General features: G+C 51.3%; 50 protein-coding genes and 1 pseudogene (2 of these 51 only partly in view). 32 read left to right on the plus strand and 19 right to left on the minus strand.

Annotated elements, in window-relative coordinates:
- Positions 1-13: the 3' end of a nicotinate phosphoribosyltransferase gene (locus M3194_RS23760; protein WP_311291840.1), read on the plus strand. The gene continues 1433 nt to the left of window position 1, outside the view; only the last 13 of its 1446 coding nucleotides appear in the window; the start codon falls outside the window, past its left edge; its stop codon occupies positions 11-13.
- Between the two features lie 92 nt (positions 14-105).
- Here M3194_RS23760 and M3194_RS23765 read toward each other — a convergent pair whose 3' ends face one another.
- Both M3194_RS23765 and M3194_RS23770 read right to left on the minus strand, forming a co-directional pair.
- Complete coding sequence (locus tag M3194_RS23765) at positions 106-447, minus strand: zinc ribbon domain-containing protein YjdM (RefSeq protein WP_251656628.1); 342 nt, start codon at positions 445-447, stop codon at positions 106-108.
- A gap of 76 nt (positions 448-523) precedes the next feature.
- Positions 524-1159: a hypothetical protein gene (locus tag M3194_RS23770; protein ID WP_251656570.1), complete on the minus strand. Its 636-nt coding sequence runs from the start codon at positions 1157-1159 to the stop codon at positions 524-526.
- Between the two features lie 181 nt (positions 1160-1340).
- Between M3194_RS23770 and M3194_RS23775 the strand changes: the two genes are divergently transcribed.
- Positions 1341-1676: an ArsR/SmtB family transcription factor gene (locus M3194_RS23775; protein ID WP_251656571.1), complete on the plus strand. Its 336-nt coding sequence runs from the start codon at positions 1341-1343 to the stop codon at positions 1674-1676.
- A gap of 170 nt (positions 1677-1846) precedes the next feature.
- A complete protein-coding gene (locus M3194_RS23780) occupies positions 1847-3586 on the plus strand; it encodes a SulP family inorganic anion transporter (protein WP_251656572.1) in 1740 nt (579 codons plus the stop codon).
- A gap of 24 nt (positions 3587-3610) precedes the next feature.
- Here M3194_RS23780 and M3194_RS23785 read toward each other — a convergent pair whose 3' ends face one another.
- Positions 3611-4492, minus strand: a complete 882-nt coding sequence (locus M3194_RS23785) for an AraC family transcriptional regulator (protein WP_251656573.1) — start codon at positions 4490-4492, stop codon at positions 3611-3613.
- A gap of 184 nt (positions 4493-4676) precedes the next feature.
- Here M3194_RS23785 and M3194_RS23790 point away from each other — a divergent pair, with 184 nt between their 5' ends.
- The 5 genes from M3194_RS23790 to M3194_RS23810 all read left to right on the plus strand — a co-directional run bounded on the left by M3194_RS23790 (position 4677) and on the right by M3194_RS23810 (position 10332).
- Positions 4677-6068 (plus strand): MATE family efflux transporter, encoded by a 1392-nt coding sequence (locus M3194_RS23790; protein ID WP_251656574.1) that lies wholly within the window; start codon positions 4677-4679, stop codon positions 6066-6068.
- Positions 6069-6104: 36 nt separating this feature from the next.
- Positions 6105-6593: a translation initiation factor IF-3 gene (infC, locus tag M3194_RS23795; RefSeq protein WP_251656575.1), complete on the plus strand. Its 489-nt coding sequence runs from the start codon at positions 6105-6107 to the stop codon at positions 6591-6593.
- 158 nt (positions 6594-6751) lie between these two features.
- A complete protein-coding gene (locus tag M3194_RS23800; protein ID WP_251656576.1) occupies positions 6752-8470 on the plus strand; it encodes an ABC transporter ATP-binding protein in 1719 nt (572 codons plus the stop codon).
- Positions 8471-8650: 180 nt separating this feature from the next.
- Positions 8651-9121: a cupin domain-containing protein gene (locus M3194_RS23805; protein WP_251656577.1), complete on the plus strand. Its 471-nt coding sequence runs from the start codon at positions 8651-8653 to the stop codon at positions 9119-9121.
- Positions 9121-10332, plus strand: coding sequence for an MFS transporter (locus M3194_RS23810; protein ID WP_251656578.1), 1212 nt, complete (start codon positions 9121-9123; stop codon positions 10330-10332). Before M3194_RS23805 ends, M3194_RS23810 begins: the two co-directional genes overlap by 1 nt.
- 547 nt (positions 10333-10879) lie before the next feature.
- Here M3194_RS23810 and M3194_RS23815 read toward each other — a convergent pair.
- Complete coding sequence (locus tag M3194_RS23815) at positions 10880-12688, minus strand: 5'-nucleotidase C-terminal domain-containing protein (RefSeq protein WP_251656579.1); 1809 nt, start codon at positions 12686-12688, stop codon at positions 10880-10882.
- Between the two features lie 335 nt (positions 12689-13023).
- Here M3194_RS23815 and M3194_RS23820 point away from each other — a divergent pair, with 335 nt between their 5' ends.
- The 3 genes from M3194_RS23820 to M3194_RS23830 all read left to right on the plus strand — a co-directional run bounded on the left by M3194_RS23820 (position 13024) and on the right by M3194_RS23830 (position 16297).
- Positions 13024-13974: a sugar-binding transcriptional regulator gene (locus M3194_RS23820; RefSeq protein WP_251656580.1), complete on the plus strand. Its 951-nt coding sequence runs from the start codon at positions 13024-13026 to the stop codon at positions 13972-13974.
- 34 nt (positions 13975-14008) lie between these two features.
- Positions 14009-14695, plus strand: a complete 687-nt coding sequence (gene deoC / locus M3194_RS23825) for a deoxyribose-phosphate aldolase (RefSeq protein WP_251656581.1) — start codon at positions 14009-14011, stop codon at positions 14693-14695.
- 201 nt (positions 14696-14896) lie between these two features.
- On the plus strand, positions 14897-16297 hold the full coding sequence (locus tag M3194_RS23830; RefSeq protein WP_251656582.1) for a SulP family inorganic anion transporter: 1401 nt from the start codon (positions 14897-14899) through the stop codon (positions 16295-16297).
- A gap of 75 nt (positions 16298-16372) precedes the next feature.
- On the opposite strand, the gene M3194_RS23835 is transcribed toward M3194_RS23830, so the two are convergent.
- Entirely contained in the window at positions 16373-17065 is a 693-nt protein-coding gene (locus tag M3194_RS23835) for a DUF7002 family protein (RefSeq protein ID WP_251656583.1), read from the minus strand.
- Positions 17066-17361: 296 nt separating this feature from the next.
- On the opposite strand from M3194_RS23835, the gene M3194_RS23840 reads away from it, so the two are divergent.
- Complete coding sequence (locus M3194_RS23840) at positions 17362-18666, plus strand: cation:dicarboxylate symporter family transporter (protein WP_251656584.1); 1305 nt, start codon at positions 17362-17364, stop codon at positions 18664-18666.
- Between the two features lie 57 nt (positions 18667-18723).
- On the opposite strand, the gene M3194_RS23845 is transcribed toward M3194_RS23840, so the two are convergent.
- Both M3194_RS23845 and M3194_RS23850 read right to left on the minus strand, forming a co-directional pair.
- On the minus strand, positions 18724-19593 hold the full coding sequence (locus M3194_RS23845) for an aldose epimerase family protein (protein WP_251656585.1): 870 nt from the start codon (positions 19591-19593) through the stop codon (positions 18724-18726).
- Positions 19594-19679: 86 nt separating this feature from the next.
- Complete coding sequence (locus M3194_RS23850) at positions 19680-20858, minus strand: peptidylprolyl isomerase (protein WP_251656586.1); 1179 nt, start codon at positions 20856-20858, stop codon at positions 19680-19682.
- A 357-nt stretch (positions 20859-21215) separates the two neighbouring features.
- Here M3194_RS23850 and M3194_RS23855 point away from each other — a divergent pair.
- The 7 genes and pseudogenes from M3194_RS23855 to M3194_RS31515 all read left to right on the plus strand — a co-directional run bounded on the left by M3194_RS23855 (position 21216) and on the right by M3194_RS31515 (position 33119).
- Positions 21216-23111 (plus strand): annotated as a pseudogene (locus M3194_RS23855) (bifunctional diguanylate cyclase/phosphodiesterase).
- A 26-nt stretch (positions 23112-23137) separates the two neighbouring features.
- Positions 23138-24547: an HD-GYP domain-containing protein gene (locus M3194_RS23860; RefSeq protein ID WP_251656587.1), complete on the plus strand. Its 1410-nt coding sequence runs from the start codon at positions 23138-23140 to the stop codon at positions 24545-24547.
- A gap of 120 nt (positions 24548-24667) precedes the next feature.
- Positions 24668-25657 (plus strand): L-glyceraldehyde 3-phosphate reductase, encoded by a 990-nt coding sequence (mgrA, locus tag M3194_RS23865; RefSeq protein ID WP_251656589.1) that lies wholly within the window; start codon positions 24668-24670, stop codon positions 25655-25657.
- Between the two features lie 125 nt (positions 25658-25782).
- On the plus strand, positions 25783-26298 hold the full coding sequence (locus M3194_RS23870) for a GrpB family protein (protein ID WP_251656590.1): 516 nt from the start codon (positions 25783-25785) through the stop codon (positions 26296-26298).
- A 717-nt stretch (positions 26299-27015) separates the two neighbouring features.
- Positions 27016-30846 (plus strand): response regulator, encoded by a 3831-nt coding sequence (locus M3194_RS23875; RefSeq protein ID WP_251656591.1) that lies wholly within the window; start codon positions 27016-27018, stop codon positions 30844-30846.
- 103 nt (positions 30847-30949) lie between these two features.
- A complete protein-coding gene (locus M3194_RS23880) occupies positions 30950-31672 on the plus strand; it encodes a response regulator transcription factor (RefSeq protein WP_251656592.1) in 723 nt (240 codons plus the stop codon).
- Positions 31673-31832: 160 nt separating this feature from the next.
- Positions 31833-33119: a putative bifunctional diguanylate cyclase/phosphodiesterase gene (locus M3194_RS31515; protein WP_251656593.1), complete on the plus strand. Its 1287-nt coding sequence runs from the start codon at positions 31833-31835 to the stop codon at positions 33117-33119.
- Between the two features lie 78 nt (positions 33120-33197).
- Here the strand turns inward: M3194_RS31515 and M3194_RS23890 are convergent, their stop codons facing one another.
- Together M3194_RS23890 and M3194_RS23895 are read right to left on the minus strand one after the other, a co-directional pair.
- Positions 33198-33416 (minus strand): hypothetical protein, encoded by a 219-nt coding sequence (locus M3194_RS23890; RefSeq protein WP_091188405.1) that lies wholly within the window; start codon positions 33414-33416, stop codon positions 33198-33200.
- A gap of 112 nt (positions 33417-33528) precedes the next feature.
- Positions 33529-33732: a hypothetical protein gene (locus tag M3194_RS23895; RefSeq protein ID WP_251656594.1), complete on the minus strand. Its 204-nt coding sequence runs from the start codon at positions 33730-33732 to the stop codon at positions 33529-33531.
- 199 nt (positions 33733-33931) lie between these two features.
- On the opposite strand from M3194_RS23895, the gene M3194_RS23900 reads away from it, so the two are divergent.
- The gene (locus M3194_RS23900; protein ID WP_251656595.1) at positions 33932-34735 is read left to right on the plus strand and encodes a serine/threonine protein kinase; all 804 of its coding nucleotides are present in this window, start codon (positions 33932-33934) and stop codon (positions 34733-34735) included.
- Positions 34736-34838: 103 nt separating this feature from the next.
- Here the strand turns inward: M3194_RS23900 and M3194_RS23905 are convergent, their stop codons facing one another.
- Positions 34839-35885, minus strand: a complete 1047-nt coding sequence (locus tag M3194_RS23905; protein ID WP_251656596.1) for an acyltransferase family protein — start codon at positions 35883-35885, stop codon at positions 34839-34841.
- 221 nt (positions 35886-36106) lie between these two features.
- Between M3194_RS23905 and M3194_RS23910 the strand changes: the two genes are divergently transcribed.
- A complete protein-coding gene (locus tag M3194_RS23910) occupies positions 36107-36373 on the plus strand; it encodes a phage holin family protein (protein ID WP_251656597.1) in 267 nt (88 codons plus the stop codon).
- Between the two features lie 57 nt (positions 36374-36430).
- Here the strand turns inward: M3194_RS23910 and M3194_RS23915 are convergent, their stop codons facing one another.
- A complete protein-coding gene (locus M3194_RS23915) occupies positions 36431-36991 on the minus strand; it encodes a superoxide dismutase family protein (RefSeq protein WP_251656598.1) in 561 nt (186 codons plus the stop codon).
- A gap of 195 nt (positions 36992-37186) precedes the next feature.
- Here M3194_RS23915 and M3194_RS23920 point away from each other — a divergent pair, with 195 nt between their 5' ends.
- The gene (locus tag M3194_RS23920) at positions 37187-37660 is read left to right on the plus strand and encodes a hypothetical protein (protein WP_251656599.1); all 474 of its coding nucleotides are present in this window, start codon (positions 37187-37189) and stop codon (positions 37658-37660) included.
- A 658-nt stretch (positions 37661-38318) separates the two neighbouring features.
- Here the strand turns inward: M3194_RS23920 and M3194_RS23925 are convergent.
- Together M3194_RS23925 and mscL are read right to left on the minus strand one after the other, a co-directional pair.
- Complete coding sequence (locus tag M3194_RS23925; protein ID WP_251656600.1) at positions 38319-38951, minus strand: NUDIX hydrolase; 633 nt, start codon at positions 38949-38951, stop codon at positions 38319-38321.
- A gap of 30 nt (positions 38952-38981) precedes the next feature.
- A complete protein-coding gene (gene mscL, locus M3194_RS23930; protein WP_285889510.1) occupies positions 38982-39488 on the minus strand; it encodes a large conductance mechanosensitive channel protein MscL in 507 nt (168 codons plus the stop codon).
- A 263-nt stretch (positions 39489-39751) separates the two neighbouring features.
- Here mscL and M3194_RS23935 point away from each other — a divergent pair, with 263 nt between their 5' ends.
- Both M3194_RS23935 and M3194_RS23940 read left to right on the plus strand, forming a co-directional pair.
- Complete coding sequence (locus M3194_RS23935) at positions 39752-40528, plus strand: sporulation protein (protein WP_251656601.1); 777 nt, start codon at positions 39752-39754, stop codon at positions 40526-40528.
- Between the two features lie 194 nt (positions 40529-40722).
- Complete coding sequence (locus M3194_RS23940) at positions 40723-41799, plus strand: FUSC family protein (protein ID WP_251656602.1); 1077 nt, start codon at positions 40723-40725, stop codon at positions 41797-41799.
- A gap of 1296 nt (positions 41800-43095) precedes the next feature.
- Here M3194_RS23940 and M3194_RS23945 read toward each other — a convergent pair.
- The 5 genes from M3194_RS23945 to M3194_RS23965 form a co-directional block, all read right to left on the minus strand.
- Complete coding sequence (locus tag M3194_RS23945) at positions 43096-43383, minus strand: transposase (RefSeq protein WP_251656603.1); 288 nt, start codon at positions 43381-43383, stop codon at positions 43096-43098.
- A gap of 21 nt (positions 43384-43404) precedes the next feature.
- A complete protein-coding gene (locus M3194_RS23950) occupies positions 43405-43548 on the minus strand; it encodes a hypothetical protein (protein WP_251656604.1) in 144 nt (47 codons plus the stop codon).
- Positions 43549-43647: 99 nt separating this feature from the next.
- Positions 43648-44241 (minus strand): TVP38/TMEM64 family protein, encoded by a 594-nt coding sequence (locus M3194_RS23955; RefSeq protein WP_251656605.1) that lies wholly within the window; start codon positions 44239-44241, stop codon positions 43648-43650.
- Between the two features lie 69 nt (positions 44242-44310).
- The gene (locus M3194_RS23960; protein ID WP_251656630.1) at positions 44311-45480 is read right to left on the minus strand and encodes an MFS transporter; all 1170 of its coding nucleotides are present in this window, start codon (positions 45478-45480) and stop codon (positions 44311-44313) included.
- 36 nt (positions 45481-45516) lie between these two features.
- A complete protein-coding gene (locus M3194_RS23965) occupies positions 45517-46716 on the minus strand; it encodes a diglucosyl diacylglycerol synthase (protein WP_251656606.1) in 1200 nt (399 codons plus the stop codon).
- A gap of 178 nt (positions 46717-46894) precedes the next feature.
- Between M3194_RS23965 and M3194_RS23970 the strand changes: the two genes are divergently transcribed.
- A complete protein-coding gene (locus tag M3194_RS23970; RefSeq protein ID WP_251656631.1) occupies positions 46895-47875 on the plus strand; it encodes an aldo/keto reductase in 981 nt (326 codons plus the stop codon).
- A gap of 45 nt (positions 47876-47920) precedes the next feature.
- Here M3194_RS23970 and ilvA read toward each other — a convergent pair whose 3' ends face one another.
- A complete protein-coding gene (ilvA, locus tag M3194_RS23975; RefSeq protein WP_251656608.1) occupies positions 47921-49189 on the minus strand; it encodes a threonine ammonia-lyase IlvA in 1269 nt (422 codons plus the stop codon).
- Between the two features lie 97 nt (positions 49190-49286).
- Between ilvA and M3194_RS23980 the strand changes: the two genes are divergently transcribed.
- From M3194_RS23980 to M3194_RS24010, 7 genes are all read left to right on the plus strand, one after another.
- Complete coding sequence (locus tag M3194_RS23980; RefSeq protein ID WP_251656610.1) at positions 49287-49835, plus strand: hypothetical protein; 549 nt, start codon at positions 49287-49289, stop codon at positions 49833-49835.
- Positions 49836-50330: 495 nt separating this feature from the next.
- Complete coding sequence (locus M3194_RS23985; protein ID WP_251656611.1) at positions 50331-51341, plus strand: LacI family DNA-binding transcriptional regulator; 1011 nt, start codon at positions 50331-50333, stop codon at positions 51339-51341.
- A 318-nt stretch (positions 51342-51659) separates the two neighbouring features.
- Positions 51660-52700 (plus strand): LacI family DNA-binding transcriptional regulator, encoded by a 1041-nt coding sequence (locus tag M3194_RS23990; RefSeq protein ID WP_251656612.1) that lies wholly within the window; start codon positions 51660-51662, stop codon positions 52698-52700.
- 74 nt (positions 52701-52774) lie between these two features.
- Complete coding sequence (locus M3194_RS23995) at positions 52775-53686, plus strand: ABC transporter permease (protein ID WP_251656613.1); 912 nt, start codon at positions 52775-52777, stop codon at positions 53684-53686.
- 12 nt (positions 53687-53698) lie between these two features.
- Positions 53699-54586, plus strand: a complete 888-nt coding sequence (locus tag M3194_RS24000) for a carbohydrate ABC transporter permease (protein ID WP_251656614.1) — start codon at positions 53699-53701, stop codon at positions 54584-54586.
- A gap of 60 nt (positions 54587-54646) precedes the next feature.
- A complete protein-coding gene (locus M3194_RS24005; RefSeq protein ID WP_251656615.1) occupies positions 54647-56245 on the plus strand; it encodes an extracellular solute-binding protein in 1599 nt (532 codons plus the stop codon).
- A 111-nt stretch (positions 56246-56356) separates the two neighbouring features.
- Positions 56357-57671: the 5' portion of a glycoside hydrolase family 2 TIM barrel-domain containing protein gene (locus M3194_RS24010; RefSeq protein ID WP_251656616.1), read on the plus strand. 665 nt of this gene lie beyond the right edge of the window; the window shows 1315 of its 1980 coding nt (coding positions 1-1315); it begins with the start codon at positions 56357-56359; its stop codon lies beyond the right edge, outside the window.

Here is a 57671-nt window from a genome sequence, read left to right on the forward strand (position 1 = left end):
TCATCAGGAATAGTTGGCAGCATCGCCGTTTCATGCTGAATCCCCGCGCGAATTCATGTTGTTTGCGCGGTGTGGTTCATCGAGCAACTAGCTTGCCAGTCTGGACTATACTTTTTTTACAAACTCGGATTTTAATTTCATGGCACCAAATCCGTCAATTTTGCAATCAATATCGTGATCACCATCAACCAGGCGAATATTCTTTACTTTTGTGCCTATTTTAAGGACAGATGAACTCCCTTTAACTTTAAGATCTTTGATTATGGTCACGGTATCGCCATCGCTTAATACATTCCCATTAGAATCTTTGATCACCTTGTTATCTTCGCCTATCTCTGTTTCCGATTCTGTTGACCACTCGTAACTACACTCCGGGCAAATATACAATCCTCCGTCTTCGTACGTGTATTCCGAGTTGCATTGAGGACAATTTGGACATTCCGCCATCATTTTTATTCTCCTTTCGATTCAAGCTGTTTCATAGCCCTGGCGTTCTGACAAACCTGGATGCTGCCGATAATCGTTAAGCATTCGAGTTATTCAGATGATATTCGCGCAGTTCTTTTTGAAAACGTTGAAACGGACTAGATAAAACTTTAATGTTTCTTTCGATTTTGATTCGCTTTTTAGGATCTTTCTTGCAATCATTCAATCGGTCAATATTTTTGTCAATTTTCTCCCGGAGCGTGATGATGAATCCTATCGCTATGTGTTTTGTTGCTATCTCTTGTAGATCGGTCGATAGGGCTTCACTCAGATTTCGAATCCTCCGCATGTGTAACGGCTTCTCCACGAAAAAAAACTCTGGCGTGAAATCCTCGCGATAGTCTTGCCCAGGTACTTGTCTCCAAAAATCATTCCATTCCTTTAGGAGTCCTGTCTCATACAACAGGTATTTTAGAAATCCGCATAACCATGCCGTACAGCTTGTATTGCGTTTTTTACATCCAATTCCATTTGCAAGATGGTAACAACCATTACAACAGGAACCCCCATTCATGATACAGACCTTGCAAATCAAATCGGATCCGGCCTCATATAAAGCATCAACGCCAATCTTGATGGCCGTTTGTCTACTCATATTGTTTTCTAAAGAGGTTAAATCGTAAAGTGACTGAGAATTGGTCTGTGATTGGTCTTTAGGATTAAAGCTTGGCATTCGCCCTCACCTCTCACGCGAAAAATCAAATATTCAAAAATTTGAATATAAACAGCATTATAATGCAGATACATCCAAATAACAATTGATGCTCCGTTTATTCCTTAATCCACGAAGGATGATTTGAAATGTGTTATTCTATTCATATATTTAAAAGTCCAGCTATTAAGGAGCATGTGCTATGAACCAGCACCCAAATATTCAACAGTTTAAAGCCGACTTTTTTAAAGCGTTAGCTCACCCCATGAGAATTCGAATACTTGAGGTTCTAAGCGAAGGCGATAGGAACGTAAATGAATTACAACTTATTCTAGGCTCGGAAGGTTCTGCCGTTTCTCAGCAGCTGTCTGTCCTGCGAAATAGAAATGTTGTGAGTGGCATAAAGGATGGAACATCAGTGATATATTCATTAAGAGATCCGTTGATTAAGGAGTTGCTGATAGTTGCCAAGCAGATATTTGACAATCATCTCGTCGACGCTATTTCACTGCTTGAGGTCATTCGAAACGAGCAGTAATCCATAAAACAAGGGCATCCATGAGCCATTTAAAGGGAACCTTGTTTTTTCCTTTTTTAAATGCGTGTTTTGGGCGATCAACTCGGATTTTTGCGGTTGACATTGTCGATTGCCAGGAGTACATTTTAAATATTCAAATAATCAAATATATAAGAATAGAAGGTACTCATATGAAATGGACGGGAAGATATAAGGATTATCATGCATCCGCCTTTCGTAAGGATCTCATTTCGGGGCTAATAGTCGGAATTGTCGCCATTCCATTAGGGATGGCGTTTGCTATTGCCTCCGGAGTCAAGCCCGAGTATGGCATATATACTACTATCATTGCCGGTATTTTGATTTCTTTATTCGGAGGCTCCCGGTTTCAAATTGGCGGTCCTACCGGTGCCTTTATCCCGATTCTCTTCGCAATCGTCTTGCAGTATGGGTACGACAATTTATTGATTGCCGGATTGTTAGCAGGGATTATCCTTGTTTTCATGGGAGTATTCAAGCTTGGCGCATGGATTAAATTTATCCCTCGTCCCGTAACGATAGGATTTACCGCAGGGGTTGCTGTCATCATTTTCAGCGGTCAAATCGCCAATTTTCTTGGACTTACCGGTATTGAAAAGCATGAGAATTTTTTGCCTAACATGAAAGAAATCGCGGTTCATCTAGCAACCTTTAATGTCTACAGCGTCGTTACTGCAGGAACTTGTTTGGCGGCTATTCTGCTTTCGCAGAGATTTCTACCCAAGATCCCTGGTTCATTAGTCGGGCTTGCGGTGTCAAGCGTTATCGCAACCTTGTTCTTCAAAGGACATGTCGCAACGATTGGCTCTTCATTCGGAGTTATCTCGAGCGCGCTTCCCCAATTGCATTTCCCTGAAATAACTTGGGATCGAATAATTACATTGATTCAACCTGCGCTTATTATTGCGATGTTAGGGAGTATTGAGTCCTTGCTATCGGCAGTTGTAGCCGATGGAATGACCGGCACTCGACATAACAGCAACCGTGAGCTAATTGGGCAAGGCATTGCGAACATCGTGACACCTCTCTTTGGAGGAATCCCGGCGACTGGTGCTATTGCACGAACAGCAACCAACATTAAGAACGGGGCTGTATCGCCGCTTTCCGGCATCATGCATGGTATTGTCGTTTTACTTGTACTCCTTTTGTTTGCTCCATATGCTTCTAATATCCCGCTTGCCAGCATGGCTCCCATTCTGATGTTGGTTGCGTGGAATATGAGTGAGCGCAAAGAATTTACTCATGTTCTAAAATCGAAAACAAGCGATTCAATTGTGCTGCTGATCACCTTTTTGCTAACCGTACTCACGAACCTGACAACAGCTGTTGAGGTCGGCTTAATTTTATCTATACTTCTGTTCGTTAAGCGAATGAGCGCATTATTGCTGGTAACCAAAGTACTACCCGATTTAACTGACAAACACGAAAAGGTGAAAGCGTACATGGTTAGCGAAGGGCATGATTGTCCTCAAATCAGCATGATCACCGTTGAAGGACCATTGTTCTTTGGAACCGCCAATATATTAGAAAAGTCAATTATCGACACGATCCACCTCAAACCCAAAGTTTTGATATTGCGTATGTCGAAAGTACCCTACATGGATACGACCGGCGAATCCAAGCTGGCTCAATTGGTCAAAGAAATCGAGATATTGGGCGGGATTGTTCTTTTTTCGGGAATTCAACTACAAACTATGGAAGTATTGAAGAAAACGGGGCTGTATTCGCATATTGGAGCCGATCACTTTTTTGAGAATACGGGCGAGGCAATTGATTACGCATTAGTTCGTCTGGACCTCAACAAATGCATGGGCTGTAAACATTTTGCATTTCGCGAGTGCGAGACCATGTCGAATAGAAGTTCGACTAGAATGTTAGAGCAACATTTGTAATGGATTCAGGGATACTCCATTCTGTCAGCCATGCGAGAAGCGCTGGCGGTATTTGCGAGGGGAGATGCCCTCGTACTTGGCGAAGCAGGAGGTGAAGTAGGCGGCGGAGTTGAAGCCGACCTCTTCGGCCACCCTTGCGATCGTGTAGTTCGTCTGCAGGATCAGCAGCTTCGACTGCTGGATGCGGAAGCGCAGCAGGAAGTCGAACGGCGAGCAGCCAAACTCCTTCTGCATGCATCTGGCGATGTAGACCGGATGGAAGTTAATGCTCTCGCCAAGCTCCTGCGCCGTAATATCCTCGCGGTAATGCTTCCTGAGGTAGGAGGCGGCAAGCTCCGCGCAATGCGCGGTTGGCGTAGAGCCCTGCATCTCGATGGAGGCGGACAGCTGCTCGATAATCTCCTGGAACAGCACCTGCTGCTTCCAGCTGACGCTGCTCAGATGATTGCCGTGCCCCAGCTCCATCAGCTGCTGGATCTGCTCCACGATCTTGGCCGGCTGCAGCAGCCGGGTATATTGCGGAACCTGCTTAATGAAGGTTTGCGTAGTGAAGATTTGGGGATTTAAGCCATGCGGCTCCCTGCCCTGAATAATGCGCGGAGCATATTCCTCGGAAGCCGCCCATCGTCCCGTTGTCTGGAAGTGAACCCAGTAATAGGCGGAGGGCTCTTCGCATTCTTTTGTCGCGTAATGATGATTGTCCGGCCCCAGGATCAGAGCCTCGCCAGCGCGCGCCTCGAACGTGGCATCGCCTTCCCCCATATAGAGACAGCCCTCCGTAACGACAAGCAGATCGAATACGCCAATCCGGTAACGGCTGGGATGCTTGAACCCGGCAGAAGCTTTGGTATAGCCCGATGCAATATAATGAGGAAGTGGCGGGACAGTAAAGTGAAACAACGTCATGGAAGCACCTTTTCATCCCCGTCATGGAGGTTTGAATTTTGAAAGTTTCGGTTGTAAAACTGATACAATATCCGAAGTATAGCATCTATAATATGAAATTGACATCACTATTATAGAGGCGTATTGGGTTGCCGTTTACCATCAGCATCGGCTGCAGCATGTGTACGCACGGGAGGATTATAAAATGCAAAAGCGCGAACGAAACAAGTTTTCGCTATGGATGCTTGCATGGCCGATATTTATTGAATTATTCCTGCAATTTCTGTTGGGGGCAGCCGATACGCTGCAGGTCAGCCGGATCTCCGATGATGCGGTTGCCGTCGTTGGTTTCTCGACCCAGCTGTTCAGCGCCTTAATGACCCTATTCATGACCGTGGCGAGCGGGGCGGGCATTCTCATCGCGCAGCGAATTGGTTCCCAGAGACAAGAGGATGCCAGAACAATCGCCATTATGTCCGTAAAAATCAGCGCAATCATTGGACTTGTGATCAGCGTGCCGTTATATCTATTCCCCGGTCAGATTGCTTCCGCGTTCCAGCTGCCGGATGAACTCATGTCGCTTGCCAAGACTTACATCTCTATTGTAGGCGGCGGGATGGTGCTGGTTGCGGTGATGGCCGCGCTCAGCAACGCGATTCGGAATACGGGCAATACGAAGGGCCCGATGTATACGGCCATTGGCATGAACATCATTCATGTCGGGATGAACTATGCGTTTATTTTCGGCAAATTCGGCTTCCCGGAGTGGGGGCTTAGAGGGGTCGCGATCTCGACGGACATCAGCCGCCTGCTTGCGGTCATCGTGCTCCTGATGATGTTCCTTGGCGCCTTCGAGCGTCAGATTACCCTCCGTGACTTCAAGCTGTACGATAACAAGCTGTTTAAGGAGATTCTGAAGATTGGCTGGCCGCTTGGCATTAATATGTCCTGCTGGGTCTTCTCTCAACTGCTCATCTACACGTACATCGCGAGGCTTGGCGCGATTGAGCTGTCGGCGCGTACGTATATGAATACATTGGAATCGTTCTGCTTCATGCTTGGTTATTCCCTGGCGCTTGCGCTTCAGATTCAGATCGCTCATCTGTACGGGGCGGGCAAGGTGCAGGATGCTTACAAGAACTCTTACCGTGCCTTATGGATCGGACTTGCGATCGTGACGGTGAACGCGCTGGTGCTGTATCTGATCGGCGGGAAAATCCTGAAGATCTTTACGGATAATCCGGAGATTATCGCGATGGGCGTATCGCTGCTTGGCATGAACCTGCTGCTGCAGCCGGGCAAAATGCTGAACATGGGTCTTGGCAATGCGCTGAACGCCGTTGGCGACACTCGCTTTGTAATGTGGACCTCGGTTACTTCCATGACCTTGATCGCTACGGTTCTTTCTTATATATTTGGTATAACTTTGGGTTGGGGACTCGTCGGTATTTATGCGTGCATGATCCTTGACGAATATATTCGCGGCTTATGGGTGCTCAGGCGCTGGAGACAGAAGAAGTTCATGGAGAAGGGCCGGGGCACGGCGGCTCCCAGCACGCATAGCGGCGGCAGCAAAAGCGCTTCATTAGAAGCGTAATAGACAGACAGATAGCAGATGGGGGTTATACGATTTATGTTAATTATGAATGAGAAGATAAAAGCAGCCGAGGTTCGCCTTACGGGTCTCGACGGAGAGCCGCTTGGGATCGTCTCGCGCGATGAGGCGCTTCAGATGGCGAAGCAGCTGAAGGTGGATCTCGTCTGCGAATCGTTGATGAGCAGTCCGCCGCCCTGCAAGCTGATTGTCCGCGGCGGCGCGAAGCAGCAGGCCAGCCAGCAGAAGCGGGCGGATAAGCTTCAAGGCCAGCCGGCGAAGGTGAAGGAGCTGCGGCTTGGCGTGGACATCGAGCAGCATGATTATGAGACGAAGCAGCGCCAGGTGGTGAAGCTTCTTGAGTCGGGCAACGCGGTTCAGCTGGTTATCCGCATTCAGGGCAAAGAGGGGCCGAAGGCGAAGGAGCTTCTGGAACAGCTTCTGACTGACCTGAGGCCATACGGCACGAAGCAGTCCGGCATTCAGCTCAGCGGCAAGCAGGCGGCCGTTCAAGTGAACCCGATTTAATTGACAGTCTTGCCCATCCCATATATGATAATGGTTATCAACTAGCGTAAATGGCAGCGTCGTTCATAGGTTGAACGGCCTGCGTTTTGCTGTGAAATATAAGCCTGGTATATAGGAAACTTATACGACTTATATTTTTTAGAAAAAAGGAGAACGAAATGCTTAAGAAGTTTTTTGCATACTATAGGCCTTATCGTAAATTGTTCCTGCTCGACTTCTGTTGCGCGGTTATCCTGGCTGTTCTGGAATTATGCTTCCCGCTCGCCGTCAGTCATGTTATCGATACGCTTCTTCCGGAAGGGAATCTGAAGTATATCATTGGCGCCTGCGCGATTCTGCTAGCGGTCTACCTGCTTAATACGTTCCTGTCCTTTGTTGTAACGTATTGGGGACATATGCTTGGGATTAATATTGAGACGGATATGCGCAAGAAGCTGTTCGAGCATGTTCAGAAGCTGAGCTTCCGTTTCTTCGACAATACGAAGACCGGCCATCTGATCTCTCGTATGACGAACGATTTGTTCGAGATCGGGGAAGTCGCGCATCATGGTCCGGAGGATATGTTCATTGCCGTGATGACCCTGATTGGCGCGTTTGGCATAATGGCGTACATTAACTTGCCGCTTACGGTGATGACGTTCATCGTCGTGCCGGTTATTATTCTGCTGGTGCTCTATTTCAACGGGAAAATGACAAAGGCTGCAGACCGCCTCTTCGGCGATATGGCGGACTTCAACGCCCGCGTAGAGGATACGGTTGGCGGTATCCGCGTCGTTCAAGCCTTCTCGAACGAGAAGCATGAGAGCAAGCTGTTCGAACACAACAACAGCCGGTTCCGTCTGGCGAAGCTGATCTCTTACAAAATCATCGGGATGAACTCGTCCATCACCTACATGCTGATGAGACTCGTAACGCTGTTCGTCTTGCTTGCCGGGACATGGTTCGTTATTAACGGCGATCTGCAATACGGGGAATTCGTTGCGTTTGTCCTGATGACGAATATTTTCTTCAAGCCCATTGAGAAGATTAATGCCGTTATTGAAAGCTATCCGCGCGGTATCGCGGGCTTCCGCCGGTATGTGGAGCTGCTCGAGACCGAGCCGGACGTAGCGGATGCTCCAAATGCAAAGGACGTTGACCGTCTGCACGGCAATATTGAATACCGCAATGTGACGTTTGGTTATGAAGGCGAAGCGACGGTGCTCGAGAATATCAGCTTGTCGATCAAGGCGGGCGAGACCGTAGCCTTCGTAGGTCCATCCGGCGCCGGCAAGACAACGCTCTGCAGTCTGCTTCCGCGCTTCTATGAAGTCAGCGGAGGCGGAATCTCGGTCGACGGCCACGACATTCGCGATCTGAAGCTCGAATCGCTCCGCAAGCAGATCGGTATCGTACAGCAGGATGTATTCCTGTTCGCCGGTACCATCCGCGAGAACATTGCTTACGGCAAGCTTGGCGCATCGGATGAGGATATTATGCAGGCCGCGCGCCGCGCAAGACTGGAAGAGTTCATTCAGTCCCAGCCTGACGGACTCGACACCGTCGTTGGGGAGCGGGGCGTGAAGCTGTCCGGCGGCCAGAAGCAGCGGATGGCGATTGCCCGCATGTTCCTCAAGAACCCGCCGATCCTTATCCTGGACGAGGCGACCTCGGCTCTTGATACCGAGACCGAGCAGGCGATTCAGCAGTCGCTCGCCGAGCTGTCCCAAGGCAGGACCACGCTTGTTATCGCGCATCGCCTGGCGACCATTAAGAACGCTGACCGCATCGTGGTCGTGACGGAGAACGGCATTACCGAGCAAGGCCGCCATGAGGAGCTTGTCGCAACGGGAGGCATCTACAGCCGCCTGCATCAAGCGCAATTTGGAGCGGTATAAGAAAGATACGAGAGGGCTTGCCTGCGGGCAGGCTCTTTTTTTTGTCCGCACGGTTTGGCGAAGGTTGGGAGAAAGAGGCCTTCCACCCACAACTCATGCATTGACGGACCGGACACAAGCATAGTACATTGGTCACAGTTAACAAAATGTTAGGGCAAGAGATAGAGAGGAGAGGGCATATTGTCGGCAACAGCTGTAAAAGAATTATCCCCGCTTGTAGCGGCTCTTGATTTGAAGCCTCATGTGGAGGGCGGATGGTACAAAGAGATTTGGAAGGCGAGCTTCGAAATTCCGCAGGAGGTGCTGGGCGAGCCGTATTCCGGACCGCGCTTTGCGGCGTCTTCGATTTATTTCCTGCTTCATCCCGGCGAGGAGTCGGATTGGCATACGGTTCTCTCGGATGAACTGTGGCTATGGCATTCCGGCAGCCCGCTATTGCTGACCCTGGGCGGTACGGAAGAGGACCCGGAGGTGCGCGAAGAGATTATTGTAGGCGGCGACGTTGCGAATGGCCAGCATCCGCAGGCGCTTGTTCCGGCAAGGGAATGGCAGAAGGCGCGTCCGCTGGGCGATGAGCCGGTTCTTGTATCTTGCATCGTAGCACCGGGCTTCCATTACGATGACTTCAAATTGATCGAACGTAAATTTTAATGAGACCCGCTGAAAAGCTCTGGACGAAAAACTTCCTCCTGCTGGCGCTCTCTAACCTGTTCTTGTTCTTCGCAATCGAAATGCTGCTCCCTACGCTTCCGCTCTTCGCCGACGAGCAGGGGGGAAGCGGGTCGCAGATCGGCTTGCTGCTTGGAATCTTTACGTTCTCGGCCGTTGTATCCCGCCTTCTGATCGGAATCGGGCTAAGACGGTTCGGGAAGCAGAAGCTGCTCCTGATCGGCGTGGCGATCTGTCTAGTTGGCATGGCCGGCTATTACGCCGCCGCTTCGATCTCTGCCTTGTTGGCGCTGCGCATAGTGCACGGCTTTGGCTTCGGCATTGCGACAGCTCTGTACGGAACATTGGTATCGGACGCTATCCCTGCCGCACGCCGCGGGGAAGGGATGGGGTACTTTGCGATGGGCAACGCGGTCTCCTTCTCGATCGGACCGATGCTTGGGTTATGGCTCTTGGAGCAATACGATTATGCCGGCTTGTTCGGAGCGGGAGTGATCTTCCTTGCCATCACGCTGGTACTGACCTTGCTCGTGCGGCCATCCCGTGCTCAAGCGGTAGAGATTGCCGCAGCGGAAGCGGCTGCCGCGGCAGAGCTTCATGCGGCAGGAGGGAAGCCATCGCCTTGGGCCGAGATTATCGAGCCGAAGGTATTGGTGCCTTCCATTCTTGGCTCGCTTGTTGGCTTTGCCTTCGGCGGCATGCTCAGCTTCGTGACCTTGTTCAGCAAGGACATTGGCATTGAGCAGACGGGTTACTTCTTCCTCGTCGTGGCGATCAGCGAGGTGCTGATCCGGTTCATAAGCGGTCCATTGTTCGACCGGAAGGGACCGTTCTGGGTATTGTTCCCCACGGCGATCCTATGTATAATCGGCTGCGTTATCTTGTACTATACCGATTCGATGGCGATGCTGCTGCTCGCCGGCGTGTTCTACGGCGCTGGCTTTGGCGCGATGTTCCCCGCCCTTCAGGCATGGGTCATCAACCTGGTACAGCCGGAACGCCGCGGTGTGGCAACGGCAACCTACTACAACTTCTTCGATATCGGCATCGGGCTGGGTTCGATTCTGCTCGGGGTTCTAGTGTCGATGACGAATTACACGACCATGTTCCTGTTGTCGGGTATCTTATATGTGATTTATCTGGCTGTGTACTTCGTGTACCTGCGCCGCCAGCGCGCGCGGGCGCAAGGGTAATGGAAAAAGGCGGTGCCTCGGGCATCGCCTTTTGTGTTTGTGTTGGCTAGTACGTTGGATTCCGTCCAACGTACTATTGCTCCGTGGCCGGCTGCAGCTCGCTACATTGGATTTCCTCCAGTAACTTTCGCTGACAGGAGCAACATCCAGCCTAATTTAACTGATTTTGCTGGATGAAATCCAATGTAGCTTAAGTTAGTGGTCTGTGGAGCGCCAATTTGCTGGATGTAATCCAACGTAGAAGGAGAGTGCAATTATCCTTCCTGCTATGCGCCACAGATTGACGTTGTTGGCGTTGCATGAAATGCAGGATATTAGCACCAAATAGGCGGCGCTGAAGAGATATGCTGTACGGATTGCATGATATCCTGCGCAATAATCCGCAATATTCCATTTGTATCCGAATATCCTGTATTTCGTGCAGGATAATGCGGACTACGGACGTCAAACGCTCCATTATGCTGTATGGCGTGCGGCGTATGCGGCTGCCGACAAGCCGAGCAAAGCAAAGGGCTGTTCCCGCGGGAGCAGCCCTTTTGTCTGCCTGCTAAGCAGCAGCGGGCAGCTTGATTTTCTGACCTGGATAGATCAGGTTCGGATTCTTGATATGGTTCAGGTCCTGAAGCTTCTGCCAGGTCGTGTTATGCTTCTTGGCGATTGCCCACAGGGTGTCGCCTGTCTTCACCACATAGACAGCGGGCTTCGCTGGTTCAGGTTTTACTGGAGGCTTTGGTTGTTCTGGCTTTGGATCCGGTTTTGGCTGCTCCGGCTTCGGATCTGGCTTAGGCTGAACAACAACGGGAGTAGCTCCAGCCGTAATGCGGCCTTCTACCTTCGGATTAGCCGTACCAAGCTTGGCAATATAGGCGATCAGCGCCTCGTCAAGCGATCCGTACATGCCGGCTTGCGGGTAAGGGCTGAACATCGTGTATTCGTCGCCGCCAGCGGCCATGAAGTCATTAGTCGCAAGCAGATAGTCGGCCTTCTCGTTCAGCGCTTTGCCGCCGACCGTGACGGAGTGAACGCGCTGGCCTTTTGGCTTCGCGGTATCGATCTTGAATGTGATGCCGGATACCTGCGGGAAGCCGCCTTTCGAATTCGGATAATCGGATACGCCGGTCTCAAGAGCCGCTTTGATGTCGGCGCCTTTGACCTTCAGCGATACGATCTGATTGCCGAACGGCAATACGGTAATGATCTCGCCTTTCGTAATAGTGCCCGCATCGATGGAGGAGCGGATGCCTCCGCCGTTCGTGATCGCTGCATCGGCACCGGCTGCATCCCGGATCGCGTCGGCAACCAGATTGCCGAGATTGGTCTCGCTGGTGCGGACCTGATCGCGTTCGCCGTCCAGCTTCACGCTGGCCGTGCCTACTTCTTCAGCCAGAATGGCTTCCTGGCTCTTCTGGATAGAGGCTACGAAATCCGCGATTTCGGCGTTTGGCGCGATAATTGCCGTTGTATCCTTGCTCTCGAGCTTCGCTTCCTTCTTCACGACCTTGCCGCCGTCTACCCACAGATCCACAACTCCGAGGTACTTCGTATATTCGCCGGCACTTGCGATCAAGGTGTTATGGTCGGCCTTCAGGCCATGCTCCAGCACCGTATGGCTGTGCCCGTCGATAAAGACGTCGATGCCGTCAACGGCTTTGACAATCTTGAGGCTTGTGTCGACGCTTGAGGCGTCTTGGCCGATATGACCCAGCGCCACGATAACGTCGGTTTTGTCCTCAAGCTCGTCCACAATAGCTTGAGCTTCCTTGGTTGGATCGGCGAAGTTAAGGCCTTCTACATTTTTCGGATGCGTCTTATAAGCAGTTTCCGGTGTCGTCAGGCCGAATATTCCGACCTTCACGCCGTCAACCTCCTTGATGATATAAGGCTTAAATAAGGACGAATTGTCTTTGGCGACCTTAACGTTAGCGCTGAGGACCGGGAATTTCATCATGGATTCGAGTTCGAGGAGACGCTCGTATCCGTAATTGAATTCATGGTTGCCGGGCGTAAAAGCGTCATAGCCCATCTTGTTCATGACCTGAACAACGCTTTCCCCGCTCACTAGGGTGGCAAAGGTTGTCCCGTGCACCGCATCGCCTGCATCAAGCAGCAGCGTGTTTGGATTCGCCTTGCGGTAGCTGTCAATAATGCCGGCAAGCTTCGCATAGCCCATTTCTCCTGAAGTGCCCTCCACGGCGCGCGCATGGGTATCATTGGTATGCAGAAGCGTGATATGCTTGGCGGAAGCGGGCACTGGCGTATCCTCCGCTGCGGCGGCCGTCGAGGCGGAAGCGGCAAGCACCGAGACGGCAAGCAGCATGGACGCAGCCCACTTCGTTTTTCTAAGCTTGGTAAGCATCGTATCCCTCCACTGATTATTTTTCGTCTAACGCCTGTACGTATTCGTTGCTTTGACAGAGATCTCCTTTCAATCCCTTGTAAATTATCTGAAAATTTAGCAAATTAGTCCTGAAGTCCTTTCCGCTCGTCTTATTATCCAATGTTTCGACAACAGGCTTCTTTGTTTTGTGCACAAAAGAAAGGATGTGACTTTGAACATATGTCCAAATTCGGCGTTAGTCATTTCGGGTTATTGCCCTTGCGGGAAGGGGCACGTATAATAGTCGTGAAATATTGTCACATTATAATGAACATATTCTCATACCAAGGCAGCTCTGCGAGAGGGGAAGACGCATGGAGGAGCTAAGCGATAAGCGGTTGAAAATGATTGAGGCGGCCCGTATGTATTACGAGCTCGACTATAATCAGCAGGAAATAGCGAAAAAGCTGGGCGTATCTCGCCCGACGGTATCTCGTTTTCTGCAGCAGGCGAAGGAAGACGGGATCGTGCAGATTCGCATTATGGATCCGGCCTCCGATAACAAGGAACGCGCCCGCATGCTCAAGGAACGGTTTGGCCTGAAGGAAGCGATTGTTGCTTCCGTACCGAAGTACGAGGACGCCATGGTCAAGAAGGTCATCGGCGAGGCCGCGGCTAATTTTCTGAATGAGACGGTGGAGGATGGCGATACCATTGCCGTCACTTGGGGAACAACCTTATATGAGGTAGCAACCCGCCTGCCGAACAAGCATGCGAAGAAGGTCAAGGTTGTGCAGCTGAACGGCGGAGTGAGCCATTCCGAGACGAATACGTATGCCTACGAGATTGCGCAGCTGTTCGCGAAGGCTTATCAGACGTCGCCGTATTTGATTCCGCTGCCGGCCATTGTTGACCACGCGGTTGTGAAGCATGCGATCGAAGCGGACAGGCATATCCGCAAAATCCTCGATATGGGCAAGCAGGCGAATATCGCGGTCTTTACGGTAGGGGCACCAACGGAGGATTCGGTGCTGATCCGCGCGAACTATTTTTCCGATGAGGATTTGGGCATTATTTTATCGCGAGGCGTTGGCGACATTTGTTCCCGGATTATCGATATTAACGGGGAGCTGTGCAGCGAGGAGCTGGATTTGCGAACGATCGGCATTGACCTGGGCGAGTTGAAGAAGAAGGAATGGTCCGTTCTTGTAGCGGGAGGTCCAAGCAAGGTCGAAGCGATCTATGGCGCATTAAACGGCCAGTACACGAATACGTTAATCACGGACCAGATTACCGCGCAGCATTTGCTGGACTACAAAGCATAATAGACTAGAGAAGAATATACTGGAGGACTGGATTATGAGTAATAAACATTTGTCGGCGGAAGAGATTGCCGCTGCCATTGACCATACTGTATTGAAGGCGGAAGCCACTACAGAGGAAATTATCAAAGTGTGCAAGGAAGCTAAGCAGTACCATTTTGCAACGGTATGCGTGAATCCGGGTTATGTCGCGCTTGCGGCGAAGGAGCTTGCGGGCTCCGGCGTGGGCATTACGACAGTGGCGGGCTTCCCGCTTGGAGCTACGACAACCTTTACCAAGGCGGCTGAAGCGAAGGACGCGATTGCGAACGGCGCAACGGAAGTCGACATGGTGATTAACGTTGGTCTGATCAAGTCGGGCGACTACGAAGGCGTTAAGCGGGATGTGGAAGGCGTTGTTGAGGCTTGCAAAGGCAAAGCCGTCGTGAAGGTCATTCTGGAGACGGGCCTGCTCACGGACGAAGAGAAGGTTCGCGCCTGCGAGATCTGCAAGGAAGCGGGAGCGGACTTCGTGAAGACGTCGACGGGCTTTGGCAAAGGCGGAGCTACGGTGGAAGATATCGCGCTGATGCGCCGCACGGTTGGCCCTGACATGGGAGTGAAAGCTTCCGGAGGCGTGCGTGACCTGGAGACCGCTGTGAAAATGCTCGAAGCCGGCGCAACCCGGATTGGCGCAAGCTCAAGCGTAGCGATTGTAACCGGCGGTAAAGGCGAAGGTTATTAATAGGCAATGGAGAAGGGGCGGCCGGATTCGGTCGTCCCTTCATTTGGGATTGACCCTTTGCGGAAGGGCAAGTTATCATTAAGGTAGTCGAAGGCCGGCTCGCTGAGCTGGTTTTTTTATTTGAGGTTGTTTGAGTTGAGGATGAGGTACCGGATCGGGCGGACCCGATCGGACGTTATCATAGATTGATTGAGGTGGCTTATGAGCAGTATCACTTCCTGGCGGGAGCAGTGGACGAGTAACGTAAGGGTGAATGTACTGGCCGGCATAACGGCAACGCTGGCGCTTGTGCCGGATTCCCTTGCTTTCTCGTTTATGGCTGGCGTTCCGCCGGTTGTAGGCATTTATGCTTCGATTTGTATTTTGCTAGTCATTACGTTCTTGGGCGGCAGGCCGGGCATGATCTCGGCTGCCGCGGGCTCGATGGCCGTGCTTATGCTGACGCTGGTGAAGGAGCATGGCATCGAGTATTTGTTTGCGGCAACGGTGCTGACCGGCGTTATTCAGCTCCTGATGGGCGTGTTCAAGCTTGGGAAGCTAATGCGATTTGTTCCTTCAGGCGTGCTGACCGGCTTCATTAACGCGCTGGCGATTATGATCTTCTTGTCGCAGCTGCGGTATTTCAAAGGCGAGTCCTGGGTCATGTACGTGCTGGTTGCCGTAACCCTTGGCATCATCTATCTGGTGCCGCGATTCTTCAAGGCGATTCCGTCGCCGCTGATCGCGGTAGTGGTGCTGACGCTTGCGGTATGGGCGTTTGGCATGGGGGATGTCACCCGAATCGGCGATATCGCCAAGATTGATGCTTCGCTGCCGTCATTCCTGCTGCCGGATATTCCGTTTAGCTGGGAGACGCTCTGGATCATCCTCCCGTACTCGTTATCGCTTGCGGTTGTTGGGTACACGGAGACGATGCTTACGCATAACCTGCTTGATGAGATGACCGGGGAGAAGACGGATAAGAACCGGGAGATGAAAGGGCAGGGAATTGCCAACATCGTGGCTGGATTTTTCGGCGGGATGGCTGGCTGCGCGCTTGTGGCGGAGTCCGTGCTGAATGTGAAAATGGGCGGGAAGAACCGCTTGTCCACCTTGGTGGCCGCGCTGTTCCTGCTCCTCCTGGTTGTGCTGCTCGGCGATTTGCTGTCGCTGGTGCCGATGGCCGCGCTGGTGGGCATTATGCTGATGGTCTGCATCGCGATATTCGACTGGAGCTCCGTGTTCCGCATGAACCGTCTGCCGCTTGGCGAGACCGTGGTTATGGCGGTGACGGTTGGTGCCGTCTTGCTGACGCATGACCTGGCGGTTGGGGTTATCGCCGGCGTGTTCGTGAGCTTTATCTGGTTCGCGGTAGAAGCCTCCAAAGTGCAAATTCACGACGAATGGAACGGTTCAACCCGGACTTACCGCGTGCAGGGTCAGCTGTTCTTCGCCTCCGCCTCCGAGCTGGAGGAGCGGATCGAGCATGACTGCGCGGCCGAGGAGGTCCGCATCGACCTCACCGGCACCAAAGTGTGGGATCATACGGCGAACCTCGCCGTCCGCAAGACGGTCGACCGGCTGCAGAAGAACGGCAAGCAAGTGACTGTTGTTGGCGTGTAGAAAGGCTGGATTGGAGAAAAGGCAGCCCTTTGGAATTCCTTTGTGGCGGCCTTTTTTGTTCGGTTAGGCAGGCTGTCAGCTTTCAAGTAGAACGTCCAGCGGTTGGTAGTGGTTCAGCCACTTGCCGGGTACATAACCGGGATCTTGCGTATATACGTTTCTTAGAAGCCGCGTAATCGATTGTGCCTGATCTTCAATCAGAATCTCCTTGATCTCCGAAGGCTTTGTGGGGACGGCATGGTCCGTTCGATGGCCAAAATCGGCAAGGGAAACAAACATGTCCGGGCTTTTCTTATAGCCGCAGTTATGCGGAAAGCGGGGGGAGCTGCCCGAGTCGTATTTGGAGAACCGGACCGATTGCTGGTGCTCTCGCAGCAGCGCGCTTGCATCCAGCTCTAAGACCGCAAACGGCTCGGCGGGCTCTCGCTTCATGTAGGTGGTCAGCATCTTGAGGCAATCCCTTCTGGTTGGCCAGAGGAAGACATGCCTGTCGATAAAAGCCCGGAACTCCTCGACCGTACAGCCCGGCTCCATAACGGCCTCGGGAATGCGAAGATGCGCATTTACCGTAACGGTCGCTCCATTGTAAGTTACTTCCTCTCTGGCAGCCCGGCGCTCGCCAGCAGACTCCGGCAGCAGATGATGGCTGGACCAAATAGCGTCAAAGCGAACGATGCTTTGCAAATTGCTTGCTCGAGTAAAGTGATATGCCGACCTTCTGCCGATTGATTTCGTGATGAGAGCAATGTTATGTTCTATATCCGTCATGAGTCGCCACCTTCTGATTAGACCGCTTCCCGTATTATGAAGCATTTTCTTGCTAGGATATACCTCGATCTATTGGATGAAAAGCCTGAAAAGGCAGGATGAGTTCTGATTCTTTGAATAATGTGACATATAAATAACGTATTAGAGGTAGGTTTATTGCAAAATTTGTGCGCAGTGCATAGAAGAACTTCCGAAACAGCAAACCTACACCCAAAGTTATGTTATTAAAATTGACGCGAGATATCCCTCAACTTATATTTAATCCGAATGAAACGGTAAGAATATGGGGGGATATTGTGGAAACAAGGAAGTTTTATAACGGACTGTTTTTTCAAATCGTAATGTCGATTGTGCTTGGAATTGCCGTGGGCTATTTTTGGCCGTCATTGGGGATAGATCTAAAGCCTTTGGGGGACGGCTTCATTAAGCTTATCAAAATGATTATATCTCCGCTTGTGTTTGTCGTTGTTGTCCTTGGGATCGCTAAGGTGGGAAACATCAAGACCGTTGGAAGAATCGGCGGCAAGGCACTGATTTATTTCGAGGTAGTCACGACGATTGCGCTCATTATCGGATTGGTCGTCGCTAACGTAATGAAGCCCGGTCAAGGCATGAACGTGGATACTGCCGGCTTGTCCTTGGAGGAAGTAGGAAAGGTGACGAAGAACTCTGAGCTGCCCCATGGGACGGAATTCTTCATGAACATCATTCCCGAGAGTGCCGTGTCTGCATTTGCCTCCAACACGATGCTTCAGGTACTGCTTGTTTCCTGCTTATTCGGATTTGCCGTTGTCCGTATTGGAGGAGCAACCTCCGAATATGTGATTAATCTGCTGGATCATATAAGCAAAGTGATCTTTCAGATTATGGGCTTCATTATGAAGCTGACCACAATCGCAACCTTTGGAGCCATGGCTTTTGCGGTGAGTCAATATGGCATGCAGACGCTTCTCTCCTTCGGCAAGCTATTTGGGGCCATGACGGTGGCATGCGTTATTTTCCTCCTTATTCTTGAGGTGATTATGAGGCTGTTTGTTGGCATGGGGCTGTGGGGAGTCATCAGGCTGATACGGGAGGAGATTATCTTCTCCTTCGCAACTGGATCTACGGAAGCCGTCATGCCGCAATTGATGAGCAAGCTGGAGAAGGCCGGCTGCGACCGTTCGGTTGTAGGTCTCGTTGTTCCTACCGGTTATTCCTTCAATCTGGATGGCGCATCCATCTACTTATCGTTGACGCTCGTATTTCTGGCTCAGGCGACGGGCAGTGATCTAGGCTTGTCCGAGCAGCTTCTCTTATTGGGCATTCTTCTGCTTACCTCCAAGGGAATGGCGGGGATTCCCGGATCTGCTTTTGTGGCGCTGTCTGCGACAGCGGCAAGTACGGGATTTATTCCAATAGCGGCTGTAGCGTTAATGCTGGCGCCAGACCGGATTATGGGGAACTTCCGTACGACCATTAATTTAATCGGCTACGCCGTTGCGACATTTGTAGTAGCAAGATGGGAAGGAATGTTCGATAAAAAGCTAGGCACAGCGTTTATGCAGACCGGTGTGTTCTCGTCTCCGCCAACCTCCTCGCATGAGGTAAAAGCGGATTAATCCTTAGTCTCCGGTCCAAACAAAAGAGGCCTACCCCGGGGTAGGCTTCCTTATCTTTTATCGTTCGCAGCTGATGGTCAGGTTCGCGTTCAGCGTGCCGCCGGCTTCGAGCATAACGAGCTCTTCCTGGCGATTCAGCTCGCCGGTCATTGCCATCCACGGCTCGACGCAGACGAATGGCTTGTCCTGCACGGACCAGAGCTGAAGGTATTTGAAAATATCATCGTATGTCATGCGGACACGGGCGCCGCCGCTGACAGGGAATGCGATTTCGCGCTTTACGGAGCCAAGCAGGGTAACCGACTCGACCATACCGTCGAGATCCAGCTCGCCGGTGAAAGGCTTTTCGACCATGTCGTTATAATCGAGGTAGGTGGTTGCATCGTTCTCATACGAAAGGTTCTTCGCATCGGCGTTGAAATACGGGTGGAAGCCCGCGTAGAACGGCATCGGCTCGCCTTCGGTCAGATTGCGGTATTGCTGGCGGATATGCAGCTCGCCGTTCACCAGGGCGTAGGTGAAGCTCAGCTCGAAATCAAACGGGTAGCTCTGCTTCGTCTCTTCGTTGCTGCGCAGCACAATCGTGATCGAGGCTTCGCCATCCGTATTGGTGCCGGTCACTTCCCAGACGGAAGTGCGCGCTACGCCATGGTTAGCCATCTCGTACGATTTGCCGTTCCAGGTGTAGGACTTATTCTCGAGCTGTCCGCAGATCGGGAACAGAATGGGATTGCCGCCGCGGATATTCGCCGTTGGATGCTCGAACGTTGCTTTGTCGAGATAGAAGACTTCAAGTCCATGAAGCTGGCAGCCGATAACGATGCCGCCGCGCTCCGGACATACCTGGATCCGGGAAGACGTGCTTTCCTCGATGAGTTCATAAACCTTAAACGTGTCGGTATAGCTGTTTACTTGAAACTGGCTCATATGGCCCTCCTATGTATCTGTTTTTCTAATCCCATCTTATCATAAATAAACAAAAGGCTGTCCGCAAACGGGACAGCCTTCGTGGTTTATTTCGTTGCGTTACCAGCCGCTGGACTTGCGTCAGGGCTTGCTTCTGCGCTTGCGTCAGGGGAAGCGGATTCCTCAGCCGCAGCAGGATCAAGCTTGTTCGTGATTTTCGCTTTTGCTTTCAGGTCAGCCATCCAAGTAGAGGACAGTTCGCTTACTTTTTGCGTAATCAGCTGCGTCTTGATGTCTTCTTTTTTCTCTTCGAGCGTAGGCGTTACGGCAGCCTTCTCATCGGTTTTCTTGATGATGTGGTAGCCGTAGCTTGTTTGTACGATGCCGCTCAGCTCGCCTTTTTTCAGCGCGAATGCCGCTTCTTCAAATGCCGGATCCATCGTGCCTTTGCCGAAGAAGTCGAGGTCGCCGCCTTTGTCTTTCGAGCCCGGATCCGTCGATTTCTCCTTCGCCAGAGTAGCGAAGTCAGCGCCGCCTTGCAGGTCTTTGAGAATCGCTTCAGCTTCTTCTTTGGTTGCGACAAGGATATGCGAAGCGCGGATTTGTTCCGGCGTCGACATCGATGCTTTGTTCTCATCGTAGTAAGCTTTAATGTCTTCGTCCGTTACTTTAACTTGCGGCTCAAGGATTTTGCGGATTTTCACTTGAACGCCCGCGTCTTGACGCAAGCTTTCTTCCGTCATGCCGTATTGGGAAAGCGTTTGGTTGAACTCGTCTTCCGAGCCAAACGACTTCTTCAGAGTCTCGATTTCTTTGTCGATATCCGCTTCCGTTACGGTTACTTTAGCATCTTCCGCTGCTTGGTCGATCAGCTCTTGCGTGATCATGTTATCCAGGGTAGACGCGCCGCCTTGCTCCACGAGGGAGTCATACAGCTTGTCCTTTGTAATTTTAACGCCGTTAACCGTTGCGACAGCCTCGGAGCCGCCTCCAAACGGTGGCTTGATCAGTACGATTACAAGCACGATCGCCAAAATCGCCGATACCGCGATCCAAGCTTTGCCGCCGCTGCGGCCGCCTGCTGCTTGTGCGGGAGTCTCGGAAGTTAACGCTTGCTTGCGCTCTTGCTCTTCCTCTTCTACAGCATTATCTTGCTGCTCTTCTTTAGCCTCTTCTGCCGGCTGACCCTCTTTGTTGTCATCTTCGTAAACGAATTGTGTTTCTTTCTCCGCAGCCGTGTCCCGTTCCTCATCTTCTCTTTTGTGCTGCGAGTCTTTGTTTTCCATTCTTCATGAACTCCCTTCAACAAAAAGGCACTATTTTTACAATCTTCACCTACTATAACAAAACAATCGGGAAAAAACCTTAATTCAAAATAAAAATATGTTGCATTCAGTCGCTTTTCGTATAATGGTATAAGTATACAATATTAGGCTTTAGTCGCATCAGTCATGTCCAGAGAACTAGTGACGGAAGGTGGGGGACGTTTGGTCACATTACACGGAGAGTATAACGGCTGGGTTATTCTTCTCTCATTCATCATCGCATTATTCGTTTCGTACTCTGCCTTAAATCTGGTGTTCAAAATCTCGCATTCCAAAGGAAGGGTGCAGCTCGGCTGGATGCTGGCAGGCGCCTTTGTCATGGGCAGCGGGGTATGGACCATGCATTTTATCGGGATGATGGCCTTCCACATTGGCATTCCTATTACCTATGACGTACCCATAACGCTCTTGTCGATTGTTGCAAGCATTTGCGCTTCTTTTGTCGCCTTCTACCTGACGATGGCAAAAGAAATCAACCGCCTGAAGCTTCTCGGGGGCGGCTTTATCATGGGCGCGGGAATCGTTGCGATGCATTACACCGGCATGGCGTCGATGCATTCTCCGACAATGTCTATACAATATAACCCATTTATAGTCATATTATCCGCTGCGATTGCGGTGTTGACCTCATGCGCGGCTCTATATTTATTCATTAATTTCAGGGACGGCAGCAAAGCGGTATGGTCCAAATGGGCGGCCGCCGCGCTGATGGGGCTGGCCGTCTGCGGGATGCATTACACGGGGATGGGTGCGGCATCCTTCTGGTGCGGCGAAGCGGAGGTTACGTTGTTAACCGAAGATATCCCGATTAATCTGTTTCTTCTAATAAGTGTAACGTTGGTTACGCTTCTTATTATGCTCGTGACCTGGATTGCGATCTATCTCGACCGCACGGTTCTGGAGCGCATGGCCTACAGCGATCCGCTGACCGGACTTGCGAACCGCCATGCGATGAACCGCTATTTCGATCACAAGCTGGATAATTCCCGTACTTACGGTCTGCTCTTCCTTGACCTCGATCAATTTAAGGTCATTAATGATACGCTTGGCCATGATGTAGGAGATTTGCTTGTCGAGGCCGTTGCGAAGCGGCTGCGGTCCCATGAGAGCGAGGGGGCGCAGACCTTCCGACTTGGCGGGGACGAATTCCTGCTTGTGACCAAAGGGCTTGCGCCCCTTGAGGTAGAGCAGCTTGCGACGGGCATTCTCGAGGATATTCGCAAACCGTATTTACTTGAAGGCAACGAGCTATACATAACGGGCAGCATTGGAATCAGCTTATCCCCGGAGCACGGCTTGGAGAGGTCTTCGCTCCTGATTGCGGCGGATACCGCCATGTACCAGGCAAAGCGCAGGGGCAAGAATCAATATTGTCTCTACGACGAACAGATGGAGCGGGAGCTTATCCGGCGCATGGAGCTGGAGAAGGATCTTCGGCTGGCATTGCCAAGAGATCAATTTGTCGTTCATTATCAGCCGAAGTGGGATGCATCCGCTAACCGCGCTATAGGAGTAGAAGCGCTGCTGCGCTGGAATCATCCTATTTTGGGCCGGATTTCGCCCGAAGAATTTATTCCGATCGCGGAAGAGACGGGGCTGATCGTGCCGATCACCCGCTGGGTGCTTGGACAAGCCTGCCGGGACTGCTTCGAATGGAATGAAGGCAGAACCGAACCGCTCAGCGTCTCGGTTAATATGTCCGTCAGCGTGTTCGACAGCAAAAATCTGGAGGACATGGTGATCTCGGCTTTGCTGCATTCGGGGCTTGATGCGACTCAACTTGAGCTCGAGATTACGGAGACGATTGTAATGCATAACGTCGAGGATGTTGTTGAACAGCTGAAGTCTATCAGGGAGATGGGCGTGGAGATTTCAATGGATGACTTTGGTGCCGGCTATTCCGCGCTGGGCTCTATTGATCTGATTCCTTTCCAAACCTTAAAGATAGACTAGCTGTATATGCAGCAGAGCGATTCGCCGTCCAAGCGCGCGATCATTCATACGATTATTATGCTGGCCAAACAGCTTAATCTGGATGTGATTGCCGAAGGGGTCGAGACCGAGCAGCAGATTGCCTTCCTGCAATCCGCCGGGTGCAGCAGAATACAGGGCTATTACATCAGCAAGCCGATGTCGCGGGCTGATCTTGATCTTTGGCTGCAGCAGTCGATATTCGCAAGTGGAAGACAAGCGTCTCAGAGCTTGATCGGATAAACGTTAGCCAAGGAGGGCGTCGGATTTTGAACAGTCAGGCAAAAATCTATCTGTATCTTCTGTTATCAATGGCGGTCCCGCTTATCGTTTTTCTCGTGCTTCATCTTAATCCGTCCTGGGATTATCATTTTCATTCGTCAGGCGGGCATTTCTACATCGTCAGCATTGTGTCCGGCGCGGCCTTTGCGCTTGCCGTTGCTGTCGGGGTGGCGGCCATACGGCTTCGTAATTTAAAAATCAGCTTTTTATCCTTGTCCTTCATATCGCTCGCTGCCTTATTCCTTGTTCATGGCCTATCGACGCCAAGAGGGATGGAGCATGCAACCGCTCTGCCGAGCAATGCTGCGCAAATGAGCATCTTGCTGGCGGTGATGTGGCTGTGGCTGTCGTCGATGTCCTCGGACCGCCGCATTATTAGCTGGCTTTCCGCGCATCAGCGCTGGCTGCTGCCGATCTGGACGGCCTCGATTGCCGTCATATGCGCCTTGCTGTGGCTGTTCTCCGATCAGATGTACTGGCTTCAGATGAAGCAGGATCCGATCAAATGGGCGGCAACCCTGCTCATCACGGGATTAAATGTATGGACGATGTATCGTTACCTGGAGACGTATCTGTCCACGAGATTTCCGTTGCAGCTTGCTATCGTGTACAGCTCCGGCTGGATGATTGCGGCGCAGTTCATTAACGTGACGGGGAAAATGTGGATGGTCAGCTGGTGGATCTACCACTTGCTCCTGCTGGCTTCGGTCAGCGCCATGGTTGTCGGCATTTATTATCAGTACCGGAGCTCCGGCTCCTATACGATGTCGCTTAAGCAGCTGTTCCAGAATGATCCGAAGGAATGGATAAACGGCTACATGTCTCCGGCGGTACGGGAGCTTATCCGTACGACGGAAACGCGCGACGCGTATACGGCGGGCCATAATTACCGCGTGGCGTTGTATGCGATTCAGCTCGGAGAGGAGCTGGGGCTGAACCGCGATCAGCTTCGGGCTATCGCGCAGGGCGGCATCGTGCATGATATTGGCAAGCTTATCGTCCCCGATCATATTCTGAACAAGCCCGGCAAGCTGACTCCGGAGGAGCGGGAGGTTATCGAGAAGCATCCGGTAACCGGATTTAACTTATGCCGCCGGCTGGGATTCATGCAGGAGGAGCTGGCTGTTATCCGCTCGCATCATGAGCGCTGGGACGGGAGCGGCTATCCGGATGCGCTGAGCGGGGATCATATTCCGCTGCTGGCCCGGGTAACGGCGGTTGCGGATGTGTACGATGCGTTGACCTCATCGCGTTCCTACCGGGCAGCGCTGTCGCATGAAGAAGCGATCAGCATCATCCGCAAGGAGCGGGGGAAGCATTTTGACCCCTTATGCGTGGATGCTCTGGTACGGATAGCAGGCGATAAGGGCTGGGCTTTTAAGGCTTCGGCCAGTTAAATCGAGAAATGGTAAAGATTGTTTATAGGCGAATAGCCCGGGTTTATTTCCATAGGCCGTGGGTGTATGATAGAGGAGTTCAATAGAGTAGTTACTTACGGAAGGGAAGGAATGAATGGAATGACGTACGTAGCAGACAAAGCTCGTTATGAAGACATGAAATACTTCCGCGTAGGCAAAAGCGGCCTCAAGCTGCCTGCCGTATCGCTTGGCTTATGGCATAATTTTGGCGGCACTGACCGTTTGGAGAACGGACGCGCCATGATTCACCGCGCTTTTGACCTGGGCATTACCCATTTCGACCTGGCGAATAACTACGGTCCTCCGGCGGGCTCCGCCGAAGAGACGTTTGGTCAAGTACTTAAGCAGGACATGGCGGCATACCGCGACCAAATGATTATCTCCACTAAAGCAGGCTATTACATGTGGGAAGGTCCTTACGGCGACTGGGGCTCCCGCAAATATCTGGTATCGAGCCTTGATCAAAGCTTGAAACGGATGGACCTGGAGTATGTAGATATTTTCTACCATCACCGTCCGGATCCGGAAACGCCGCTTGAAGAAACAATGGCGGCGCTTGATCATATCGTGCGTTCGGGTAAAGCGCTGTATGTGGGCTTGTCCAACTACAGTGCGGAGCAGACGGCTCAAGCCTCCGCGATCCTGAAGCAGCTTGGCACGCCATGCCTTATTCATCAGCCATCGTATTCGATGTTTAACCGCTGGATCGAGAATGGCCTGCAAGACGTGCTCGATCAAGAAGGCATCGGTTCTATCGTCTTCTCGCCGCTCGCTGGCGGTTTGCTTACGAATCGTTACCTGGAAGGCATTCCTACGGATTCCCGTGCGGGCGGACCAAGCGTCTTCCTGAACTCGAATTCGATCACGGAAGAGAAGCTGGCTAAAGTTCGCGCGCTGAACGAAATCGCTCAAAGCCGCGGCCAATCGCTTGCGCAGATGTCACTTGCTTGGGTACTTCGCGGCGGCCGCGTAACATCCGCCCTGATTGGCGCAAGCCGCGTCGAGCAAATCGACGACAACGTTGCCGTGCTCAGCCGTCTCGATTTCTCCGAGGACGAGCTGAAGGCGATCGAGAGCATCCTGGCTTAGATCGATGTATATCGCCTGAGGAAGGTATTTCCTCTTGCTCTCATCGATATGATTTGATTTGTTGGACCATGAAGGCTGCCGATTGATCTCGGCAGCCTTTTTCTGAGAAGAGGGAGGGTGAAGAGATGGAGGTGCGGTTATCCGACTATCGAGAAGAATGGGCACGAATGTTTCGGGACGAAGCGGGATATTTGCAAGCTGTATTGGAAGGCTTGGAGATACGATTCGAGCATTTCGGAAGCACGGCTGTCCCGGGGATGAAAGCAAAGCCTGTCATCGATATGATGGGAATTGTTGATGACATGAACAAGATAGATGCATTTAACGATAAGATGGCTTCGCTTGGCTACGATGTGGCAGGCGACTGGGGGATTCCCGGCCGAAGGCTGTTCCGCAAAGGCGGAGAGAATCGCACCCACCATATTCATTTCTACCAGTCCGATAATCCTCAGATCGAGCGGCATCTCATCTTCCGGGACTACCTGCGATCGAATCCCGAAGAAGCCGTCCGATACAGCCGCTTTAAGGAAGATCTTGCTCGGCGTTACGAACAAACCAGCCAATACAGTCCCGCCAAAAAAGCGTTCGTAAGTGAAATGGAACAGCTCGCCCTCGCATGGTATAAGCAAAAGAAGCAATAGTTTAATAGCTTAATAGTTTGATAACTTTATAACTTTACAACTTTATAACCTGCTGATCTCCTCCACCTTGCACGAACTACATCATATTCACCCAAGAACGCTTCTTCACTTCATTTACGTTGCACGAACTACAGTATATTTTCTCTAAAATCACCAAATTGGCCTCAAATCAAAGAATATCCTGCATTCCATACAGGATATCAGCCCCGACACGTCCAAAACGCGCCATTATCCTGCATTACATACAACGTACAAGGCAGAGCCCTAATTATAGTTTGCTGCGGAGCGTCAGCAACAATAGACGCATCAATGCGCCGTCAATATTAAAGGGAATCAGAATTCAATCGGGAACCCTTCTTTTTGTTGTCTTGCCCGCGATCACGAGAGTGGGGCAAAGAATTTAGTGCAGAAGGCACCGTTCTGCGCCTTGCCCTGCCTCAACAAACCGCCAAGTAACGGAGGCGGGAGGCGGTCCCCTTACGCCCCCAAAAATGAATCGAGGACGATTGGAGAGGAATGTATCTCCTGAAGGAGCGCAGCGCCTGCCTTTGCGTACGCTTTGCAACCTCTGAATATTGTTCAGGAAAAGTGTACGCAACAGCAGCCTAAGGAGATACATTCCGCGCAATGAGCTCCCCGATTCCCCAATCGTCTATCGATTCCCCACCCTCCTGACGATATAATACATGTAGATTTACTCGGAAGGGGACGGCTTACTTGAATAATCTATCGTTGCGGACCAAAGGCTTGTTCATTATCGTCTTGATCACCTTCATACCTCTTGGCATTGCGGGTGTAATCAATTACATATCGATCAAAAATGAAATGATAGATACCGCTGCCGACAGAGCGGCCAGTCGGCTTAGCGTTAGCGCGAATTTTTTGTCTTCCTGGCTGCAGATTAGAAGGGCCGAGGTTGTGGTCATGAGCCGGACCGACGTGGTACGGTTCGGCAGCGATAAAGATAAACTGCAATATTTCAAGCAGGAAATGTTCCAATCCGACTACACCTATCATGCGATAGGGTATATCGACATGAGCGGCAAGGCAATCCGCACGAACGGCGGTCCTATAGACATGAGCGGACAAGCCTTTTTTAAGGATGCGGCGAAGGGAAAATCTTCTGTCACGGATTTGTTCCTCCCTTCCTTTGACAATCTGAAGCAGTCTCTTATTGTGGTGCCCGTCTATAATCAGGTTAACGAAGTGAGCGGCGTCGTTTATGCGTCGATGCCCATGTCGACGATGTCGCCGTATTTTCTTGTCGACAAAGATCCTGGCGCGGAGTATTGGCTCTATAATGAGCGGGGCGTGGTGCTGTTCCACTCTTATTCCTTGACATTGGGCGTTAAGCCAAGCGAAGGGCTGCTGAACGGACAGCCGGGCTTCACGCTCCAGAAGCTGATCCGCGTATCCGGCAATATCCATATAAACCGCGGCAATGAGAAACATGTGCTCTTCTTTATGAAAGTAGACAGCGAGGCTCCTTGGCACGCGGCGCTCGAAATGCCGATGTCAAGCTTGAATAAAGGCCTGTCCAAAGTATTATGGTGGACGTTCTCAACAATCACGTTGTCCGAAATCGTCATTGTTATTCTGTTCTGGCTGTACTTCAATACGATCATTAATCGGCTGAAAGGCATCCTTACCGTTACGAAGCAAGCGGCAGACGGTCAATTTGAGGTGGAGCATCTGTCCCAGGAGCCGGGAGATGAGGTCGGCAACCTTGCCGAGTCGGTTAACGGGATGATGGAGCATTTGAAGGACATGTTTGGCCGGCTTGAGGCGATTATTAAGCAGAACGAATACTCCTTTATTTTGCTGGACGAGAATTATCGCGTCGATTATATGAATCAGGCCGCCGAGAAGCTGATTGGCTACACCACGCAGGAACTGAAGGGACATGCCACGCCGCTTCTGTTCATGGACCCCGACGAGATTGAGCGCGAGGCGGAAAAGTTGTCCGAGAAGCTTGGCGTTCATGTCGAGCCCGGCCTGGAAGTATTCCGAATGCTCCGGCAGGTGGATTTCTCCTATGAACGGCAATGGACCTATGTACATAAAGACGGTACCAAGATTCCGGTACGCCACTTCTCCAACGGCCTCCGGGATCATCAGGGTCGTCTGACCGGCGTTCTGGGGATGGCCTATGACATGACGGAGCAGGTGAAGGTGGAGAAATCCCGCAACCTTCTGCTTGATATTATCGGCTCGGCCAAGGACTTGATTGCCTCGATCGATCATAACGGGAAGGTCGCTTATATCAATAAAGCCGGCAAGCGGATGCTTGGTCTGCCGCTGAATTATAAGCCGAAGGATTATAAGAGCTATGTGGATTCTTCGATGTATGTTTACCTCATTAAAGGCTCCAAGATCGCCCAGAAATACGGCTACTGGGAAGGAGAAGCCGAGCTTCTGACGCAGGCCGGAGATAAGGTAAATGTATCCCTTGTTATTGTGGCGCATTCCTACACGAATACGGGCGAGCTCTATTTCTCCTGCATTGCGCGGGATATTACGGAGCAGAAGCATATTCAGGAGGAGCTGATCCGCGCGACGCATGAAGCCGAGCAGGCAAACGCGGCCAAAAGCCGGTTCCTTGCGATGGTCAGCCATGAGATCCGCACGCCGCTTAACGGCATTATCGGCCTGTCGCAGCTGATGCGGCGCACCGGTCTCTCTCCTTCGCAGAAGGACTATATGGATAAGCTGGGCAACTCCTCGGAGTCGCTGCTTCGCATCATTAATGATCTGCTTGATTTCTCCAAGATCGAGGCGGGCAAGGTTGAGGTGGAGCGTATTGCTTTCCATCCGCAGGAGATGCTCAGCCGCCTGACCGATCAGCTCAGCGTCTTCATGGGCGGCAAGGAGCAGTTCGAATTTATTCTGGAGGTGCCGGGGCAGCTGCCTTCCACGCTTCTTGGCGATCAGATGCGCGTCGAGCAGATTCTGCTTAACCTGTGCATGAACGCGATCAAGTTTACCGAGCGGGGTTATGTGAAGCTGATCCTTGAAATGGCGGAACAGGGCTCTGACGGATTAAAGCTGCAATTCGCGGTGGAAGACACCGGCATCGGCATGACGAAGAAACAGATCGACAAGCTGTTTGTGCCCTTCACGCAAGCAGACGGCTCAACCACTCGCAAGTATGGCGGTACGGGCCTAGGACTTGTCATTGCCAACGGACTTGTAAAAATGATGGGCGGCAAGCTGCATGTAGACAGCGAGCCTGGATTGGGAAGCCGATTCAGCTTTGCCCTCACGTTCCCTGTTTTGTCTTCCGTCGCGGAAGAGAGGCTGGTAGTCAGCAAGGAATTGGAGGATCAATGTATTTGGGTAGTAGAGGACAGCGATGAGATGCGGAAGCATTGGTGCGAGCTGGCGGAATCCTTTCGCTTGACCGCGGTGTCTTTCTCCTCGTGGGGAAGCGCAAGGGAGAAGCTGCGCCGGATGGGTGCGGGGGCTATGCCAAAGCTGATTATGCTGGACATGGAGATGCCGGATATGTACGGAGCGGAGACATGGCTGGAGTTCCATAAGCAGGCTTCGGCAGCAGGCGTGAAGACGGTGGCGCTTACGACCTCCTTCGGACGGGACGAGCTGATGCAGATGCCGGATTCGGGCCGTCCGTATGCCATTCTTACCAAGCCGGTTACCCGTCTCGCCTTATTCCATGCCTTAAGCGGAACGCTGGACCAGAAGCCGGTACAGGTGAAGGAATGGATGAACGGTGCCCTGGAGGCTGCGGCATCTGCAGTGCCTAAGGATAAAGTGCGTATCCTGCTCGCGGAAGATAATCATATTAATCAATTGGTAGCCATTGAGCTGCTGAAGGAAAGGGGCTTTGAGGTGGGTCTGGCCGAGAATGGCCGGGAAGTGCTGGAGAAGCTGGAGCGGGAAGACTGGCATGTCGTGCTGATGGATATTCATATGCCGGAGATGGACGGGATGGAAGCCACCACGATCATTCGTGCCGATTCCCGGTATGAGAAGCTGCCGATTATTGCGGTAACGGCCAATTCCCTGCGCGCGGATCATGAGCACTATCTGCAGCTTGGCATGAACGGAGTCGTGACCAAGCCGCTTGATGCGGACCAGCTCTATATGGTCATCTCCAATCTGCTGAACAACAAGAAGTTCCCCGTCATGCAGCATAACTGGCGTGGATCGGACGATGGGCTTACGGAGCTCGACGGCATTCAAGTCGATACCGCGCTTGCCAGAGTAAGCGGCAAAATATCCATTTTGCGTCAGATGCTGGTCCATTTCCTGAAGGATTACGAGGGGTTCTCGGACAAGCTGATCGAGGAGCTGGAGAATGGTCAGGTCATCAATGCCAGACGGATGATCCATACGCTGATGGGGGCGGCCAGCCACTTATCGGCTAACGATGTGGTGCAGGCCGCCGCGCGTCTTGGCGAGATCGTGAAGAAGGAAGAGGGGGAGGAGGATTGGCGGCCAGCCGCCGAACAGTTGAAGCTCGAGCTTGATCGTGTCATAACCGGTCTGCAGAATAAATCGATTACAACTTTCGACAGATTATCCTAACAATCTTCTAACATTTTATTGTTAACCCTTCCATCCGTATTGTATATTAGAGATAGATTTATATTTTTTGACAGAAATCTTCTTTCCCATAGGGGTGGCGCCGATGAATAAAGTTTTAGTAATTGAAGATGACGTCATGATGAGGGATATGCTGTCGATGTACTTGTCAGAAGAAGGGTATTCGGTTAGACAAGCAGGAACCGGCGAAGAAGGCTTGCGGACTGTTCAGGAGTTTGTGCCTGATATCGTTCTCCTTGACCTGATGCTGCCTGATATGGATGGTATGGAGGTTTGCGCCTCTATTCGTGAACGATCGCATGTGCCGATTATGATTCTATCGATGAAAAGCGAAGTCTCCGAGCGTGTTCAGGCTTTGAAGGCCGGGGCCGATGATTATATGTGCAAGCCATTCAGTATGCATGAGATGACCGCAAGAGTGGAAGCGTTAATCAGGCGTTCCCAGTTCAGCGCCGCAGAAGCCGAAGCGGCCATCGGAATGGAGGCGGAGGAAGCAGATCTCGCGCCGATCCAGCTGGATGCCGAGCGCCGGATGCTCCTTGTGAGAGGCAAGCTGATCGAGACGACATTTTCGGAATTTGAAATGATGAAGCTATTCTTATCCCACCCGGGCAAGGTATTCAGCAGAGAAGAACTGATCAATACGATTCGGGGGTTTGATTCTTTTGTAACGGATAGAGCCATTGATGTGCATATCGTGAATCTTCGCAAAAAAATCGAACAAAACCCGAAGGAACCCCGTTTAATTCGTACGGTATGGGGCTTTGGTTACAAATATACGACCGACCACAGTCAGGAACATGATTAAGGTAAGCGACCCAAAGATCACCTCCGCTGCAGGGTGATCTTTTTTATACCCAGTTGTCCGAATATACCTAACATACTTCTAAAGAACAATCCGCAATTTTTCTAATACTTATATGGGACTATAGGATTAACAGTAATGACAAAAGGATGGTGTAGCAATCGTGCATGGGTTAGCCGGTTTACCTGAACGGCAGGAGGCTTACGCTCAGCTGGAGGTAGCTTTGAGCAACGTGCGGGCGTCAGGACAACGACTCGTTGTGGCGTTGATTCAGATCGATCGTTTCTATGGCGTGAATGAGGCTAAGGGCTTAGAAGCAGGCAACCAGGTACTTGAAAGTATCGGAGTACGGTTAAAGCAGGGAGAGGGGACTTCGGTTGTCACCTTAATCTCAGGCGATACTTTTCTAATGGTTCGAGAGATCGGATACTCGCAGGCGGAATGCGCAGGCGCGGTAGAAGAGATGAAATATGCAGCGCAATACCCGGTCTCCTATGAGGGTACGGAGCTTAATCTGACGGCCAGCATAGGGACATGCCTGTTCCCGCAGAACGGACGGACAAGCGAGAGGCTGCTCGGCCACGCCGAAACGGCGCTTATCAAATCTCGGGAGCAAGGCGGCAACCGGATTACGTTTTACAGCGAAGAAGAGACGGAGCAGATGAACCGCTGGCTTGAAGTTGGGGCCGCCCTGCGTCCGGCTCTTTATATGCGTCAGTTCCATCTGAGCTATCAGCCGATCTTCCGTACCGAAAGCGGGCGGCTGCGCGGCTTCGAGGCGCTGATCAGATGGAATCATCCGGAGCTTGGCACGATATGGCCGGGCGAATTTATCCCGATTGCCGAACAAAACGGACTAATCGTACCGATCGGCGAATGGGTGCTCCGTGAGGCATGCCGGATGCTCTCCGGTATGCAGGAATACGGCTTGAAGGAGCTTGTTATCTCCATCAATGTATCCCATGTCCAGCTGATAGACGGCGCATTCTGCAGCATGGTCGCTCATGTGCTGGAGGAGGCGGGCATTGAGCCTTCTTCCCTGGAGCTTGAGGTGAAGGAGGATGTCATTCTCCATTTCACGGACCAGACTTTGGCCGTGCTCAGCAAGCTTCGCGCATTAGGCGTGAGGATTACGCTGGATAACTTCGGAGAAGGCTATTCGTCCCTTGCCAACCTGAAGCAGCTGCCGGTCAACAGCGTGAAGATCAGCAAGTCCTTCATCCGTCAGATCGATGTGCAGAGCGTAGAGCGTCACATCGTGGAGGCCATGATTGGACTCCTGCATAAGCTGGAGATTGATGTGATTGCGGGTGGCGTCGAATACGAGGAGCAATATAAGCTATTGAAGGAATGGAACTGCGACTTTGTGCAGGGCTTCCTGCTTGGCTCGCCAATGCAGCCCGATCTGCTGGATATGTCGATTATCCGCAAGTCACCCCAAACGGCCTAAATAATATAATGTGCTAAATCTAAAAGCCCTGAACGATTCGCATGAAGCGGATCATTCAGGGCTTTCGTATTAGGCTGGTTAGCTTACTTCCAAGTACAGCTTCGTCCCGTCATTATATTGAAAAATCGCAACGTCGCGGACAACCTCGACCTTCGATATGCGTTTCCACTTCTTGCGGAAATCGAAGTTGAATTCCATCTCAACCAATTTATGATGAAGTTGTTCAACGGAAGCCGCCTGCTCGTTAACGTAATAAACGGGAACCGAACGGTCTTTGAAGGTAATGATTTTCATCATACCATTCGCACCTCCACTCGTTTTTTTTCCAGTTTACTAGAAACGTTTTAGCCGCTTATAAAATGGTCATAAGGTTATTGTTTGATTTGCTAACAATATCCTAACAATTTCCTTAGCTGCTGCTGCCGTACTTCTTCTTGTAGTGGCTATGACCGTATGGGGGTTGCTGCGGCGGATAGTAATTTCCTTTTTTGTAATCGCTGCTGCTGCCGTGATGGCCGTGTCCGTAATGACCGTTTTGGCCATAATGACCTTTATGGTTGTAATGCTTGCCGGTAACGGAACCGAGGAGTCTTTGTAGCAAGTGTCTAATCATAATTTTGACCTCCTATATTAATTATTAAGTCTTTTTTATTGATTTGAAACACTTTAGACTTACCAGATAATACGTAGCTGTATGCCGCAGGTTTCGTTCATTCCGGCCTATTCCGCTTCTGCTGGCGGGAAACCAAACCGTTCTCATCCCGTATTGTGGAGGGCAAGGAGGGATTCTTATCTGGTGGAAGCAATGGATCATGAACTGGCTGGACTACCCGATAAGGCAGGGGACTGTCTGGTCGGGCACTTACCGGATCGATGAGTTTCTCGGGATGGGAAGCTACGGTCAGGCGTACCGTTGTACGGATCTGCGAAGCGGCGGTTCCTTGCTTCTGAAGAGGGCCAAACCAAGCAAGCGTGACACGGGCCGGAGGCTGCTGAGACGGGAAAGCGATATTCTTCAACAACTGAATCATCCGCAGCTGCCTAGGTGGCGGGGTTGGAGTATCCATCGCCGGGAGGAAGCACTCGTGATGGACTATATAGAAGGCGTTACGGCAGAGCAGGCTATCCTGCTGGAGGGAAGAACTTATACCGAGCAGGAAGCGCTCAGAACGGTGCAGGCTTTGCTCTCTCCTCTGAAGCATCTGCATGAAGCCGGCTACGTGCATCGTGATGTGCGGATTCCGAATGTTGTGGTCAATCAAGAAGGGATATACTTGATTGATTTGGGGTTAGCCTGTCTGATAGGCGAATACAGCAGGGAAGAGGAGCCAAGCGGCTTCGCCGACAGCTGGGGGCCGGTCAAGTTCCGCATGCGCCAGCCGGATCAGACGAGCGATCTGTATGGACTTGGCCATCTCTTTCTGTTTCTCATGTACGCCGGCTATACGCCGGAAGAGGGGGAGAAGGAGCGGGGCTGGGAGGAAGAGCTGACGCTTGCGCCGGAAGTGAAGGATTTCGTGAGAGGCCTTCTTGCGGGCAAATGGCAGACAACGGCGGAATGCGAGCAGGCGCTGGAGCGGATTTTGAAGCATTATTCCTCGGGAAATAACGAATAAAGCAGCATATTGTCGAATTTTATAAGAAGGTTGTTTTAGCACTCAGCAAGATATTTTAAATAAAACGGAACAGGGGCACTTCCCCTATTCCGTTCGTTAGTCATTAAGCTGCTATCTGATTATCCGGGGTTTTGCCCTTGCTTTTAAAGTTGCCTAAAAATAAAGAATTGGTCATATGGAATTTCTCTAGTATTAACTTGGTGACGGCATAAGGGAAAGCCACTCCAATAAGGGTGAAAAATAAGTAATTATAAGAAATGTATTGATTCATTAAAGTATTGAAAAATATATGCAGATACATGATTGGCAGCGAGGCTGCCCCTAAATGAGCAAAGAAACGACCTGGAAGCGAAGCCGATATAACTTTGCTAAGAAGTAACACCATTATCATGAGAGAAAAAGGAATAAGCGCGTCTAAAAGAACGTTTGTATATTGCTGGTCTTTTAAATCGAGATCATAAGCAATTACTTTAAAGTGATCAAGACCTACGAACAATAATGAAAGCAAGATAATAGCCCCTATTACTAACTTGCTTTTTAATATTGCATTGAAATACGATTTTAAGTAAAACCCGATTGCATAATAAGTTAGTGTCATTAACGAAATATCCGCACTCCAGGGAACCATTAAGTTTATGCTATGTTCTGTTTTTACATAGGTAATCAAGTAGGCTATCAAGTGGGCGGCCAGATAAAGCAAACCAATAATAATTGCTTTTGTTTTGTTCGTTTTAAATTTTAGATCTATTAGGGCAAATAGTATCTGCGTTAAGAAAAGACATGTAATAAACCAAAACGGCGACAATATCCCATCCAAAGCCTGCCCTCCATACGGGATTTTTGCGAATTCAATTAATATATGTTTAATGCTTAAATCCGGGCTTAAGAGTAGTAAGTTAAATAGGGTTAACACGCTTGCGAATAAGAAGTATGGAATCAATAACTGCTTTCCTCTCTTTACGCACCAAGGATAAAAATCTTTCTTATTTTCCAGGGGCTTGTAAAAGTAACCGCTCATCGCAAAAAATAGGGGCATGTGGAACCAAAAAAGATAGTGCTGAGCAATCAAGTTATCTGAATGCCCCATAACTACAGCGAGAATACCTATTCCTTTTGCAGTATCCATCCATGTTTCTCTATTTTTTATCATGCAGAACAAGCTCCTTCCGTTTATTGGTAATAGATTATCAAATAAAGAAGTCTTTGCCTATAACATGATGAAAATAAAGTTTACATCAAAAACGATCAACAGCGCGGGTTCCGACCATTCGGAAACCGCGTTTTTCGCATGTGTTTCAGGTTTGTCCCGAACTTTCCCGAGCACGAAATCATAGGATATAGCAGGAGTTTATGGTGAGGGAGAGTGGCGGTATGACATGGGACGAGATTACCGATCTCATTGATCCCCGGTTAATGATTGTCGTTGCGGCCTGCTGGGTGATCGGCTATATGCTGAAGCAGACGCCGGCCGTACCGGATTGGTCAATTGTGTATGCGGTTACGGCGGTGGCGATCGTATGCGCTTGTCTTATTTTGGGTTTTCAGGTGGAGAGCGTGCTGCAGGGCGTCTTGTGCGGGGCGGTGTCTGTATACGGCAACCAGCTGGTGAAGCAGACGTTTACGAAGCGGAAGGATTGATACCTTATGGAAAAAAGGCACGGCGTTCCGATAAACGGATGCTGTGCCTTTGACTTTCTAGTGCTGGATAACGCCGCAAGCGATGCGGCTGCCGGAATTGCCGGACGGGTCGGTTTTGTAGTCATCCGCTTTCTCGTGAATGACAAGAGCGGTACCGGCGTCCGGAAGCAGAGAGTTCGGCGCTTCCGTGTCGAGCGATACATTTTTCGAGATAATCTCGGCTTTCACGGTTCCGTCTTTGCCTACGGTAATGTTCGGAAGATCGCCGTCGTGGAAGCCTTGCGGATTATCGAAGCCGTGCTGTTTGTTCTTTGGATTGAGGTGCGAGCCCGCGGATTCGAAGGACGGAGCTTCGCATTTGCCGACGTTATGGAAGTGAATGCCGTGAACGCCTGGCGTAAGGCCTTTGGCTTCCAGCTTCAGATGCACCCCGTCCTTTTCCTCGGTTAGAACGACGGTGCCGACCTGATTGCCTTTCGTATCGATAAACGCAGCCTTCGCTTCCGTCACGTGACTGCGCGTGTGATGGCCATGTCCTTGGCTTGCTGCGGCCATGCTGGAGAACCCGCAGCTTGCAATCAGGAAGCCAAGCGAGCACAGCATAATGGATTTGTTCATGTTATCCTCCTTGGGGCGTAATTTCCTGATTAGCTTTTACCCAGAGGATGGAAATTATTCATTCGGCACGCGAATGTTCAACACTATAAAACTATATCTCTATTCATTTTATGCGTTTGAACCCTGTCCACTCGTCCAAACCTCTCTCTCATATCTGAATAGAATAGAAGCAGATCGATTGAGAGGAGTGAAAGAATGTCTGCTAAATTTAAAGTGAAGGTAAAAAGCGTGAAACGCAAAGCGAAAAAGGGTGCTCGTATCTCAAACTGTGGGTGTACAATGGATCGTGTAGGTGGGGTTGAATCCGGTGGCAACAACAATCATGACCGCCACTGTTGTGACCATGACCGTCAAGATCCGGCTGTTGAGGGCGTACAGGATGCGGGTAAAGAGCTTAGTAAAGTGTTTGGCAATCTGAGAAACGAAGAAGTTGCTGAGAAGCTTGTTAGAGCAATCCGCCGTCATGATGCGAGAACCGTTCAAAAATTGGTTGGCTGTGATTGCCGCGTTGTTGATTTCTTCCGTACTAGAAATGCAGATTGCGTACGCGTTAGATGCTCCTTTGGTCGTTGGAAAGATGTTGTCGTCACATTTGATATTTGCATTAGACGTGCTGTTGATGACATTAGCGATCAGCCGCACCATAACGGCGGTTGCTGCTGGTTCTAATCCGTAATCGGACAAATGCAGGAAAGGCTGCTCCCATGCTGGAGCAGCCTTTCTTTTTTTGCCCGGCTGGGCGTTCTACACTTATTGATCCGCCTACGCATACGATATGTAAGATATCGTTTGTAACAGGAGGGGAAGACAATGCCTATTATCCCGAACTTCCCGAGAGAATGGATGGAGGAGCATACAGTATGGCATCATCAGCATCACGTGACGCCTGGAACGATACCTCCGGTCGGGTTCGGTGAGCAGTTTTTGCGGTTTCACCGTTATTTTATCAATAAGGTGTATAACTGGTTCGACCGTATGGGCTACGACAAAAGGGTTGTTGCCGGCTGGCCGGAAATGCCGGCTGGCATTATGCAAGCTCCTTGCATGAATCAGCAGGCGTTATACCGGGTGCTGTACAACCCGAGATCCTTTTCAACTCTGGACGAATTTGGCCGCTTTGTGGAGGGGAGCGGTGTTCACGGCTGTATCCATGCCACCGCTGCGCGATTGTATAATAACCCGGAGATTGATAACTTTGACCTCTGCACAAGGCAGACCGAATTCTACAACATCCATGGCATGGTTGATCAATGGTACCGGAACTGGGAAGCAGCCTGGGGAGTCGGCTCAGACGGCAGGAAGCCGGAGCTTCCAAGCGGAGTGTCGGTTACGTACAATCGCGCAACGCCTTCATTATCGACGCGTAGTAGCTCGATTCCCGAGGCACGAATTCAGCAGCTCGGACGGCTCGCGTCGCCTTGGATAGGCCACCATCAGCCGTTGTCTCAACGCCCTCGCAAATTAATTCCGGCAGCTCTCCCTCAAACAACCGGATCATTTGCTCGACGTCAGCCTCGAATACAGCCGCCACTTCTTCAGCTTGCAGCTTTAAGGCGTCAAGCGGCAAAGAGCATACAAGAGCAAAAACGTCGCTGATCTCGCGGTCAATAAAAGGCACGCCGTTTACTTCGCCTACCATTTCTTTGCGTGCCTTGCCTAGCGGGATCAGCTCTTCGAAGCGTGCCGCCACTCCAAGCTCTTCTTCAATCTCGCGTGCCGCGTCCTCCACGGTCTCGCCGGCTGTCAGATGGCCGGCAGCCGTAATATCGTAGCAGCCTGGATAAGTATCCTTCCCGGTCTGGCGCAGCTGGAACCGCACGAAGCGGCGGTTCTCCTCGCGGCGCGTCAGCCAGCAATGGAAGGAACGGTGCCAATATCCGCGAGCATGGGTCTCGGAACGGCTGGCGGTGCCAAGCGGATTGAGATGTTCGTCATAAATATCGAAGCGTTCTTCTGCCATCGGGAGCCCCACCTTTTTGTCATGATCCTGCTAATTGCTGACGGCCGTGCCTTCTTCCAGATGCGATGTGCAGTGCTTGCAGCGAGTGGCCTTGATCGGCACATTGGACAAGCAGTACGGACATTCTTTTTCGATAGGCTCGGCTGGAGCGGCAACTTCCTCCGGCTTCATGCGGCGCAGGATGTTAATGCCTTTGACGAGCAGGAAGATACAAGCGGCAACGATGAAGAAGTCCAGCAGCACGTTAATAAACTGACCGTATGCGATCACGGCAACGCCGTATTTGGTCGCGTCCGCCAAGGTATGGATATCGTCCGGTGTAAGGCCTTCGGGCAAAGCCTTGTCCGAGCCGAGATTAATGAATAGATCCTTGAAATCAGCGCCGCCGAGCATCCGCCCGATGGGAGGCATAATGATATCGTTCACGAGCGAAGTGACGATTTTGCCGAAGGCGCCGCCGATAATAACACCAACCGCAAGATCGATCACATTCCCTTTAATGGCGAATTCCTTGAATTCCTGAATAATTTTTGTCATAAATGAAAATCCCTCCTACAAAATGATCACCTAGGTGGTCTTGCTCCTGCCACTTGTGATGATTGCTGCTTCGAAAGCCTATGCTTTCTACTATAACCAAACTCTATGTAATCTACTCTACTATATTAGTCGATCTTGCTTCTGATAGAAAGTAGAGCGGGGCAATGCAGCTTAAATCGCGCTTCAGAAAAAATGCAACTTCCTTCACGGGTCCGCCGTAATAGGCTTAAGTATGATTAATCCAATTTTATGAGAATGAGGGGATGGATGACATGTTTAATCGTTTATTGGCCAGTATTGGAATTGGTTCCGCCAAAATCGATACGCTTCTTGAGAAGTCACAATATGTGCCTGGCGAAGAGGTTCGAGGTGTAGTCAATATTCGTGGGGGCAGCGTTCCGCAAAACATAGATACCATTCAATTGTCGGTTATGACCGAATACATCCGTGAGAGCAACGACAGCAAGATCAGACAGCATGGCGAAGTCGGGCGTTATCAGGTCAGCGCGCCATTCACCCTGCAGGCCGGCGAGACCAAAGAGGTACCGTTTGCTTTCCGTCTGCCGTACCAAACTCCGCTTACAATCGGCAGAGCGCCGGTATGGGTGAAAACGGAGCTCGACATCCGCGGCGCGGTGGATCCGGGGGATAACGACCGGATTGACGTCCTGCCTACAAACGCGATTAACACCGTGCTCCATGCTTTGGATCTGTTAGGTTTCCGCCTGCGGCAGGCAGAATGTGAATACGCTCCGCGCCATGGCGGCGGACTGCCGTTCATCCAGGAGTTCGAATTTGTGCCAACCACCCAGTTCCGCGGCCAGCTGGATGAACTTGAAGTGATGTTCTATTCGTCTGACCGTGAGCTGGAGCTTCTGCTTCAGGTGGACCGTAGGGTTAGAGGGCTTGGCAGCCTGTTCGCGGAGGCGCTTGACCTGGACGAAACGTTTGTGCGCTGCAGATTTACCGAAGAGCAGCTTCAAGCCGGCCCGACAGGCATTGCCCGTCAGCTGTCTGAAGTGATTGCCAGAACAATCTAGACGGCAGATTAGGTCAGGCAGGTGATCGGGAAGGTCCGGGATGCTTCCGCAAGGGCATCTCGGATTTTTTTTGTGCAAAGCGGGTAAATAAGCTTAGGAATAGATGAGATGAAATCCTTGGCTAATTTAGCGTTTGTGGCATAATAAAGGGAAGACAAGGAAGGGCGAGTCTCGCTCATGAAGGAGAATTTGGTATGACGATTGGAGCGCGGGTGCTCAAGACAGGGATGGCGGTGGCATTAGCCATATACCTAAGCGGAATATTTGGCTTCGCCTCTCCGCTTATTACGACGGTCGCAGCTATTCTGACCATTCAGCCATCCATCTATCGCTCGTGGCAGCAGGTATTGGATCAGCTTCAGACAAATCTGCTGGGAGCCGCTATGGCGCTGGCCGCGATGAAGCTGTTTGGGCAAACGCCGATTGCAGTAGGACTTGTATGTATTTTAGTTATTCTCGTAAGTATCCGGCTTAAAATGGAAACCACCATCGGCGTTACGCTTGTCACGGTAGTTGCGATTATGGAGGCGCATGGTCAGGAAATTACGATAGCGCTGGAACGGTTTCTGATGGTATTGGCGGGGATGGGGGCAGCCTTTACGGTTAATGTGCTGGTCTTCCCGCCTCGTCCAAGAAGACAGTTCACCGAGCAGGTGCATCATGCGTTCTCCCAGATGTCACTGCTGCTTCGCACCGCCATATCCAACGAAATGCGGGAGCAGGTCTACCGCAAGGAGAAGGATAAGCTTCACAAAACGCTGCGGAAGCTCGAGGACAGCTACAATCTGTTCGAGGAGGAGCGGAAGGTGCTGGCCCGCACGAAGAGAAGTCATGCCCGCCAGCTGCTGGTGTCCAAGCAGATGATCAGGGCGCTGCAGAAGGGCTCCGACTTGCTGGAGGTAGTGGAGGAGCATTACTTCGCATCGCCGAAGGCTAGCGAATGGGCGGTCCGGTTCGATCGACAAATCGAGGATTTGACGAAGTACCATGAATCCATCGTGCTGAAGCTGGAAAACAAGATGAAGCCAAACATGTCGATGGAGCCGGGCGAGGAGCGGGAAGCGCGCCTTGTCGCCGAGCTCACGGATTATGTCCGCGAGGATCCGGACGAGCATAAGCGGCTGATCTTCGTAGCCTCCGCGTTGTTCGAATACGCCTACCATCTGCGCCGCTTGGAAAAGCTGGTCGACCACACCATGCGCAGCCCCGGCGAAGCGGACGAACGCCGCAGCGCCGACAAAGCCGACGAGCCCGCGGCTCTGCAGGACTAGCGCGGCTCGGGTATTCCGGCGTGAAGCGGAATCGCTCCCGCCAAAGCAAGCGGACGGTGCTCGGACTAGTTCGAGGAGCGACCACGCTACAGTGCGCTGAGAGCGCGAGTGCGGGTTGAAAGCAGCAATTTAGCTGGGATACCGAGCAGTAGTCGATATCCGACTACTCCAACTGGTGCGTGGAGCGAAATAGGCAAGGTACACGTGTCGTAGAGTTTATGCGCGGCCGCGAGGCGGAAGAAACTAATTTGCTTAGCCAGCTTTACGATGTGTCACATTGTTAGCCATACGAAAACGCAGGTTAGTTGAGTTCTTAATGATGTGCGATATCGTTAAGCCTTGCGATAAAAGGGCCCAAAGTGGGCTTTTAAGAGCCTTAACGATGCGCCACATCGTTAAGCGTTCGAAAGCGTAGGTTAGTTGAGTTCTTAACGATGCGCGACAACGTTAAGGGTTACGAAAACGGCGCTTAGAGAGGCAAAAGCGTAGCTTTTAACCGCTTTAACGATGCGCCACATCGTTAAGAGCTCGAAAACATAGGCTAGTTGGGTTCTTAACGATGTGCGACAGCGTTAGGGGTTGCGTAAACGACTGTTTGAGAGCCCAAAGTGGGCTTTTAAGAGCCTTAACGATGCGTCACATCGTTAAGCGTTCGAAAACGCAGGTTAGTTGAGTTCTTAACGATGTGCGGTATCGTTAAGCCTTACGATAATGGCGGTTAGAGGGCCAAAAGCGATGCTTTTAACATCCTTAACGATGTGCCACATCGTTAAGCACTCGAAAAAGTAAGTCAGTTAGATCCTTAACGATGTGCGGCATCGTTAAGGGTTGCGAAAACGGCTGTTTGAGAGCCCAAAGTGGGCTTTATTAGGAGCCTTAACGATGCGACATATCGTTAAGCGCTCAAAACATAAGCTAGTTGGGTTCTTGACGATGTGCGACAGCGTTAAGTTGCGATAATGGCGGTTAGAGGGCCAAAAGCAATGCTTTAACCGCCTTAACGATGCGCCGCATCGTTAAGACCGCAACCGAACTATGGTCGGCTAGTGAGCAGCCGACCAAAAAACGGCCCCCTCAAATTAGAGGAGGCCGTTTTTTGTGGTTTGCACAGCTGCAGCGCAGGGGAACGGGGTAGAGGGAATGTATCTCCTGTAGGAGCGAAGCGTTTGCCTTTGCCCATGAAAAATCTCGTTAGAGATAAATTCAAATTTTACATGGGCAACAGCAACCGGAAGGAGATACATTCCCGTCACCCCCGATCACAAGCTGCCACAACAAGCAACTTGCAACCGCAACCTAAGAGTCCGTCTTATTGCTCCCCTTATGGCGCCGCGGATGCTGCATATGCGCTTCCGGATCGTTATCGTCATCCTTCGCGATCAGGCGCGGATCGGTACGGCCCTCGTGGTGGTTGTCGAAGTCAAGCTCGACAAGCTCCCATTCGGTCGTTCCGTTCTGCGGATCGGCGGGGAATACGCTGCCGCGCTCGAGCTTTTCGACGCGGCCTAATTCATTTTTATAAACACCCGATACCTCGACATGCTCGCCTGACATCGGATCCATTTCATTATGCTGCTCGCTCATGGCCACTCGTCCTTCCTTAGCTTATAATCCGTGCTTCGGTACCGCTGCTGCATCGGCTTCGGATTGCATCTTACTAGCCTTCTGCTTGCCTTTTCCGGTACGGTCGGCTTCTGATTGCGCTTTGCTGGCTTCGACTTGTTTATGGGACGGCCATTCACCTGACATGCTGCCATCCTCCTTTCGGCAGTTAATCCTTTAGAAGTGTGCCACGAATGGAGGCGTTGTATGAGCCGTCAGGGGCAAGAGGAACAAATTACTGCTTCATTACACATGATAGCGGGACTCGATTTTTTTGCCGCCGAACCACATGACGATAATTACGGCACAGGTGACGAAGATGCGCCAAGGCTCCTCGCGGAAGCTGCCGATATTGAAGCTGATCAGCGAGATGCTTAGAATCATGACCCCTTTGCCAAGGACGGTAGCGAGGACAAAGGTACGTAACGAAATTTTGCTAAACCCGGAAACAATATTAATAATCGACGATGGGGAGAACGGGAAGCAGGCCAGCAGAAATAACGGCGTGAATCCTTTTTGGTCTACCCATTTGAAGAACCGTTCGGTTCGAGGGAATCTGCGCTCAATCTTGGCTTTTACATTCTTCCCCAGCTTGCGGCTGATCAGGAAGACGCAAATGGCTCCGACGGATACCCCGATCCAGGACAGAAGAAAACCCAGCCACAGCCCGAAAATATTCGCGTTAGCCGCTACAATGACCACCAAAGGAAGGAAGGGCAGGAACGATTCCAGAAGCGGCAGCAAAATGCCGGGCAAAATGCCAAATTGCGAATAGCTCTCCAGCCTACGCTGCAAATGCTCAAGGTCCAAGTTTCTGAATTGGACATACAAATTATCCATGCTCTCCATCAGATGCATTGTTGAATACCTACCCCACTTAACCCCTATCGGGAAAATAATCGTTCATCCTCATCTGCCGCTCATCTTGTTCGCCGGAATCAGGACATACAGCAAAGCAATGAGTCCAAATAGTGCTGCGCTTACCCAAATCACCGTAAGGGCGCCAAAGCTTGCGGCAAGCAGCCCGCCGGCAACGGGGCCAATCATCCCGCCAAGACCTTCAACGGTAGATAACAGTCCCCAGCCAAGACCTTCCTGCTTCGGAGGCACATAAGCCGCAAGCAAAGCATTCCAGGCTGGCAGAATCGCTGCATAAGACAATCCAAGTATTACGACAATAACTAAACAATACCAAAATGGGAGCCGCCATGCCAACATGTACAGCCCGGCGGCAAATACGGCGAAGCCGATAATGAGAAACCACTTCTTGCCGCCAAGCTTGTCCGACAGCCGGCCCATCGGAATAAGCCCGGCTGCGGCGCATACGCCTCCGGCTGCGAGCAGGAGAGAGTACTGCGCCCCTGCAAGTCCCAGGCTCTTCTCCGCGAAGCTTGGAAGGACGGGAACAAGCATGCTTGCGCCTGCTGTCTGCAGGATCATGCCGGGCAGCAGCATACGCATAGCTTTTATACGTTCGATCAAGGCAACAAGTTGCCGTTTTAATGGAATGGGTTGAATCTGCTGCGCGCCTGCCTTGTCGCCGTTCATGAAGAACGCGAGAAACGCCGAAATGATCGACAGGATAAGGAGCAGAAAATAGGTGCCGCTCACGTAATAGTCAAGCAGAATATTGCATACAATCGGGCCGGCGCCAAGTCCGGTAAGCCAGATTGTATAGAGGAAGCCCATCTGGGTTGCGCGCTTCTCATCGGATACCTTAATCAGGCACACGATCCAGATCGGCGACATCCCGATACCGTATAGAGCGGCAGCGAGAATAAACAGCCAGGCCATGTCGGCGAACTGGATCAGGAACACGCCGGCGAGCGAGATGAACAGGCCTGTCCGCACAACGAAACGGATCGAGAAACGGTCGAGCAGATAACCGATGAGCATCTTGAGCAGGGTATCGGTCAAATAATGCGCGGTTATCGCGATGCCGATCACATCCAGCGACAGCCCGAGAACCTTTGCCCCATAAATGGGGAGCAGGCTGATCAGCACTGCGCCCCGCACGAATTCTACAAGAAACAGGATAACGGATATCATCCGCATCTCCGCTCCGAACCTCATTCCCATGTTCTTCACCTGGTTAGGCCCCTTTGCAAATCACCCTTAGCTATAGCGTTGACCAAATTTTGCATTCCAACCGCATTCCTGCAAAATATGATGGGCAATGCTGTCCGCTGCCGCATCTTCGGTCTGAAGACGCTGCACGGCCATTCTGCTGCGCTGCAGCTGCTCGGGATTATGAACCAGCTTGATAATGGCAGCTGCCAGCTCTTCGGGATCATAAGCGATGCTGGCGGCATCTTTGGACTTTAGATAACGGGCGTTCTTTTTCTCCTGGCCGGGCACCGGCCTGTAGAGGAATAACGGCAAGCCGGCATAAATGGCTTCCGCGAGCGTAACGCCGCCGGGCTTGGAGACGAGGCAGGTAGCAAGCGACATCAGCTCGTGAACCTGCTCGACAAAACCAAACAGATGGAGGCGCCCCGCCCCTTCATGCTGTTCGAATTGCTCTGCTATAGAAGATTTCAACAAGCTGTTGCGCCCGCATACCAGAGCAATCTGCGCATCCGGGAGCTGTTCCAGCAGCAGGCGGCACATCTCGTCGCAGTCGGGCATAACGCCTTGCGCCCCGGGCATTAGCAGGATGACGGGCTTTTCGGGGGATAGTCCATATTTCTCGTATAGCTCAAAGGAAGGAAGAAGAGTGCCGCGGAAGCCCCGTCCAAGCGGGATCCCGCTTACGGTGACGCGTCCCGGGTGAATGCTGAGCGAGCCCAGCTCTTGCTTCAAATCATCGGTCGCGACGAAGTAATGGCCGATGCCGGGATGTACCCATCGGCGGTGCAGGTCAAAGTCGGTAATAACGGTGTAGGTAGGAATGGCGAGCTGAGGGTGAATCGTCTTCTTATTATGCCGGCGGCGGTGAAGGGCGGGCAGCGCGAAGAAAGGGAAAGTATGTATCACCGCATCGGGCTGTTCTTTCTGTAGCAGCTTTCTGATTTTGTCGCGGCCAAAGGAGTGAAGGAATCCGCCAAACAAGGAGTTATGCTTCATCGGGCGGGTCATATCGTATACCCAGCCATACAAATGAGGAATATGCGTATAGCTTTTCAGATACACGCGCCTGGTCATCTCGTTCAGCCAGGGGTGAGATTCGGCCATGAGATCGACCATGACGGTCCTGTGGTTGCCCTGTTCCTCCAAGGCGTCTCGGATGGCTTTGGCAGCCTGCAGATGACCTTCTCCGTACGAAGCATACAAAATCAGCACCTTAGGCTGATGGCTGTTAGAATAACGAACCAATGGATGCACACCTCCTGCCGCAAGTATAGCGGATCAATGTAAACGCATTGTGATCGAGTTGGTTCCGTCATGTTAATTTTGTATAATGGGACATGTATCCAAAAATTTGATCTGAGATTTTCCTTGGATTGATGCGAGCAAGTACAGGGAAAACTCACAAGTGGGAGTGAATCGGGAGATGAAGTACACCTATTTGGGCCAATCTGGCCTTCGTGTGAGCCGGCTTTGCCTGGGAACGATGAATTTTGGCGTGGATACGGATGAGAAGGAAGCATTCCGCATTATGGATGCAGCGCTTGACGCAGGCATTAATTTTTTTGATACCGCGAATATTTACGGCTGGGGCGAGAATTCCGGCCGAACGGAAGAGATTATCGGACAATGGTTTGCTCAAGGCGGCGGCCGTCGCGAGAAAACGGTGCTCGCTACCAAAGTATACGGCGACATGCATGATGCTTATGACGGTCCAAACCGCGAAGCAGGTCTTTCTGCCTATAAAATTCGCCGTCATCTTGAAGGCTCGCTGCGCCGTCTTCAAACGGATCATATCGAGCTGTACCAGATGCATCACGTTGACCGGAGCGTGAACTGGAATGAGCTGTGGGGAGCTTTCGAGACGGCGGTTCACCAAGGCAAAATCGGCTATGTAGGGTCGAGCAACTTTGCGGGCTGGGATATTGCGGTCGCGCAAGGGGAAGCGAAGGCGAGAGGCGTACTCGGTCTTGTCTCCGAGCAGCACAAATACAACCTGCTCTGCCGTCTGCCGGAGCTGGAGGTTCTGCCGGCTTCGAAGGCGCTTGGTCTTGGCGTTATTCCATGGAGCCCGCTTGATGGAGGTCTCTTATCCGGCAGCCACCGCCGCGGCGGTTCGGGCAGAAGGAGCGGAGAGAACAATGAGAACTTCGCGAAAGTAAAACATCAGCTGGATGCTTACGGGGCATTTTGCGATGAGCTGGGCGAATCGGAGGATCTGGTCTCGCTGGCATGGCTGCTTGCGAATCCGGCGGTTACGGCACCGATTATCGGGGTACGCACGCTTGAGCAGTTCGAGCGTTCGCTGCGCGCGGTTGAATTGGCGCTTGACGAGTCGACGCTGAAACGCATCGACGAGATTTTCCCGGGTCCAGGCGCAGACGCGCCGAAAGCCTACGCTTGGTAATTTCTCAAGCGGTAAGCCGTCGGCGCGCCGTAATGGAATCATAAATTAGATAAGAATATTAAAGAGGACGGGATCCTTGTTCAGTTCAACGAACTGGAAGCCTTTCTTCTGCATCCGCCCGATAAGCGGCGCGTAGTCCTCGCGCTGCTTGAGCTCAACGCCGACAAGGGCAGGTCCGTTGTCTTTATTATGCTTCTTCGTATACTCGAAGCGGGTAATATCGTCATTTGGACCAAGGACATCATCGAGGAATTCTCGGAGCGCTCCGGCTCGCTGTGGAAAGCTAAGCATGAAATAATGCTTCAGTCCTTCATAGATGAGCGAGCGCTCTTTGATTTCCTGCATCCGGTCGACGTCGTTGTTGCCGCCGCTGATGATGCAGACAACCGTCTTGCCCGCAATCTCGTCGCGGAGCATATCCAGCGCGGCAATCGGCAATGCGCCGGCAGGCTCGGCAACGATCGCGTTCTCGTTGTACAAATCAAGCAGCGTCGTGCAGATCTTGCCTTCGGGAACGGTCCGTACGTCGTCGAGCAGCTCGCGGCAGATCGCAAAGGTCATGTCGCCAATCCGTTTGACGGCAGCGCCGTCCACGAATTTGTCGATATGCTCGAGCGGCGTCACTTCGCCGGCATCAAGAGAGAGGCGGAGCGACGGCGCGCCTTCCGGCTCTACGCCGATAACCTTCGTTTGGGGAGAGACGGTCTTCACGTAAGATGCGATGCCTGCTACCAGACCGCCGCCGCCGACGGAAGCCAGCACATAATCCGGTACGGTCTCAGCCGCTTCCATCAGCTCCTGGCCAACGGTTCCGTTGCCCGCGATGATCTTCGGATCGTCGAATGGATGAATGAAAGCCATGCCGCTGCGTGCGCTTTCGGCAACAGCTTCGGCGTAAGCATCGTCAAACGTATCGCCGGTCAGAATGACCTCGACAAAATCGCCGCCGAAGAAGGAGACCTGGTTCACCTTTTGCCGCGGCGTTGTGCTTGGCATATAGATTTTTCCCTGCACGCCAAGAGCCTGGCAGGAGTAAGCAACTCCTTGCGCATGATTGCCCGCGCTTGCGCAGACGACGCCTGCTGCGAGACGTTCGGGTGCCATAGAGCGCATCAGATGGTAAGCGCCCCGGATTTTGAACGAACGGACGATCTGCAGATCCTCGCGCTTCAGGTAGACGTTACAGCCGTAGCGTTCGGAGAGTACGCGGTTATATTGTAAAGGTGTGCGGGTAATAACATCCTTAAGATGCATTTGTGCATGAACGATATCTTCTAGTCCGATCTTGGTGGAATAGGATGATGGGTATTCCATAATAAAGTCACCTCATTAATAGTCGCAATTCGACAAACATTGATGATTCATTATAGCACTATCTTTGTTTTTATGTAGGAGAAAAGGGGGAGGTATTATGTTCCGATTGTTGAAATGGTCGATTATTATCGTCCTCCTGCTGGCTGCCGTTGCCGTAGGCGGGGGCCTATGGCTCAAATCGTATGTGGCCCCATCCGAGAAGCTTAATTTAGCATATGATCCCGTCTCGATAAAGGATAAAGCCGCTCAGATGATACAGACGCTCAAGCCGGAGATCGTGCTGTCCGAAGCGGACGTGAACAATTTGATCAAAAGCCAGCTGCAAAGCGGAGGCTCGGGATCATTGCCGCCGGACACCACGCTTGACGGAGCGCGCTTTGAGCTTGGCGGCGACAAGCTGATTGCCCATCTGAATATGACGTACCGCAATATCCTGCCGCTTGGCATGCTGGCCACGTATAAGATGACCTGGCAGGCACCCAATCTTATCCTTGAGCCTTTATCCTTGACCGTCAAGGATTATGATCTGGGGCGGAAGCGTCTGGACCGGATTGTTGTCCCGATTGAGCTCCCGAGCCTGATTGCGATCCGCGATATACAGTTTCAGGACAAACAGATTAGGATACGACTTCAGCTCCGGCTGTAGCGGGCTCAAAAAAAAGATGACTCCTGAAGTGCAGAAGTCATCTTTCTTATAACGATTGGCCGTTATTCGCGCGCTGCGAAGCGATATATAAAGCAAGGTATATAATCCCCGAGACGACGGCTAACAAGAAGCCTAGACTGGAGAGGAATCCAAAGATAAACAGGGGTGCCGGGCTTGGCTCCGTGTAGTAAAAATCAGTGAATCTATCAGAATTATTTATGACTTTGAAAAAGTAAATTACGCTTGAGACCGTCCCGAGCAGCCAGACGACCACTCCCGTAATGATAAGGTATAGCAAGGTTTTTTTTGATTTTGCTTGCAAGGTCATATTCCCCTTTATTGTAGTTAAAACCGCTAATGTAACAACAGGAGTATATCATAAAAGTTAAATACTGGGTAATAATGTTGAAGTTATCATGATATGCAATCCATATGTTGAACTTGGTAGAATTTACTCATATAATGAGAAAAAACGTTACGGTAAGGGATCATATCGTGGACAAAAAAATAGTGGATGTTGCGAAGCGGGCAGGCGTATCCGCCGCTACGGTATCGCGGGTGTTGAACGAGAGCAGTCTTGTATCGGAGAAAACGAAAATTAAGGTGCTCAAAGCCATCGAGGAGATGGATTATCATCCGAATGCGGCAGCCAAGCATCTGCGTTCCCAACGGACGATGACGCTTGGCATTATCGTTCCGGATATTAACGTATCTTATTTCTCCGAGATTATTAAAGGCATTGAGAATAAGGCGTACGCCCATAAATATAAAGTGCTTATCTGCGACTCGGACAACCAGATCGAGAAGGAGATGGAGTATCTGGGTCTGCTGCCGGACAAGACGGTGGACGGCATGATTTTGGTTACGCCTCGCGTCAGTGACGATACCATTAATGAGTATGTTCAAAAGGGCTACGTCATTGGGGTGGTTGGACGTGCGGTTGTGCATGAGAATATATTGAGCTGCAAGACCGACAACGTGAAATTCTCGAATGAAGCGGTGCGTCATCTGGTCGAGCAAGGACATCAGCAGATTGCCTATATCGGCGGTTATTCGGATTCCTTGGAGAACTATGAGCGGATGGAAGGCTATATGAAAGCGCTGAAGGAAGGGAAGATTCCGTTTCTGCCGTCCCTCATTGATAACGGTGATTTCGAGGAGACCGGCGGTTATCAGGCGTTCTGCCGTTTGTATGAGCGCAATCAGTCCTTCACGGCCGTCTATGCAGCCAATGACGAGATGGCGCTTGGCGTATACCGTGCCTGCCGGGAGAGAGGCATCCGCATTCCGGAGGATATGGCGGTCGTTGGCGTCGACAATAACCGGATTACGGAATATTTGCTGCCGTCTCTAAGTACCGTCGAACAGCCGAAGTATGAGATGGGAGCCCAGCTGACCGAGAATCTGATCGCCCAGATGAACGGCAATGAGCAGAGCGCGCAGAAGAAGCATGTGATCGAGTCCAGGTTAATTATAAGAGAATCATCCAGCTATAAACGTAAATAGAGGTAAGAGAGAAGAGACTGCCGCGGGCAGTTTCTTTTTTTTTCGCCGGAATGCGTTGCGAATGTAATCGGAGAGCATAAATACGGGGAATTCCTTCATTTACGATGTAAACAGATCATTTTTCGCAGCATTATGTTATCGATTTCACAAAGTCTTGCATGTCTTCATCAGTTCTTAGAACACCAGAAAGCCCGTATCCACGCGGTTTTTGGCCAATTCTCTAAAAAACACGGACAAACTTTGAAAAATGTTATTGAAATCGATTTCAGTCCATGCTAATATCTGTGTATATAAGTCAGGCAAAAAGAAAGTGATGCAATGAATGATAGCAAGATCATTGACGTAGCAAACCGGGCGAAGGTATCCGTGGCAACGGTATCCAGAGTGCTGAATCGTAGCGAGTTGGTCAGCGAGAAGACGAAGACGCGGGTGCTCGAAGCCATTCAGGAGATGAACTACACGCCAAATGCGATGGCCAAGAACCTGCGGTCCAAGAAAACAATGAAGATTGGCGTTGTTGTCGCGGACATTCAAGTCTCTTATTTCGCGGAGATTATTAAAGGCATCGAGAATATGGCAAACTCTCTCGACTACAACGTGATTATCTGTGATGCGCAGAACAAGAAGCAGAAGGAGCTTGAATATGTCTCCCTGCTGCAGAACAGAACCGTTGACGGCATGATCTTCGTTACCCCCGAGATGACAAATAAGGAAATCATCGGGCTGGTCGAAGACGGCTACAGCGTAGGCGTAATCGGAAGGAACATTGACCATGAGCAAATTCCCTGCGCCTTCACCGATAACGTGAAGCTGGCCAGGGATGTCGTGAATCATCTGATCGAGCAGGGGCACGAGAGGATCGCGTTCCTGAGCGGATATGCGGATGCGATCGACAGCTACGAACGTCTTGAAGGTTATATGAAAGCGCTTCGAGACGCGGGGATGCCGTTTATCCCGGATCTCATCGATAACGGAGATTTCAACGAAGACGGCGGTTACCTCAGCTTCCTGCGGCTGCGCGAGAAGAATGCGGATTTCACGGCAATCTTTACCGCTAACGACGAGATGGCCTTAGGCGTGTACAAAGCGTGCCAGCAGTTATCGATTCAGGTTCCGCAGCATTTGGCGATTGTGGGCGTTGATAACATCAGGCTCACGAAGTACATTGTGCCGCGGCTCAGCACCGTTGATCAGCCGAAATACACGATGGGGGCGCTGCTCACGGAGAAGCTGATTGACCAGATGAACAACAATGAGTTTAAGGACAGACGGATTTTTAAGGTAGAGTCCAAGCTGCTTATCCGGGAATCGTCGGTATTTAACAGAAACCCGGGGAACGGCAGCGCGGAAGCCTTGTAAGAAGGCTTTTTTAATGCAGTAAAAAGAAATCGATTACATTTATGTTTATTTTGATGTCACGGAGGAATGCCGGTATGAAAGGTTTTTTCCAGGAGCTCGTACGGAATCGAATTTTGTTCCTCATGATTGCGCCTGCTTTGTTATTCTTTATAGTCTTTTCCTACGTTCCGATGGTGGGGGTCTACTACGCGTTCACCCGGTTCAGCTTTGACGGAGGACTCTTCGGAGGCGAATTCATCGGCTTCAAGAACTTCGAGTTTCTGTTCAACTCGGGCGTTCTGTGGAATCTGACGAAGAATACGGTGCTCTACAATATCGCCTTTATTATCATCAGCAACATTCTGCAGCTGGCATGCGCAATCTTCCTCAGCGAGCTGCCGGGCAAATGGTTCAAGAAGTCGACGCAGTCCATTATGTTCCTGCCGTTCTTCGTTTCGTTTGTCCTTGTAGGCGCTTTCGTATTTAACCTTTTCTCGAACAGCGGCGTCGTCAATACGATGCTGACGTCGATGGGGCTCCAAACCTATGACTTCTACATGCATACGGCGCCTTGGAAGTACATTATCGTCTTCTTCCACGTGTGGAAGGGACTTGGCTACGGCACGGTAATCTACCTGGCGGCGATTATGAGCGTCAGCGACGAATACCACGAAGCAGCCAAGATCGACGGAGCAAACATCTTCAAGCGGGTTAGGCATATTACGCTTCCGCTGCTTGTGCCAACGTTCATTCTGCTTATCCTGCTCAGCCTCGGCGGCATTCTGAAAGGGCAGTTCGACCTGTTCTATCAAATCATCGGCAACAACGGCATGCTCTACAACTCGACGGATATCATCGATACTTACGTTTATCGTTCGCTTGCGGTTAACTTCGATATCGGCATGGGGACGGCAGCCGGTCTGTATCAATCGCTCTTTGGCTTCGTGTTAATTATTCTGGTTAACTACATTATTCGGAAGGTGCAGAAGGACTACGCACTGTTCTAGGAGGGGATCGGCATGAAAATTAAAATGGAAAAAGCAACAATCGTCTTTAACATCATTGGTTACGTGTTGATTACCATCTTGACCGTGCTGTGCCTGCTGCCATTCCTGCTCATCGTCTCCGGCTCCTTCACGCCGGAGATGCAGATCATATCCAAGGGCTTCAGTCTCATTCCGGAAACGTTCTCCCTGGATGCCTATAAGGCGGCTTTCAGCAATCCGAAGCAAATTTTCGAAGGCTACAAAGTAACGATCTTTATCACGGTGGCGGGTACGGCCGTTGGCTTGTTCTTAACCTCCATGGCGGGCTTCGTTCTCTCCCGCAAGGATTTCAAATACCGGGATCAGCTGTCGTTCTTTATCTACTTCACGACGCTGTTCAGCGGCGGCCTGATTCCATGGTACATCCTGATTACGAAGCATCTTGATTTGAAAGACACCTACATGGCCTTAATCGTTCCGACGCTTCTTAGCGCCTGGAATATCATCCTGATGAAGAACTTCATGAAGTCGATACCGGATTCGATCGTTGAATCGGCCAAGATTGACGGAGCAGGCGAGTTTACGATTTACCTGAAGCTTATTCTGCCGCTGTCCGGTCCAGGCCTTGCCACAATCGGCTTGTTTATGGCACTAGGCTATTGGAACGACTGGTTCATGGCGAACTTGTTCATTACGAGCGAATCCCACTATCCGCTTCAATTCCTGCTGTACAAGATTCTCGCAAGCGCAGCCGTGCTGAAGACAAACGTGGCGGGCAATTTGTCTCCTACGTTCCAGCCGCCGGCTGAGACGCTCAAGATGGCAGCGGCCGTTATCGCGACGGGCCCTATCGTATTCTTGTATCCGTTCGTTCAGCGCTTCTTCGTTAAAGGGCTGACGATCGGGGCCGTGAAAGGTTAGAACCGGACATTAGGCCGGCTAACATATAGGTTCACTAAATAAAAGGAGGAGTCATCAAGCATGAAAACAAAGATAAAAACAGTCGGCACGCTGCTCGTTTCGACGGCTATTATGGCGAGTATGCTTGCGGCATGCGGTTCCAACAACAATTCGAACAGCTCGAATGAAGGTGCTAACAAAGGTACGGAAGCAAGCGCAAACGCAGGTTCCAATGCTGCGGATGCGAAGACGCCGGATACTTCCAAGAAAGTTGAACTGAACTGGTATTTGGTTGGCGATCCGGCTCCGGATCAACAGAAGGTTGTTGCGGAATGGAACAAAATGCTGGAGCAAGACCTGAACGCGACTGTTAAATTAAACTTCACGACTTGGACGGATTGGCAGACGAAATATAACCTGCTTCTTGCTTCCGGCGAGAAGATCGACATGATTTTCGCTTCCTCATGGGCGGACTTTTATAAATTCGCAAACCAAGGCGCTTTCATGCCTCTGAATGATCTCTTGCCAACCTATGCTCCGCAGGCTTGGAGCAACATCTCCGAGCAAGATTGGAAGGAAGCAACCGTTAACGATAAAATCTACGCGGTTCCGGCGACTTATCCCGAATATACGCCGGACGGCCTCGTATACCGCGATGACTGGAGACAGGAGCTTGGTCTTCCCGAGATCACAAACCTCGACTCCATCGAGGCATACCTGGACGGCGTCAAGAAATCCAAAAACATCACGCCAATCAACGGCAAAGCTTACAACGAAGTGTTTACGATGTTCAAATCCTTCGAGGGCTACCAGCAAATCGGCGGCGACAGCGGCGTCATCGTATCCAAATCTTACGATGCTCCGCGCGACATCGTAGCTTACCCGTTCACTCCGGAGTTCGAAGAGTGGGCGAAAAAGATGAAGACTTGGGCGCAAAAAGGCTTCTGGAAATCCGATACGCTGTCTGACCAAAAAGAAGCCGGCGACGCAATCAAAACCGGTCAAGGCGCTGTTTACTGGCGTAATGCTCCAGGCGCGGGCGGCTTCATCACTGGCATGGAGAAATCAAACCCGGACATCAAATTGGGTTACTTCCCGTTCAGCCGCTTCCAAAACCTGACGATGCCTACTCTGTCGGTTAACAATGCGATGGCCATTCCGAAAAGCGCGCCAAACGCGGAACGTTCCCTGATGGTCCTGGACAAATTGCGCACGGATCCAAAATACTATGATCTTATGAGCTACGGCCTTGAAGGCACGGACTACTCGATGGATGCAGACGGCAAACACATCGTTACTCCTCCTGCCGGCGTAGCTGCGAAAGACTTCAAAGGCTATGGCATCGCCAGCTGGGGCTTCCGCGTGGAGTCGATGGAGCGCGTGAAGCAAGCAGGCGGCTGGTCCGGATTTGACGCTTTGCTTGAAGAGTTCAAATCGCAAAGCAAGCCAAACATTTTTGCGCAAGTGATCATGGACTACGCTCCGGTGAAATCGCAGCAAGCGGCCGTAAACTCCGTTATCCAACAATACGGCATGCCTCTGATGATGGGTCTTGTTCCGGACGTGGATAAGGCGATCGCGACGTACCGCAAACAGCTTGAAGCAGCCGGCGTGAACGATGTACTGAAATATGTACAAGAGCAAGCGAACAAATCTTTTGATGCGCAAGGAATAAAATAATAGGCTTTGCATGACCAAGGGGGATGTAAGTGACCTATGCGTAGGGATCGGCGTGCGCATTTGTCCTCATCCTCCTTTTTCATACTCAAAAAGAGAGATAGGAGAGACATCATGCTGAAAACAACCTTAACGCTGTTAGCTGTTAACGGCGCAAATATTCCGTTCCAGAACGGCATTCCGGTGCCTTCCTTCGAACCGCAGACAAGAGCCCAAATCGTCCTGAACGGCGAGTGGCAGAAGCGCCGCCTGTCGATGGATCACGATTTCTCGCTTGCGCCGCGCAGCGAAAGCTGGCTGGCCGAGCTGGAGAACCGGGAAGGGGGTTACGTACGCGGTGCCGTGTCGGCCTGGCTGCCCCATTCGGTTCCTTCACCGGAGAATACGTTAACCGGATTGCCGGAAGCGAAAGCGGCGGAAACGTACGAGGACGGTGTCTGGTACCGGAGAGCGTTCACCATCGCAAGCAAAAACGAAGGCTACTCCTATACGCTTAAGGCGCTAGCCATTAGTTATGTCGCGGACATTTGGGTGAACGGGCAATGGATTGGTTATCATGAAGGCGGTTTTACGCCGTTTGCCTTTGATCTAACGGACCTCTTACTGGCGGGGGACAATGAGATCCGAATTCGCGTTGATAATCCGCCGTGGGGAAGCCGCAGCGACACGATTCCTGCTGTAGCGGGAACGGACTTCTTCAACTATACGGGCATTATTCATGATCTCTATATCGAAATCACCCCGCATGCGGCGATTGTCCGGGCGGATGTTGTGCCGTTGGACGTGAGCGGCAGGCTGGACGCGAAGGTTGTCCTGCATAATCGCGGCAACGATGCCGTGCAGGTAGGGCTGGAAGGCAGTCTGCTGGAGGCAGACCCGGAAGCGCCTAATTTCCTGGATTCTCCACTCGCCTCCTCGCTTATTGGCGTACCGGCTATAACGGATAAGCCGCTGAACAGGGAACTGACCTTGCAGCCGGGCGAAGTGAAGGTTGTGACGTTTGAGGTAACCGTTCGCGATCCCAAGCTGTGGTCGGTCTGGCAGCCGAATCTGTATGTGGCGAACTTTAGACTGACGGCGGCAGGAACCAAGACGCTGGCGCAGGATTCGTTCAGCACTCAATTCGGCATCCGGACCGTGCGGACCGATAAGACGAAAATATTGCTAAATGAACAGTCCGTCTTTATGGCCGGAATTGCCCGTCATGAGGAATGGCCGGATAAGGGCCGGACTGCGGCTTGGGGGAGGATTCGCTTGGATCTTGAGCAGATTCGGGCACTGAACGTGAATATGGTCAGAACCGGTCATTATCCGAATCATGTCTACACGTATCTGCTGCTGGACCGGATGGGGCTGATGGCAATGAGCGAAATTCCGCTGTGGCAGTTCGAGACCGAGCATTATGAAGCGCAAAGCGAGAAGCGTCTTG

Origin of the sequence: Paenibacillus glycanilyticus (assembly GCF_023715145.1) — a bacterium.
In the GTDB taxonomy this organism is placed as follows: Bacteria; Bacillota; Bacilli; order Paenibacillales; family Paenibacillaceae; genus Pristimantibacillus; species Pristimantibacillus glycanilyticus_A.

Bases quoted from the DNA above. Each gene is read 5' to 3' on its own strand.
- M3194_RS23935 (WP_251656601.1), top strand. From the start codon at position 39,752: ATGGATGACATGTTTAATCGTTTATTGGCCAGTATTGGAATTGGTTCC.
- M3194_RS23790 (WP_251656574.1), top strand. From the start codon at position 4,677: ATGCAAAAGCGCGAACGAAACAAGTTTTCGCTATGGATGCTTGCATGG.
- M3194_RS24000 (WP_251656614.1), top strand. From the start codon at position 53,699: ATGAAAATTAAAATGGAAAAAGCAACAATCGTCTTTAACATCATTGGT.
- M3194_RS23765 (WP_251656628.1), bottom strand. From the start codon at position 447: ATGGCGGAATGTCCAAATTGTCCTCAATGCAACTCGGAATACACGTAC.
- M3194_RS23990 (WP_251656612.1), top strand. From the start codon at position 51,660: ATGAATGATAGCAAGATCATTGACGTAGCAAACCGGGCGAAGGTATCC.
- M3194_RS23940 (WP_251656602.1), top strand. From the start codon at position 40,723: ATGACGATTGGAGCGCGGGTGCTCAAGACAGGGATGGCGGTGGCATTA.
- M3194_RS23870 (WP_251656590.1), top strand. From the start codon at position 25,783: ATGGAGGTGCGGTTATCCGACTATCGAGAAGAATGGGCACGAATGTTT.
- mscL (WP_285889510.1), bottom strand. From the start codon at position 39,488: ATGACAAAAATTATTCAGGAATTCAAGGAATTCGCCATTAAAGGGAAT.
- M3194_RS24005 (WP_251656615.1), top strand. From the start codon at position 54,647: ATGAAAACAAAGATAAAAACAGTCGGCACGCTGCTCGTTTCGACGGCT.
- M3194_RS23850 (WP_251656586.1), bottom strand. From the start codon at position 20,858: ATGGAAAACAAAGACTCGCAGCACAAAAGAGAAGATGAGGAACGGGAC.
- M3194_RS23890 (WP_091188405.1), bottom strand. From the start codon at position 33,416: ATGATGAAAATCATTACCTTCAAAGACCGTTCGGTTCCCGTTTATTAC.
- M3194_RS23780 (WP_251656572.1), top strand. From the start codon at position 1,847: ATGAAATGGACGGGAAGATATAAGGATTATCATGCATCCGCCTTTCGT.
- M3194_RS23915 (WP_251656598.1), bottom strand. From the start codon at position 36,991: ATGAACAAATCCATTATGCTGTGCTCGCTTGGCTTCCTGATTGCAAGC.
- M3194_RS23770 (WP_251656570.1), bottom strand. From the start codon at position 1,159: ATGCCAAGCTTTAATCCTAAAGACCAATCACAGACCAATTCTCAGTCA.
- M3194_RS23820 (WP_251656580.1), top strand. From the start codon at position 13,024: ATGGAGGAGCTAAGCGATAAGCGGTTGAAAATGATTGAGGCGGCCCGT.
- M3194_RS23950 (WP_251656604.1), bottom strand. From the start codon at position 43,548: ATGTCAGGTGAATGGCCGTCCCATAAACAAGTCGAAGCCAGCAAAGCG.
- ilvA (WP_251656608.1), bottom strand. From the start codon at position 49,189: ATGGAATACCCATCATCCTATTCCACCAAGATCGGACTAGAAGATATC.
- M3194_RS23955 (WP_251656605.1), bottom strand. From the start codon at position 44,241: ATGGATAATTTGTATGTCCAATTCAGAAACTTGGACCTTGAGCATTTG.
- infC (WP_251656575.1), top strand. From the start codon at position 6,105: ATGTTAATTATGAATGAGAAGATAAAAGCAGCCGAGGTTCGCCTTACG.
- M3194_RS23905 (WP_251656596.1), bottom strand. From the start codon at position 35,885: ATGATAAAAAATAGAGAAACATGGATGGATACTGCAAAAGGAATAGGT.
- M3194_RS23970 (WP_251656631.1), top strand. From the start codon at position 46,895: ATGAAGTACACCTATTTGGGCCAATCTGGCCTTCGTGTGAGCCGGCTT.
- M3194_RS23910 (WP_251656597.1), top strand. From the start codon at position 36,107: ATGACATGGGACGAGATTACCGATCTCATTGATCCCCGGTTAATGATT.
- M3194_RS23800 (WP_251656576.1), top strand. From the start codon at position 6,752: ATGCTTAAGAAGTTTTTTGCATACTATAGGCCTTATCGTAAATTGTTC.
- M3194_RS23995 (WP_251656613.1), top strand. From the start codon at position 52,775: ATGAAAGGTTTTTTCCAGGAGCTCGTACGGAATCGAATTTTGTTCCTC.
- M3194_RS23895 (WP_251656594.1), bottom strand. From the start codon at position 33,732: ATGATTAGACACTTGCTACAAAGACTCCTCGGTTCCGTTACCGGCAAG.
- M3194_RS23830 (WP_251656582.1), top strand. From the start codon at position 14,897: ATGAGCAGTATCACTTCCTGGCGGGAGCAGTGGACGAGTAACGTAAGG.
- M3194_RS23775 (WP_251656571.1), top strand. From the start codon at position 1,341: ATGAACCAGCACCCAAATATTCAACAGTTTAAAGCCGACTTTTTTAAA.
- mgrA (WP_251656589.1), top strand. From the start codon at position 24,668: ATGACGTACGTAGCAGACAAAGCTCGTTATGAAGACATGAAATACTTC.
- deoC (WP_251656581.1), top strand. From the start codon at position 14,009: ATGAGTAATAAACATTTGTCGGCGGAAGAGATTGCCGCTGCCATTGAC.
- M3194_RS23960 (WP_251656630.1), bottom strand. From the start codon at position 45,480: ATGGGAATGAGGTTCGGAGCGGAGATGCGGATGATATCCGTTATCCTG.
- M3194_RS23785 (WP_251656573.1), bottom strand. From the start codon at position 4,492: ATGACGTTGTTTCACTTTACTGTCCCGCCACTTCCTCATTATATTGCA.
- M3194_RS23945 (WP_251656603.1), bottom strand. From the start codon at position 43,383: ATGAGCGAGCAGCATAATGAAATGGATCCGATGTCAGGCGAGCATGTC.
- M3194_RS23845 (WP_251656585.1), bottom strand. From the start codon at position 19,593: ATGAGCCAGTTTCAAGTAAACAGCTATACCGACACGTTTAAGGTTTAT.
- M3194_RS23900 (WP_251656595.1), top strand. From the start codon at position 33,932: ATGAACTGGCTGGACTACCCGATAAGGCAGGGGACTGTCTGGTCGGGC.
- M3194_RS23920 (WP_251656599.1), top strand. From the start codon at position 37,187: ATGTCTGCTAAATTTAAAGTGAAGGTAAAAAGCGTGAAACGCAAAGCG.
- M3194_RS23880 (WP_251656592.1), top strand. From the start codon at position 30,950: ATGAATAAAGTTTTAGTAATTGAAGATGACGTCATGATGAGGGATATG.
- M3194_RS23815 (WP_251656579.1), bottom strand. From the start codon at position 12,688: ATGCTTACCAAGCTTAGAAAAACGAAGTGGGCTGCGTCCATGCTGCTT.
- M3194_RS23980 (WP_251656610.1), top strand. From the start codon at position 49,287: ATGTTCCGATTGTTGAAATGGTCGATTATTATCGTCCTCCTGCTGGCT.
- M3194_RS23835 (WP_251656583.1), bottom strand. From the start codon at position 17,065: ATGACGGATATAGAACATAACATTGCTCTCATCACGAAATCAATCGGC.
- M3194_RS23925 (WP_251656600.1), bottom strand. From the start codon at position 38,951: ATGGCAGAAGAACGCTTCGATATTTATGACGAACATCTCAATCCGCTT.
- M3194_RS23810 (WP_251656578.1), top strand. From the start codon at position 9,121: ATGAGACCCGCTGAAAAGCTCTGGACGAAAAACTTCCTCCTGCTGGCG.